We start from the raw sequence: 52,085 nt of genomic DNA, 5'->3' as shown, positions 1-52,085 counted from the left end.
CATGATCAATCGACGGACATTCTCACTGGGCCTCGGTGCAGGTTTCCTGAGCGCCTGCGCGGGCGGGTCCGCGCCAACCGGAACAACCGCGTCGCGAATGCGGGCAGTGCCCAATGCCGGCTGGGATTCCTGGGTTGCAAGTTTCAAGGCGCGCGCGGCGGGGCAGGGTATTTCGCAAGCGACGATCGACCGGGCGTTTCAGGGGGCCGGTTACCTGCCAGATGTGATCGAACGCGACCGCAACCAGGTCGAGTTCAAGCGCTCGCTCGAAGACTATCTGGCCATCGCCGCGTCAGACGAGCGGATCAGTACCGGCAAGCAGATGCTGCAACGCCACAACGCGACCCTCACGCAGGTCGAGTCGCGCTATGGCGTGGACAAAGAGGTCGTGGTGGCGGTCTGGGGGCTGGAAAGCCGCTATGGGCAGCGGCGGGGAGATGTGCCCGTGATTTCGGCCCTTTCCACGCTGGCCTATGACGGGCGTCGCGGGGCGTTCTTTGAAAGCCAGCTGATTGCGGCGTTGAAGATCCTTCAGAACGGTGACACCTCCCCGGCGAACATGACCGGCAGCTGGGCCGGTGCCATGGGGCATACGCAATTCATCCCGACCTCGTATCTGGCCTACGCCGTGGATTTCACCGGAGACGGCCGACGCGACATCTGGTCCGACGATCCGACGGACTCGCTGGCTTCGACGGCTGCCTACCTGTCGCGGGCGGGTTGGGTGCGGGGCCAGCCTTGGGGGGGTGAGGTCGGATCTGCGGCGGCAAATTCGGGCACACCGGTTGCAATCCTGCAGCCGCAGAAACCCGGGCCGCGCATAGCGGTGTTCCGCAATTTCCAGGTGATCAAACGCTACAACAACTCGGACAGCTACGCGATCGGGGTCGGGCACCTGTCGGATCGGATCGCCGGTGGCGCACCCTTTCTGGCGTCTTTCGGGCCCGACGAAACCGGCCTGACGCTGGAAGATCGCAAAGAGTTGCAGCGTCGTCTGACTGCTGCCGGGTATGACACGCAAGGCGCTGATGGGGTGATTGGCAAGAATACCACCGCGGCCATAACCGCGTATCAGCAAGCCAAGGGCATGCCCGTTACGGGCGTGCCCTCGGTCAGTTTGTTGCGCTCATTGGGGGGCTGACGGATCAGGCCGCCAGTCCCTTGGACCCCAGGTCCAGGAATTTCTGACGCCGGTCCTTGATCAGCGCGGCGGCATCCTTGCCGTTCAGATCCTTCAGCATCTTGGCGATCGCCCTGCCCACGGATTCGATCGTGGCCGGGCGGTCGCGATGCGCGCCACCTTTGGGTTCGGGGATGATCAGGTCGCAGACGCCCAACTTTTGAAGGTCCTGCGCGGTCAGGCGCAGCGCCTCGGCGGCCTCGCGCATTTTTTCGGCATCTTTCCACAGGATCGACGCGCAGCCCTCGGGCGAAATCACCGAATAGATCGAGTGCTCCAGCATCGCCACCCGGTTGGCCGTGGCAAAGGCCACCGCGCCGCCCGAGCCGCCTTCGCCGATGATGACAGACACCAGCGGCACACCGATTTTCAGACACATCTCGGTTGAACGGGCGATCGCTTCGGATTGCCCGCGTTCTTCCGCGCCCTTGCCCGGATACGCGCCGGCAGTATCCACCAAGGTGATCACCGGCAGACCAAACCGACCAGCCATTTCCATAAGGCGCACGGCTTTGCGATAGCCTTCGGGGCGGGCCATGCCGAAGTTGCGCTCGATCCGCGATTTGGTGTCCGAGCCTTTTTCATGGCCGATCACCATCACCGGCTGGTCGTTGAACCGTGCCAGGCCGCCGATGACCGCCAGATCGTCGGCAAAATTGCGGTCGCCAGCCAGCGGGGTGAATTCGGTGAACAGGGCCTCGACATAATCCTTGCAGTGCGGACGTTGGGGATGGCGGGCCACCTGGCATTTCCGCCAGGGCGTCAGGTCCTTGTACAACTCGTCCAGCAGCTTGGCCGCCTTGGCGTCCAGCGCGGCGGCTTCGTCCGCTACGTCCATCTCTTCGTTGGCGCGGGCCAGGGCGCGCAGCTCTTCGGCTTTGCCTTCAATCTCGGCCAGCGGTTTTTCGAAATCCAGATACTGGGTCATGACGCCTCTCAACGCGAAAGTTCTCCGCTATATGACCCGAGGTCGCCCCGGATGCAACTCGGCACCGCGTGTCGGGGTGCGTTTCCCCGCGCGCGTCGACATGGTACGCGTGCCTGCGACCTCAGCCTGGCCACAGCACAGGGTACAACGAAATCACCAGAAGAGCCGCCATCGACCAGTTGAACACGGTCAGACGTCGCCGGCTGGTCAGCACGCGTGCCATCTGCTGGCCCAGAACCGTCCAAGTGCTGACAGATGGCAAGTTCACGCAGCCGAATACAAGGGCAACCAGCGCAATGGCTTGCAGGGTCTGGCCCGGGGCATAGGCCGTCGTTGCCGTCAGCGCCATGGCCCAGGCTTTGGGGTTCACCCACTGAAACGCTGCCGCCTGCAGAAACGTCATGGGCCGTCCGACGTGCCCCGGGCCCTTGGCAGGAGCCGCATTGGCAATTCGCCACGCGAGGAATAGCAGATAGGCCACCGACGCGATTTTGAGGATCACGTGGCTGATGGGATAGGCCTCGAACACCTGCACCAATCCTGCGCCGACCAACAAAACCATCAGCATGAAACCCAGGCCGATACCCAGCATATGGGGGACTGTTCGCCGGAACCCGAAATTCGCCCCTGAGGCCATGAGCATCAGATTGTTCGGTCCCGGCGTGATGGACGAGACAAAGGCAAAGGCGACCAGCGCAAGTAGAATGTCGTAAGTCATGGCGCAAAGATCGCTCAGGTTTGGTCAAATGAAATTGCGATTTCGCGCTCGATTACATAAAGCTTGCAACAAATGGCGAATATTGACCTCAAGAATCAGCAAATATTGCAAGAGCTGGCCCGGAATGGCCGGATCAGCAACCTTGAACTGGCGGACCGCGTAGGGCTTTCGCCGTCTGCCTGTCTGCGCCGGGTTCAAGAGCTTGAGCGGTCGGGCATTATCAGCGGGTATCGCGCCGTTTTGAACCCTGCGGCGATGGGCGTCGGTTTTGTCGCCTATATCGGCGTCGGACTGGGTGAGCATACAAAGGCCGCTCAGGAAGGTTTTGAAAAAGCGGTGCAATTGGCGCCCGAAGTGGTCGAATGCCACAACATCACCGGTACGATCGAATACTTGCTGCGGGTGGAATGCGCCGACCTGTCGGCCTACAAGACCTTCCATACCGACGTATTGGGCACGTTGCCCCATGTCACCTCGATCACGTCCTACGTGGTCATGGGATCCCCGAAAGACCTGCGGGCCTGAGCTTGAGCCCACTGCCGCTAGGGCCTTGCAGGCATGTGTATCCCGGAATATCGTCGGCCTGAAAGCGCCAGAAATTCGGCATCAGATCGAACAGTGCGCGATGTCAGGGAGACACGATCATGAGTTTTGTTCGGACAGGCGCATTGGCGGCCGTGGTGGCGATTGTCGCCGGTGCCGCATTTGCCGCGCCTTTGAAATTGCAGCCCGCCAACCCGCAGCCCAATCCCAAGGCGGGGTTGAACGTGAAATATGTGGGGCAGGGTACTCAGAGAAAGATCCGCGATCTGAGCCAGGCCAAAAGCGTATTGTCCAAGGCCAAGCCGGGCAAGCCACTGCGCGGGCTGGACTATGCCGACACCAACAAGGGCGAGCCGGTTTTGACATTCACGGACCCCTACAATGTTGCCGCTGAAATCACCGGGTACATGCGCTTTGATTCTCCGGGCATTTACGAGCTTGAAACCTGGTCCAATGACGGGATCGAGGCCTATGTCGGTGGCCAGCAGATCGGCCGTGTCACCGGGATCCAGGGGTGCGAAGCCAACCAGCGCACCGAGGTCGAGGTTCCAAAGGCGGGCTGGTACCCTCTGAAGATCATCTATTTCCAGAAGCTGGGAACGTCCTGCCTGATGATGAAATCCGGCAAGCAGGGTGAGAAATTTACCTGGACCCCAAACAACGTGTTCGGCCGCTGAGGCCAACCGAAGTCAGGAAAAGGCGCTCGAAACGAGCGCCTTTTTTTGAAGCCCCCATCAGCCGTTTGCGGCGATCAGTTCCGCCTGTGCCACGATCACCTCGGCCTGCTTGATCGAGGCGATGTCGACCAGCCGCCCCTTGTAGACCGTGGCGCCTTCGCCATTGGCCTTGGCTTGCTCCATCGCGGCCAGGATCTCGCGCGCTTCGGCCACCGCCTCGTCCGACGGGGTGAAGACTTGATTGGCCAGCGCGATCTGCTTGGGGTGGATCGCCCATTTGCCGACCATGCCCAGCGTCGCCGAACGGCGCGCTTGCGCGATATAGCCTTCGTCGTCCGAGAAGTCGCCGAACGGACCGTCGACCGGCAGCACCCCATGGGTGCGGCAGGCCGCCACGATGGCCGCCTGCGCCCAGTGCCACGGGTCCGACCAGTATTTCTGTCCTTCGCGCAGCATGTAATAGTTTTCCTGCGTGCCGCCGATTCCCGTGGTCTGCATCCCCATCGAGGCGGCGAAATCGGCCGCGCCCAGGCTCATGGCCTGCAGGCGTGGGGAGGAGGCCGCGATTTCCTCGACATGGGCGATGCCGGCGGCGGATTCGATGATGACTTCAAAGCTGATGGGCTTGGTGCGGCCCTTCGCGCGTTCGATCGCAGTGACCAAGGCGTCAACCGCATAGACATCCTCGGCGCAGCCCACCTTGGGGATCATGATCTGATCCAGCCGGTCGCTGGCCTGTTCCAGCAGGTCAACGACATCGCGGTACCAATAGGGCGTATCCAGCCCGTTGATGCGCACCGACATGTACTTGTTTCCCCAGTCCACGGTGTTCAGCGCCTCGATCACATTGGCGCGGGCGGTGTCCTTGTCGGACGGGGCCACCGAATCTTCGAGGTCGAGGTTGATCACGTCCGCGGCCGAGGCGGCCATCTTGGGGAACAGCTTGGTGTTGGAACCGGGGCCGAACAGCTGACAGCGGTTTGGTCGCGCCGGGGCGGCGGGTTGGATACGAAAGCTCATCGGCACCTCGCTGGGTAATGAAATTGCGATTTCAGTTGGCAATTGGGTATTAAATTGCGCGACCCTGCGCAAGCCTGATTGTGCAACTGCGGCAATGCTGTTGCAGAAAGCTGTGCGCAACCCCCGGAACGCGGCGGTCAAAGTTTCATCGTTTTGAAAATTTCGAAGCTTTTTGCGCCGCGCGGGGGAATCTTGCAAAATTCTCCGGTCGAGGTGCGGGAGGTCGGAGGAAAACGAGAAACGCTCGTTGACGGCCTTCAATAGGTTGGGGCGGAAGAAAAGGAGAGCGCGCGATGATCGAGACACCGTATCTGCTGTTTTTGGGCGATGCCCCCGACCAACTGGCCGCCAAGGTCGCGATCGGCATTCGGGATTGGCGCCCGGAAAACGCCGTGGGTCAGCTACGGATGGATGGCTGCAAGGCCGATCTGGGCCTGACCGACATGACCCTGGCCGAAGGCAAGGCCGCCGGCGCCAAGACGCTGGTGATCGGTGTCGCGAACCGCGGTGGCGTCATCAGCCAGGCCTGGAAAGAGGTCCTGATCGCCGCGCTGGAAATGGGCTATGACCTGGCCTCGGGCCTGCACAACCTGCTGCGCGACGAAGGCGATCTGGTGGCCGCGGCCCAGACCCATGGATGCACCCTGCATGACGTTCGCGTGCCCACGGTGGGCTATCCGATCGCCAACGGGCGCAAGCGCAGCGGCAAGCGCTGTCTTGCGGTGGGCACCGATTGTTCGGCGGGCAAGATGTACACGGCCATGTCGATGGATGCCGAGATGCGCAAGCGCGGCATGAAATCGACCTTCCGCGCCACCGGCCAGACCGGCATTCTGATCACCGGGCAGGGCGTTCCGCTGGACGCCGTGGTGGCCGATTTCATGGCCGGTTCCGTCGAGTACCTGACGCCCGAGAACGATCCCGATCACTGGGATCACATCGAGGGGCAGGGGTCGCTGTTCCATGTCTCGTATTCCGGCGTGACCATGGCTTTGATCCATGGCGGTCAGCCGGATGCTCTGGTTCTGTGCCACGAGCCGACCCGCACCCATATGCGCGGTCTGCCGGAATACTCTTTGCCGACGCTGGAACAGCTGCGCGACACGGCCCTGCCTTTGGCGCGCGTGGCGAACCCCGCCTGTCAGGTCGCGGGTGTGTCGATCAACACGCAGCACCTGAGCGAGGAGGACGCGAAAGCCTACATCGCCAAGGTCGAGGCCGAGATGGGCCTGCCGACCACGGATCCGTACCGGTTCGGCGCGGGCAAGCTGGTGGACGCGCTGGCCGCGATGTGATCCAACCGGGGCGCCGATGGCGGGGATACCTGCCTCCGGCGCTGGAAACTGCAAAAACAAAGGAGGGCGCGCGTGCAGATCGACGTCTCTCGTGATGTGTTCCGGCTGGCGCAGGTGTTCACCATCTCGCGCGGGTCGCGGACCGAGGCCAAAGTACTGACGGTGCGCCTGACGGATGGGACGCATCAGGGTTGGGGTGAATGTGTGCCCTATGCCCGGTATGACGAAACGCTGGAGTCGGTCGAGGCCGAGATCCGCGGTTTGCCAGAGGCCTTCACGCGCCAGTCGCTGATGGACCTGCTGCCCGCCGGTGCCGCGCGCAATGCGGTCGATTGCGCCCTGTGGGACCTTGAGGCGAAGCGCGCGGGCAAGCGCGCTTGGGAACTGGCCGGCCTGCCCGCGCCCAAACCCGAGATCACTGCCTATACCCTGTCGCTGGACACGCCCGACGCCATGCGGGCGCAGGCGGCGAAGAACGCGCATCGTCCGCTGTTGAAGATCAAGCTGGGCACGCCCGACGACATGCCGCGGCTCGAGGCCGTGCGAGCCGGGGCACGGGATGCAAAGATCATCGTGGATGCCAACGAGGGCTGGTCGGCCGAGGTCTATGCCGATCTGGCGCCGCATCTGGTGCGTTTGGGCGTCGCGTTGGTCGAACAGCCGCTGCCCGCCGGCGATGACGAGGCGCTGATCGGACTCGATCGCCCGGTGCCGGTCTGCGCCGACGAGAGCTGCCACGATCGCGCCAGCCTGCCCGGTCTGAAGGGCAAATATGACGTGATCAACATCAAGCTGGACAAGACCGGCGGTCTGACCGAGGCGCTGGAACTGCGCCGCGCAGCGCAGGCCGAGGGCTATGGCATCATGGTAGGCTGCATGGTCGGCAGCTCTTTGGCGATGGCACCTGCGACACTGGTGGCGCAGGGTGCGCTGGTGACGGACCTTGACGGCCCGCTTCTGTTGGCCGAAGACCGCGACACCCCGCTGGTTTTCGACGAGGCCGGAGTACACCCGCCGCAGGCGGCGCTCTGGGGGTGACGCGCTGAGGCGAGGAATGGGCGCAGACCAAGGACGAGAAGGATATGACATGACCCGCACCGTTTACGTGAACGGCGAATACCTGCCCGAGACCGAAGCCAAGGTCTCGATCTTCGACCGAGGCTTTCTGATGGCGGATGCCGTCTATGAGGTGACCAGCGTGCTGGACGGCAAGCTGATCGACTTCGAGGGTCACGCGGTGCGCCTGAAGCGGTCTCTGGACGAATTACAGATGGCCGAACCCTGCACCAAGGACGAGCTGCTCGAAATCCACCGCAAGCTGGTCGAGCTGAACGGTATCAACGAGGGGCTGGTCTATCTGCAGGTCACCCGCGGCAGCGATGGCGACCGCGATTTTGTCTTCCCTTCGGCAGACACCAAGCCGACGCTGGTGCTGTTCACCCAGAACAAGCCCGGGCTGGCTGACAACCCGGCGGCGAAGAAAGGGGCCAAGATCATCTCGATCGAGGATATCCGCTGGGGCCGGCGCGACATCAAGACGGTGCAACTGCTGTACCCCTCCATGGGCAAGATGATGGCCAAGGCCGCAGGGTGCGATGATGCCTGGATGATCGAAGACGGGTATGTGACCGAAGGCACCAGCAACAACGCCTATATCGTCAAGAACGGCAAGATCGTTACCCGCCCGCTGTCGAACGACATCCTGCACGGGATTACCCGCAAGGCGGTACTGCGCATGGCGGCCGAGGCGCAGATGGAAGTCGAGGAGCGCCTGTTCACCATCGACGAAGCAAAAGAAGCCGACGAGGCCTTTACCACCTCGGCCAGCGCGTTCGTAATGCCTGTGGTCGAGATCGACGGCGTGGTGCTGGGCAACGGCACGCCGGGCCCGATCGCCACGCGGCTGCGCGAGATCTATCTGGACGAAAGCCTGAAGGCAGCGATCTGAATGCAAAGGCCCGCCGATCTGGCGGGCCTTTTCGTTAAGGCGTCAGTCTGTTTTGCCCACGTTCTCTTCGAACGCGACCTTGAAGGCGGCCTGTTTCTCGGGGCTGGCCTCGGTCTGGTATTTGGATTTCCACTCATCCATGGTCATGTCATAGAAAATCTCGCGGGCTTCGTCCTTGCCCATTTCGATGCCTTTTTCATTGGCGGCCTCCTGATACCACCGCGCCAGGCAGTTTCGGCAGAACCCGGCCAGGTTCATCATGTCGATGTTCTGAACGTCGGTGCGGTCCTGCATCAGGTGTTTCTGCAGACGGCGGAAAGCGGCGGCCTGAAGTTCGATCTCGGTCTGGCGGTCCATGGGCGGGCTCCGGTTTGAAGGGATTTGGTCCAGACCTAGCAAGCGCGGGGCCATTGCACAACGCGCGCCGGTTCAGACCAGCTTGAGGGCAATCCAGGGCATGAGGCAGAAGATCAGGGTCAGGATCTTGTAGTTCGCCAGATACTTGAAATAGGCCTTTCTGACCTCGGCCTTTTCCATCTGGAACATGCGGCCGTGAATGGCGGCGATGCGGTCCTGCAGGGCCACCACCATCAGAGTCGACAGCAGCAGGACCGCAAAGTTCAGAACGGTCATCCAGCCAAAAAAGGCTGTCAGGGTTTCAGGTGTCATGACGGCCTCCTTTCACCCCGGAAAATGGGGGCTGCCCGTGGGCCGCGCAAGGGCGCGGGCGTCGTTTGGTCGCGGATTTTTCCAGCGTTACAGCCCGCTTGCGGCCAGCGCATCGTTCAGGATTGGGGCCAGCCGCTCGGCCCAGGCGCGCTGCCCGGCATGATCGGCGATCAGGTCGTTGCGAAGCTCGATCAGCGCGTTGGGGCGACCAAAGGCGGTGGCGTGCCGGTCGATCGCATCCCCCGGCAACACGCCGGTGTAGGGTTCGTTGACGCCGACGCACAGATCCTCCTCGGCCCGCAGCCGGTTGATCAGCGGGGCCGAGAACCGTTCGTCCGCGGTGTGCAGGATGCCCACATGCCAGGGGCGCGGCGGGCGGCCCCGCAACTGGCGCGTGAAGGAATGCATCGACACAATCACGGCGTGGGGCAGGGCGGCCATCTTGGCCAGCGCCTCGTGATAGGGGCGATAGCACAGGTTCAGGCGCCGTTCGCGCTCGGCGGCGTCGGCATGACGGTTGGCCGGGATGATCGACCCGTCGTACAGTTTCATCAACAGGGTCGGGTCGTCCTCGCCCCGGTTCGGGTCGATCACCAGCCGCGAGAAATTGGCCGCGATCACCGGCGCGTTCAGGATCTCGCCCAGATGTTTCGACACCTCGTAGGCGCCCACGTCATAGGCGATGTGGCGCTCCATGTCCTCACGAGGGAGGCCCAGGTCGCCGCCGTTGATCTGCGGCGGTACGGTGTTGGTGGCGTGGTCGCACGTGATCAGCCAGCGGGACGGGCGATCCGCCCCGTGCACATAAAACGGAGTGTATGTCATGAGCCTGTCATCTAGTTTGCCGCAGGTGTAGGACAGTTGCCTCGGAAAGGGAATTGCGCAATAAGCAAACCGACCATTGTTTGCGGTAACATTCGACCATCAAGGAGAGCAAGATCGATGCGACGCCTGAGAAATGTGAAAATCGTGGCGACGCTGGGCCCGGCGTCCAACGACTATGATATGATCCGTGCTCTGCACGAGGCCGGCGCCGATGTTTTCCGCCTGAACATGAGCCATGGCAGCCACGACGAAATCCGTGAACGCCACCGGATCATTCGTCAGATCGAAAAGGATCTCGACAGTCCGATCGCCATTCTGGCTGACCTTCAAGGCCCGAAACTGCGGGTCGGTGTGTTTGCGAATGATGCAGAAGAGTTGGTCGAAGGTGCCGCGTTCCGTCTGGATCTGGACGAAACTCCGGGCGATGTCAGCCGGGTCTGCCTGCCGCATCCCGAGATTTTTCAGGCGTTGGAAGCGGGGGCGCATCTGCTGGTCAACGACGGCAAGATCCGGCTTGTGGTTGAGAAATGCGGCCCCGATTTCGCGGATTGCAAAGTTGAAATCGGCGGGACCATCTCGAACCGCAAGGGTGTGAACGTGCCCGACGTAGTACTGCCGCTGGCGGCCCTGTCGGAGAAGGACCGGGACGATCTGGAGTTCGTTTGCCAGCTGGGTGTCGACTGGCTTGCGCTAAGCTTCGTGCAGCGGGCCAAGGACGTGTACGAAGCGCGCGCCCTGGCCGACGGCCGCGCCGCCATCCTGTCCAAGATCGAAAAACCCGCCGCGGTCGAGGCGTTCGACGAAATTCTCGACGCATCGGACGGCATCATGGTCGCCCGTGGCGATCTGGGGGTCGAACTGCCGGTATCGGCCGTGCCTCCGATTCAAAAGCGACTGGTCCGCAAGTGCCGCGCCGCCGCCAAGCCGGTGATCGTTGCCACCCAGATGCTGGAAAGCATGATCGAAAGCCCGATTCCCACCCGCGCCGAAGTGTCGGACGTCGCCACCGCCATCTATGAGGGAACCGACGCCATCATGCTGAGCGCCGAGTCGGCCGCGGGCTCGTATCCGATCGAGGCCGTTCAGACCATGAACAAGGTCGCGATCGAGGTCGAAGCCGACCCAACATACAAACAGATCATCGACGCCTCGCGCCAGACCAAGGGAACGACCGTTGCCGACGGCATCGTGGCCGCGGCCCGTGAAATTGCCGAAAAGACCGACATCAAGGCGATCTGCTGCTTTACCCAAAGCGGTACCACCGCACTGCTCACCGCCCGCGAGCGTCCCGGTGTCCCGATCATCGCCATGACGTCGCTGCGGGGCACCGCGCGGCGTCTGTGCCTCAGCTGGGGCTGTCACTGCGTGATGACGCCCGAGCTCGAGCGGTTCAAAAGCGCCGTGGTCAATGCGGCGCGCGCGGCGCGTGCCAGCGGATTTGCCGGCGCCTCGGATCAGATCGTGGTGACCGCCGGTGTTCCGTTCAACGTGCCAGGCTCGACAAACATCCTGCGCGTCGCCCCCTGCGACGAGCGTCTGATCTACTCGACGGATCCCGAATAGGATCAGCCACCCGGTCCGCCGGGTCTTGCTTTGGCGCCGACAGGTTCTTTTACGGTTTCCATCACCGTGAAAGAGCTTGTCTGGTGTATCCCCGGAAGCTTGTTGATCTTGTCGCCCAAAACCGTTCGGAAATGCGCGATGTCGCGTGTCCGCACGGTCAGCATGTAGTCGAATGATCCGGCGACCATCAGGCAGGTTTCGATTTCAGGTACCCGTCGCACGGCCTCGTTGAAACGATCCAGCGAGTGTTCGGCTGTGGCCGTCAGCGAAACCTGCACCACCGTCAAGTGCCCCAGTCCCAGCCTCTCCTTGTCGATCACCGCGCTGTAGCCGGTGATGTACCCGCTCTTTTCCAGCCGTTTCACCCGCTCGGAACACGGCGTGTTGGTCAGGTTTACTCGGGCCGCCAGTTCGACTATTGGCAGGCGTCCATTGGCCTCGAGCTCGGCCAATATCCGTTGATCGATCTTATCCAAATCCCTGTCCATCAGGCAATTTCCCTGCGTTTTTGAGGTCTGGCGGCATATTTTCCTGAAAATAGACCGAAAAAATCTCCTTTTCCTAGTGATTTTTCCTGATACTTGACCGAAGGGCAGTCTTGTAAAACGAGTTCCAGGTTCCGGCTGCCCTGCCGGGGGCACGGGCCCCGGCCAAATCAACAAAAACGGAGGAACGAGATGACAACGAAAATTGTCATAGGACTGGACGGGACAGAGACCGGGGATCGCGCGGTCGGCTTTGCCAAGGATCTGGCAAGTCGGATTGGATCGTGTGAACTGCTGGTTGCCTATGTCATCGAATGGTCGCCCTATACTTTCCAAACTCCCGAGGAAAACGCCTTGCGGCACAAGCGGCGCGAGGAGGAGATCGCGCTTGCCACCAGCCGCGTGGTGGAACCCGCCGTCGAGGCCCTGAAGGCCGCAGGCTTCAGCGCCCGCGGTATTGTCCGCCATGGCGACGTGGCCGAGACGCTGAACGCGATCACGGTCGAAAACGGCGGCACTCAGATCATCGTCGGCCGCGCCTCGGCGGATGGGTTCAAGAAACGGCTGTTTGGAAGCTCGACTCAGAACTTGGTCATGCATGCCGACGTGCCTGTCACGGTCGTGAACTGAGCGGAGGGATTAGGATGAATATGCTTCAAAAACTGGGCCTTGGTGCGACCATGGCTCTGATGTCTGGCCCCGCTTTCGCGCAAGAGGCGCCCGGTCTGGACGAGAAGATCAATCAGGCTTTCGCGGATTTTACCGGCCCCTTCGTTAGCTTTATCTTCGCGCCGTTTCCGGGCACTGGATTCCCATGGATCGTGGGGTGGCTGGTCGTCGCGGCCACAGTGTTTTCGCTCTATTTTGCCTTTGTGCAATTCCGATTCTTCGGACACTCGATCAGCTTGGTTAAAGGCGATTACTCCGACCCCAATGACGCGGGTGAGGTCAGCCATTTTCAGGCCCTTGCCACCGCTTTGTCGGGGACCGTTGGTCTTGGGAACATCGCCGGTGTGGCGGTTGCCATCGGGATCGGTGGACCGGGTGCCACGTTCTGGATGATCGTCGCCGGCCTGCTGGGCATGGCGTCGAAATTCACCGAATGTACTTTGGGTGTGAAATACCGAAATGAATATGAAGACGGCACCGTTTCGGGTGGCCCGATGTATTACATGTCAAAGGGCTTTGCGGAACTGGGCCTGCCGGGCGGTAAAATCCTGGCCGTGCTGTTCTCGATCTTCTGTATCCTTGGCGCATTGGGCGGGGGCAACATGTTCCAGGCCAATCAGGCGCACCAGCAGATTGCTGGGATTGTCGGAGACTATCCAGGCTGGATCACAGGTTTGGTCTTTGCGGGCATCGTCTTTGCGGTGATCGTGGGTGGCCTGAAATCCATCGCGCGTGTGACCGAGAAAGTCGTGCCGTTCATGGGTGTCATGTACGTGCTGGCGGCGCTGGTTATCATCCTGATGCATGCAGACCAGATCGGGTGGGCCTTTGGTCAGATCTTCGCAGGTGCTTTCACCGGTCTCGGCGTTGCTGGCGGTATGGTCGGTGCGCTGATCCAGGGCTTCCGTCGTGCGGCGTTCTCGAACGAAGCAGGCGTGGGTTCCGCGGCGATTGCGCACTCAGCCGTACGGACCAAAGAACCGATCACGGAAGGCTTCGTCTCGCTGCTTGAGCCGTTCATCGACACGGTTGTGATCTGTACCATGACTGCGCTGGTGATCATCATCACCCAGCAGCTGATCGTTGATCCGGCAACCGGCAACTACATGCTGAACGAAGCGGGCAATGCGATTGCAACGGTCGACGGCAATACCGGCGTCAGCCTGACCTCGGCGGCCTTCGGCAGCGCGTTCAGCTGGTTCCCGTTCATTCTGGCGATTGCCGTGGTCCTGTTTGCCTTCTCGACCATGATCAGCTGGTCCTACTATGGCCTCAAGGCATGGACCTATCTGTTCGGCGAAGGCCACACCAAAGAGTTGGTCTTCAAGATCATCTTCTGCATCTTCGTTGTCATCGGTGCGGCGGCCAACCTTGGCCCGGTCATCGATTTCTCGGATGCGGCGATCTTTGCGATGGCGGTTGTGAACGTCTTTGCGCTCTACTTCCTGATGAAAGTGGTGCGTCAGGAGCTGGCGTCCTACTCCGAACGTCTGAAGAGCGGCGAAATCCGCAAATTCAGCCACTAAACACTTCACCGGGGCGGCCCTGTGCTGCCCCGGTGCCAAGGCCACTGCGAAAAGCGCAGATTCTGGGCCAAACCCCCTTGCCAGTATGACCGAACTTGCGTAAACGGCGCATCTGATCGCGTGACCGGCCGATGTGGCATGCCGAGTCGCGTTTCGGACCGAACCCTGAAAGGAGACGGAAATGCCAAAGATGAAGACAAAATCGAGCGCCAAGAAGCGCTTCAAGGTGACCGCGACCGGTAAGGTCATGTCGGCTCAGGCCGGCAAGCGGCACGGCATGATCAAGCGGACCAAAAAGTTCATCCGCGACGCCCGTGGCACCACCACCCTGTCCGCCCCCGACGCCAAGATCGTCAAGGGCTACATGCCCTACGACCGCTAAGAGGAGATACCGATATGTCCCGCGTTAAAGGTGGAACCGTAACTCACGCCCGTCACAAGAAGGTCATCAAGGCCGCCAAAGGTTACTATGGCCGCCGCAAGAACACCTTCAAGGTTGCCCGTCAGGCCGTCGACAAGGCGAACCAGTACGCAACCCGCGACCGCAAGAACCGCAAGCGCAACTTCCGCGCCCTGTGGATCCAGCGCATCAACGCCGCTGTTCGTTCGCATGACGAAGCTCTGACCTATTCCCGCTTCATCAACGGCCTGAACCTGGCCGGTATCGAAGTGGACCGCAAAGTCCTGGCCGACCTGGCCGTGCACGAACCGGAAGCGTTCGGCGCGATCGTCGCCAAGGCACAGGCCGCTCTGGCTGCCTGATCCTCTTTCGAGAGACAGTGAAAGAAAGGCCGTCCCGTTCGGGGCGGCTTTTGTGTTACGAAAGGCGCGTTCCCAACAGTTCTTTGGCCTTATTGGCAATAGCCTGTGCGAATCCGCTTTCAACTTCAGGGGCCAGCCTTAGATGGATATCAGTCCCTCCTGCGCAAAACGATGGTTTTGACAGCCCGGGACGTTCCTTCAGACCAGTTGTCTCACGTAAGTCGACGTATGGGAAGTTTCTTGCCTGAGCTGCGTCGCTCAGAGCCGTGGTGAGCTGAGTGTTGAGCTGACGGTGAACGTCGGTTGTGATCTTACGCAGACGCAGGGCCCGCACCACCTGCCGTTGCATAAGGCCGAGTTCCTGATGAAGGTTTCTGGCGACCATTCGGTGCAAGGCTGCCGTTTCGTGCAGTGTCGAAGTGTTCAGTCCTTTTATTAAAAACGGCCGACCATCCGCGACATCTTTGCAGGCGTCAAGATAGGAACCCAATTTAGCAATCCGCGTCTCAAGAGCGCTTTCCAAATTAATAGAATCGCGCAGGGCAACGAAGTAACAGCTTAGTTCAGCGTCAACTTGCCCGAACCCAAAAACCAAAAAATCAGGGTTCAGGCGCTTTATTGCTTTGGTTGCTTTCGCAAAAGGCGAGTTTTGATGATCCTTTTGTCGAAATCCAGCAGCGGTAGCGCCTTTTAGGCTCAATAGGTAGGTCGCCCTGAAACCGGGTACTTCGGCGGGACAAAGGCGGCCATACTTAAAACGGGAGTTTTCAGGCTTTGAGCCGATGAGACGAGTGTGTGAATCCCCGATGCACAATAGGGCAGACATGGCAGGCCTTGGGACAAATTACATGTTTGTTGCAGTTTCATCCGGCGATGTAGTTAAGTTGCTTAGTACCCAATAGCAGAAAAGATCGACGACGAAACCTACTGGTCAATCCGTTGATTGCTGGGGGTGCTATTTGGGGCCCTTCTTCATCAATTGCGCTGCAAACGCCACGCCATTTCCGGGTCCGGCATAAGTCACCATGATTACATCATCCAGGAAGACCCCGTTGAATACTCCCGACGACACGGTTTCCCATGAAATCCTCGCTTCGGCCAGAACAAAGCGTGTGGTGTCGTCGCTTGGGTGCATGCCCCTCTGGCCTCCTGATCCCTATTCGCTAAACAGTGAAAGAAAAGCCGCCCCACTAGGTGCGGCTTTTCTTGATGCCTGAGTGCCGCCTTTTTGCGAAGGCAGACAATCAGACCAAAAACCGCTAGGCTTGCGCGTGCCGAATTGACCAACAATGGTTTTGCGAGTCCCATGCTTGAATTTGATGCAGCAACAACGCGTCTACTCGATAGCGTGTATCAAGGTGCCGATGTCACCCGGCGGCGGCGAGGGTCTTTTGACGCGTTGCGACCAGCCCCGGGTGATACCATTGCGGACGTTGGATGCGGCAACGGTCTTTTGACAGCAGAGCTCGCGCGGGCGGTTGGTCCGACCGGGCGTGTTTTGGGGATCGATCCAAGTGAGGCGATGCGGAGTTCCGCCAAAAACCGCTGCCATGAATATGACTGGGTCCAGATCATAGAGGGTGAGGCAGGCCAACTTCCGGTCGAGGGTGCGTCACTCGACAAGGCGGTATCGGTTCAGGTTTACGAGTATTTAGACGACATTGCCGCCGCGGTGGCGGAGGCCCATCGCTGTCTCAGGACGGCTGGTCTGCTTGTCGTGGGCGACATCCATTTCGACAGTCTGGTTTGGTACAGTGATGATCCGGCAAGAATGGATCAGATGATAAAAGCCTGGGACGAGCACTTTGTCGGGAGAGACGTGCCCGCACGACTGCCACCGATATTGAGAGACGCGGGTTTCACTGTGGAAAGCATCACGCCGATCACGATTTGCGATAACGAACTCCGGCCAGACGGGCTGGCCAATATGATGATCACCCTGATGAAAAGGTTCGCGGAGTCCAACAAGCTCGTTCCGGATCAGGAAGCCAAGGAATGGGCGGATGAGCAGAGATCCTTGGCCGAGAGGGGCCGGTTTTTCTTTTCTCTAACCCATTTTGTCATCAGCGGGCGCAAATCCTAGAATTTTGGTCTGGATGCGCTGATTGAATCAAACAAAGGCTATTGCCTGAGCGAATGGAGCTCAAAAAAGAAACCGGCGCGAAGAACGCCGGCTTCACTTGGTCTTTTATCCCGCGCTGGGTTTACCCGAACGCACGCCCCAGTGCGCCATCAACCGCATCGGTGATTTGGTCGATGTCGTCCGCCGTGGCGATCAAAGCCGGAGAGAAGCATAGCGTGTTGTTGCGGCCGGGGACCGAGCGGTTGGTGACACCGATGATTACCCCTTGCGCCATGCAATCGGCCACGACCGCTTGGGCCAGCTTTTCATCCACCGGTTCTTTGGACGCCCGATCCGCGACCAGTTCGGCACCCAGGAACAGGCCCTTGCCGCGCACGTCGCCGATGACCTTGTGCTTGTCCATCAGTGCCTGCAGGTTGCCCATCATGCGATCCCCCATCGCGGCGCAATTGCCCAGCAGGTTCTCGTCTTCGATGATGCGCATGTTCTCGATCGCCGCCGCCGGCCCGGCGGTGCAGCCGCCAAAGGTCGAGATGTCGCGGAAATAGTTCATCGGGTCCGCGGCATCGTCTTTGAACATGTCGAAGACCTCCTCGGTGGTCACCATGCAGGCAATCGCGGCATAGCCCGAGGCCACGCCTTTGGCCATGGTCACGAAATCGGGTTTCACGCCGTATTGCTGGTACCCGAACCAGGTGCCCGTGCGACCCACGCCACAGACGACCTCGTCGATATGCAGCAGGATGTCGTACTTCTTGCAGATCTCCTGCACGCGCTGCCAATAGCCCTCGGGCGCTTCGATCACGCCGCCGCCGGCAGTCACCGGCTCAAGGCACAGCGCGCCCACGGTGTCGGGACCTTCGCGCAGGATCACGGCTTCGATCTGATTGGCGGCCCATTCGCCAAAGTTCTCGTCGGGCGCGCCGTCCAGTTCGTGCTTGCGGTATTCCATGCAGTGCGGCACGCGCACGAAATCCGGCGCAAAGGGGCCGTATTGCGCGTTGCGCTCATCCTGACCGCCCGCCGACATCGCCGCCAGGGTCGAGCCGTGATAATCGCGGTCGCGATACAGGATCTTGGTCTTCTTGCCGCCGTATTTCTTGTGGGCGATCTGGCGGACCATCTTGAACGCCTTCTCGTTCGCCTCGCTCCCCGAGTTGGTGTAGTAGACCCGGCTCATGCCTGGCATCTTCTCGATCAGCTTTTCGGCGAAAAGCGCCCCGGGGATCGAGCCCGCCGAGTTCGCAAAATAGCACAGCTTCATCAGCTGGTCGTAGACGGCCTTGCAGATGGATTCGCGGCCATAGCCCACGTTCACCGTCCATACGCCGCCCGAGACGGCATCCAGGTGTTCCTTGCCCTTTTGATCCCAGACGCGCATGCCCTTGCCTTCGACGATGATGCGCGGATCGTTCGTCTCAAACGGCTTGTGCTGGATCAAGTGGTGCCAGATATGGGCGCGGTCGGCCTCGACCACGCGGGAAAGATCGTTTTCGTTGAACGTGCCGTCCATGACATGTCCTTTCAGTAAGACGCGACGCGCGGGAATCACGATGCCCGGCGGGCGCGGATGAACCAGATACCGCAGATCAGCCCGAAAGCCCGGTACGCAGTAGGGCCAGATTACCCGATCGCGTAGCTCCAGTATATTCGTCTCGGGTATTTTTACGGGTTTGTTTTGCGGCAACCTTTGTGCTCAATACGAAAAATCCGACGAATTGGGGAGGAGAGGCGGATGGCGACCCACAGCATTTATCATCGCGATCTGGACAAAGGCTCGGCCAATTTCACGGCCTTGTCCCCGCTTAGTTATATCGAGCGGACGGCGGCCGTTTACCCTGACTATCCGGCCGTGGTCTATGGCGACCGGCGCCAAAGCTGGGCGCAGACCTATGCGCGCTGTCGCCGGTTGGCCAGCGCGTTGGCTGCGCGTGGGGTGGGAACGGGCGATACGGTGTCGATCATTGCCGCCAACATCCCCGAGATGTACGAGGCGCATTTCGGCATGCCGATGGCAGGCGCGGTGCTGAACACCATCAACACAAGGCTCGATGCCCCGATCATCGCCTTCATCCTGAACCACGCCGAATCCAAGGTGCTGCTGGTCGATCCCGAATTCTCGGGCGTGGTGAAGCTGGCGCTGGAGCAGGTGGATCGCGACATTCTGGTGATCGACATCGAGGATCCCAGTTTCGACGGCGGTGAGAAGCTGGGCGCGCTGACCTATGACGCGCTGCTGGCCGAGGGCGACCCGGAATTCGACTGGTCTCTGCCCGCCGATGAATGGGACGCGATCGCGCTGAACTATACCTCGGGCACCACGGGCAACCCCAAGGGTGTGGTCTATCACCACCGTGGCGCGGCGCTGAACGCCACGTCGAACATCCTGACATGGGGCATGCCGCAGCATTCGGTCTATCTGTGGACGCTGCCGATGTTCCACTGCAACGGCTGGTGTTTTCCGTGGACCATGGCCGCGAACGCGGGCACGTCTGTCTGCCTGCGTGCGGTGCGGGACGAGCCAATCTACAAGGCGTTCCGGGATGAGAAGGTCACCCATTTCTGCGGTGCGCCCATCGTGCTGAACATGCTGGCCAACGCACCCGATCACCTCAAGGATTTCGACCATGAAATCAAGGTGATGACCGCAGGCGCCCCGCCCCCCGCCGCGGTGATCGCGGCGATGGAGGGGATGGGGATCGAGGTCACTCATGTCTATGGCCTGACCGAAACCTACGGTCCGTCGGTTGTGTGCGCGTGGAAGGACGAATGGAACGACAAGCCTACCGACGAGCGCGCGGCGCTCAAGGTGCGGCAGGGGGTGAAATACGTGGCGCTGTCCGGGTTGATGGTGGCCGACCCCGAGACGATGGAGCCGGTCCCGGCCGATGGCGAGACCATGGGCGAGATCTTCATGCAGGGCAATATCGTGATGAAGGGCTATCTCAAGAACCCCGAGGCCACGCAGAAAGCGTTCCGCGGCGGCTGGTTCGCCTCGGGCGATCTGGGGGTGATGCATCCCGACGGCTATATCGCGCTGAAGGACCGGTCAAAGGACATCATCATCTCGGGGGGCGAGAACATCTCGTCGGTCGAGGTCGAGGATATCCTCTACAAGCACCCGGCGGTGATGGAGGCCGCCGTGGTCGCCAAACCGGACGAGAAATGGGGTGAGACGCCTTGCGCCTTTGTCGAGCTGAAGCCAGGCGCCGAGGCGACCGAGGCCGATCTGATCGCGTTCTGCCGCGACCACATGGCCCATTTCAAGGCACCCAAGACGGTGGTGTTCGGGCCGCTGCCCAAGACATCCACGGGCAAGATCCAGAAGTTCAAGCTCAGGGATCAGGCGCGGGCGCTGGGCTAGGCGCCCAGCCGGTCAAAGATCGACAGGTCCAGGTCCAGCATCTCGCCCATCCAGATCGCCCGGTCGCGGTGATCGGGCAGGTGCTGGCCGGTTTCAGGATGCGTGAACACGGTCAGCCCCTGCCGGTTGAGCATCAGCCATGGAATCACCTTGTCGAAGGCATCTGCGGCAAAACTCAACTGGCAGCTCCAGCGCGGATGGGGGCCGACATTGCGGCTGTGCATGTGGCCCATCTGGACGGGGAACAGGCGGGCAGCCACTTCGCAGACACGGCGGGCGGTCTCCTGCGTTTCGGCGTCGAAATAGACATGGGCGTGATAGCTGGTGATCTGTGGCATCGGGGGCCTCGTGCGGTGATTTCCGGCACAAGGCTAGGCCCGATCGGCGCCGGTGCACAGACGCATCGGCACACAGACCCTGTGCGCGGCTCAGCCCGGCGCGTGGGCGTCCGGGTGGGCCGCTGCAAAGGCAGGGAGGTCGGCACAGGCCGCCTCGACCGCCAGAATGCGTGGCATGTCCGACAGATCGACCTGCCAGCGCCGGGCGTTGTACATCTGCGGGATCAGGCAGAGATCGGCCAGCCCGGGCGCCGATCCCGTGCAATAAGGGGCCTGTTCGAACCCTTCCAGCATCGCCTCGAAGGCCAGTAGGCCGGGGCGGATGAAATGGCGCATCCAGTCGCCGGGCATGTCGCCCCGTCCGCCGCTCAACTGCGCGGCGTGGCGGGCGACCTTCAGGTTGCAGACCGGGTGTAGATCCACCGCGATGGCATGGGCCAGCGCTTGCGCCTTGGCTCGCGCAACCGGCTCGTCCGGCAGCAGGTTCAGGCCCCGTGTCCGGTCGAGATAGTCCAGAATGGCCAGCGACTGGGTCAGTTGCACGCCGTCGATCTCGAGCACGGGCACAAAGCCTTGCGGGTTGCGCGCCAGATGCGCGGGCGCGGTCTGCTCGCCCTTGACCAGATCGACGGTTTGCGCCCGATAGTCTATCCCGGCCAGGTTCAGCGCGATGCGCACCCGGTAGCTGGCCGAGGACCGCCAGTAGTCATACAGGACGACGTCGCTCATCGGGCTTTGGCCGCGTCGATCGCCTGTTTCAGGATGGCCCGGTCGCCGATATGGTTGGCCAGCACCAGCACCAGCCGCGCATTCAGCGCATCGCTTTCGGCCTTGTCCAGACCGTCGTGCGCGGCCAGCAGATCAGCATAGAAATCATCCGCGCCGTCGATATTCGGGGTGAGGATCAGTTCATCCATTGTGCCTACTCCTTGCCGATGGCCCGGCGGATCGCATGCCGGAACGCGTTGTCTTCATAGCTGTCGCGCCGTGCCGCCACATGCTGGTCGGGCCGGATCAGATAGACCGCACCTTCCGCGTCGCCCAGATACCGCCGCTTCAGCGCCAGCGTGCGGTCATCCTTGACCGACAGCGCCAGTCGCTCGACCGTCACGCCCTCTTCCTCGATCGTTTCCGGGGCGTCGGCGTCGATGGTCAGCAGGGTGAACTTGCCTGCCAGCTTGGGCAACAGGAATTCATCCCCCAGCGGCGCATCGGGGCAGGGCGAGCCGGGGCGCGTTTCGGCCGGGCCGCCCAGCGCATCCGCCGAATTCAGCGGCGATCCGCCATAGGTGCAGGGCACGCTCAGCCGACCCGAGTTCACCAGCGGGCGGGCGAACTCGTAGTGCTCACTCAGGTCCAGAACTGCGTCACGCAGGATGCGTGACATTTCCGATTTCGGCGTGATGAAATCGGTCGAGCGGGTCGAGTTCAGGATGTTCTCGTCCGCACCATGGATGCGCTCGACGTCATAGCTGTCCAGCAGGCTGTCGGGCGCGGTACCGTCCAGGACCATCTTCAGCTTCCAACACAGGTTGTCGGTGTCCTGCAGGCCCGAATTGGCCCCGCGCGCGCCGAAGGGGCTGACCTGATGGGCGCTGTCGCCGGCAAACAGGACGCGGCCGTGGCGGAACTTCTCCATCCGGCGGCACTGGAAGGTATAGATGCTGACCCATTCCAGCTCGAACTGGACATCCGCGCCCAGCATCGCCTTGAGGCGCGGGATCACGTTTTCGGGGCGCTTTTCACGCTCCTTGTCGATGTCCCAGCCCAGTTGCAGGTCGATGCGCCAGACGTTGTCGGGCTGTTTGTGCAGCAGGGCAGACTGGCCGCGGTTGAAGGGTGGGTCGAACCAGAACCAGCGCTCGGAGGGGAAATCGGCCTCCATGATCACGTCGGCGATCAGGAAGTTGTCCTCGAACACCCGGCCCACGAAATCCAGCCCCAGCATCCGGCGGGTGGGCGAATTGGCCCCGTCGCAGGCGATCAGCCAGTCGGCTTCGACGGTGTACGACCCCTCGGGCGTTTCCACCTCGAGTTTGACGTGGTCGTCATGGGTGCCGATCGCCTCGACCTTGTTGCGGCCACGGATCTCGATCGGCGCGCCCTGGGCCTGCAACGCGCGGACCCGTTCGACCATGAACTGCTCAAAGTAGTATTGCTGCAGGTTGATGAAGGCTGGATGGGCATAGCCCTCATCGGGCTGAAGGTTGAATTCATAGACCTTGCGGTCGTCGAAGAACACCTTGCCGGTGTTCCACAGCACGCCCTTGTCCTCCATCGGCCGGGCACACCCCAGCCGGTCGGCGATTTCCAGCGTGCGCTGGGCGAAACATATGGCGCGGCTGCCGAAACTGACCTTGTCGTTGTCGTCCAGCACCACCACCTCGACGCCCTGCTGGGCCAGGTCGATGGCGGCGGCCAGCCCGACCGGCCCTGCGCCGATCACGATCACCTGATGCCGCACCGGGGCGGGGGCATCCTGATCGGCGCTGCGGGCATAGGCATAGAGCGGCTGTTCAAAAATCTTGTTCATGGGCTCTCTCCCCAAGTTCTGTGCGCCGGGCGCACATTCCCTGCCCACCGGCGCGGGGCGCCGATGGCTCTCCTCCATGGTCGCATCGTTTTCAGGCCGGCAACACGATCTGGATCAAGTCGCCGGGCCATTTCTCAGCCTTGCAGGGCCTCCCACATCTCCAGATCGCGCTGGGCGGTCCAGATGCGCGGGGTGTCGATGCCGCGCGCTTCGTCATAGGCGCGGGCCACGTTAAAGGGCAGACAGTGTTCATAGATGGCGTAGTCCGAGAATTTCGGATCGCACTCCGCACGCACCGCGTCCCAAGCCTCTTTCAGGCTGCCGCCGCGTGCCGCCACCTTGGCCGCCGGGCGATAGGTGCTTTCGACGAAATCGCGGGTGTTCTCGATGGCGGCGTTCACCATTTCCTTGCCGACAAGCGCATCGCCGCGCCCCGGCGCGATGGCGTCCACGTCGAACCACTGGATCTGATCCAGCGTGTCGCCCCAGTCGCTGAAATGCCCGTCACCGCAATAGCAGGCCGAGTGATATTCGACGATGTCGCCGGTGAACATCACGTTCTGGTCGGGCACGTGGATCACGATGTCACCAGCGGTATGGGCCCGGCCCAGATGCATCAGATCGATCCGGCGGTTGCCCAGATAGACCGTCATCGTGTCGTTGAAGGTGGTGGTGGGCCAGGTCAGGCCGGGGATGTTCTCGTGCCCTTCGAACAGGCGCGGAAAGCGCTGGAACTCGCTATCCCAGTCCTCTTTCCCGCGTTCGACGACCATGGCGCGGGCCATGTCCGACATGATGATCTGCTGCGCGCCGAAGGCGCTGGCGCCCAGCACGCGGACCGCGTGGTAATGGGTCAGCGCCACATGGGTGATCGGCTTGTCGGTCACCGAACGGATGCAGTCGATCACCTTCTGTGCCAGGCGCGGCGTGGCCTGGGCCTCGACCACCATCACGCTGTCATCGCCGATGATCACGCCCGAGTTCGGGTCACCTTCGGCGGTGAAGGCATAGAGCCGTTCGCCCACCTCGGTGAACGAGATCTTCTTTTCGGTCATGTCCCCCTGGGACGCGAATGCCTTGGCCATGTGGCGCTCCTTATCGTACGTATGGATCTTCAAGGGCGGGCAGCACTGTGCCGGTGCAGTCGCCGAAACCGATCGTGTAGCCGTCGCCCCGGGCGGCGCCCTGCAGGGTCAGCGTGTCGCCGTCTTCGATGAAGCTGCGGGTTTCGCCGGTGTCCAGCGTGATCGGTTCCTTGCCGCCCCAGCTGAGTTCCAGCAGCGAGCCGCGGCTGGCTTTCGTCGGACCCGAAATCGTGCCCGAACCCAGCAGGTCGCCCACGTTCATCGGGCAGCCCGAGGTGGTGTGATGCGCCAGTTGCTGCGCCGAGGAATAATACATTTCCTTGTAGTTGGTGCGGGCGATGGTGGACACCGGTTTGCCCTCGGGCGCCATCGTCACCTCGAGCTCGATGTCATAGAGCATCGGGCCGCAGTCCTTGAGGTGGTCCAGCAACTCGACCTCACGCGGGGGCGTGTCGCAGCGGAACGGGTCCAGCGCGGCCTTGGTCACGATCCAGGGCGAAATCGAGGTGGCGGTGGCCTTGGCCTGGAACGGGCCCAGCGGCTGATATTCCCAGGCCTGGATGTCGCGCGCCGACCAGTCGTTCAGCAGGACATAGCCAAAGATGTGGTCGTCTGCCTCCTGCACGGTGATCGGGCCGTCGGACGGGGTGCCGACGATGGCCCCCATCTCCAGCTCGATGTCGAAGCGGCGGCTGGGCAGGAAGGCGGGTCGGTCATGGTCGGGCGATTTCAACTGCCCCCACGGGCGGCGGATATCGGTGCCCGAAACCACCACCGACGAGGCCCGTCCGTTGTAGCCGATGGGGATGTGCAGCCAGTTGGGTGGCAGCGCGTTTTCCGGGCCGCGGAACATGGTGCCCACATTGGTGGCGTGGTGCTTGCCCGCGTAGAAATCGGTGTATTCGCTGACGGCGAAGGGCATGTGCAGTTGGGCCTCGGCCTGCGGAACCAGCAGCGGTTCGACCTTGTCCTGTTCTTTTGATCCTTTGGCCAGCAGGGCAGTCAGTCGCTCGCGCAGCGCGGCCCAGACGGCCGGTCCCTGTTCCATCAACGGGTTCCAGAAGGGCAGGTCGAACAGCGGCTCGTCGCCCAGCGTGATCAGCCCTTCGGCCTCGGCGGCGGACACGTCGAGGATCATGTCCCCGATGGCCACGCCGCAGCGCGGTTCGGACCCTGCGGTCGAAAAGACGCCATAGGGCAGGTTGTTCAGCGGAAACGGGTGGTTCGCGTCATTGGCCGAGGCCACCCAGGATTTCATCAAAGGCATTGCGTTTCCTTGTGCGGTGCGGTGGCCGTGGGGCCACCGGTGTCATTTCTTGCCGGGCGTGCCGTCGAATTTCTTTTCCAGATCCGTCCAGCAATCGATGTAGTCATCCTGCAGCGGCGCCTCGTTCGCGGCAAAGGCGGTCAGGTGCTGCGGAAAGCGGGTCTCGAACATGAAGGACATGGTGTTGTCCAGCTTGTCCGGCCCCAGATTGGCGTTGGACGCCTTTTCAAAGGCTTCTTTGTCGGGGCCATGCGGGATCATCATGTTGTGCAGGCTCATGCCGCCCGGCACGAAGCCCTGCGGCTTGGCGTCATACTGGCCGTAGATATTGCCCATCAGCTCGGACATGATGTTCTTGTGGTACCACGGCGGGCGGAACGTGTCCTCCATCACCATCCAGCGTTCGCGGAACAGCACGAAATCGATATTGGCCGTGCCCGGCACGCCCGAAGGCGCGGTCAGCACGGTGAAGATCGACGGATCCGGGTGGTCGAACAGGATCGCCCCGACTGGGCAGTAGGTGCGCAGGTCGTATTTGTAGGGCGCGTAGTTGCCGTGCCAGGCCACCACGTCCAGCGGGCTGTGGCCGATCTTGGTGGTGTGGAACTGGCCGCACCACTTGATCGTCACGGTCGAGGGCACCTCGCGATCTTCGAAGGCCGCCACGGGCGCCTTGAAGTCGCGCGGGTTGGCCATGCAGTTCGCGCCGATCGGGCCGCGGCCCGGCAGCTCGAATTTCTGGCCGTAATTCTCGCAGACGAAACCGCGGCAGGGGCCTTCCAGCACCTCGACGCGGTAGACCAGCCCGCGCGGGATGATGGCGATTTCCTTGGGTTTCAGGTCGATGATGCCCAGCTCGGTCGCAAAGCGCAGGCGGCCTTCCTGTGGCACCACCAGCAGCTCGGAATCGGCCGAGAAGAAATAGTCGTCCACCATCGATTCGGTGACCAGATAGATGTGGCTGGCCATGCCGACCTGGGTGTTCACGTCGCCGGCGGTGGTCATGGTGCGCATGCCGGTCAGCCAGGTCAGCGGCTGGTCGGAATGGGGCACCGCGTCCCAGCGGTACTGGCCCAGGCTGATCACGTCCGGATCGACATTCGGGGCGCTTTTCCAATAGGGCAGGTCGATCTTTTCATAGCGGTGCGAATGCTTGACCGATGGCCGGATGCGATAGCACCAGGTGCGCTCGGGCGGGTTGGCGGTGAAGGCGGTGCCGCTAAGCTGTTCGCCATATAGGCCATAGTTGCATTTCTGCGGGCTGTTCATGCCCTGCGGCAGCGCGCCGGGCAGCGCCTCGGTTTCAAAGTCATTGCCAAACCCGGGCATATAGCCTGCATGGGTGCCAACGGGCGTGCTGGCTTGGGTCAGAGCGTGCGGGTCAGTCGGACGATTCATCGGGGTTCCTCCGTTTGCTGCTTGTCGGATAATAGTTGATTTTGTAACTAACAACCATGACACAGCCAGATTCCGCCGAAAAAGATGACTTCGACCTGCGAAATTTCCTGCCCTTCCTGCTCAACCAGGCGGCCGAGGAAAGCTCGTTGGATTTCCAGAAGGTTTACAAGAACCGCTATGGGATGCTGCGCACCGAATGGCGCGTGTTGTTCCACCTTGGCAATTACGGAGAGATGACCGCCAAGCAGATCGGGGAACGTGCCAAGATGCACAAGACCAAGATCAGCCGCGCGGTGCACAAGCTGGAACAGCGCCGATACCTGCGGCGCACCCGCGACGAAAACGACCGCCGGATGGAGCGGCTGACCCTGACACCCGCCGGTCTGACGGTGTACCGCGAATTGCGCGACATCGCCCGCGACTATGACGCTCGGCTGGCGGGCATGTTCACCACGGGCGAGGCGGCGCTGTTGCGGATGATGCTGCGGCGGCTGGCCGGGATGGACTGACCTCTGGTAATCTGGCCCCGCAGCCCCCAAGTGGGGTGCAGACCAGACGGAGCCCCAAGATGCCATCCACCGACCCCAAAGCCCGCGCCGATGATCTGATTGGATGGTTGCTGGACCGGGGGTTGGAAGGGGCCGAACAGTCGGAAATACTCGAAGGCTATTGCCTGCGGCTTGTAGATGCGGGCGTTCCCCTGATGCGGTTTCACGCCGCCCAGAGCGCCTATCACCCCACTTACGGCGGCACCGGTTTCAACTGGTACCGGGACGAAGGGGGCAGCGTCGAGAATTACGAGCACCGCGAGGAATTGCCTGATCAGTGGGTTTCCAGCCCGCTCTACGAGATGCTGCAGTCCGGCGCGAAGGAGCTGCGTGAAAGGCTGAAAGACCAGAACGAACCCAGCCGATTTCCGTTTTTGAACGAACTGCACCAGAAAGGTGCCACAGACTACTTTGCATCCGGTCTGGTTCTGCAGAAGGTCGAGCCCGAAAACCGGATTGCCCTGGATCAGATGCCCGAGGGGGTCTTGATGTCGTGGACGACGGACCATGCCGAGGGGTTCGACGACATTCACCTGAATCTGATCCGATATGCCCTGCCGCATCTGGGGCTGGCCTTGAAATCGGCCTCGAACCGGAAAATGGCGCAGGATCTGCTGCGCGTCTATCTGGGGCGGGATGCGGGTCGGCGCGTGTTGTCGGGGGAAATCCGGCGCGGATCGTTGCAGCAGATCGACGCCGTGATCTGGAACTTCGACCTCGAGGGCTTTACCGGCCTGGCCGAACGCCTTCCCGGGTCAGACATCATCGCCATGCTGAACGACTATCTGGCCGTGGCGGTCGAGGTCGTTCAGGGTTGTGGCGGCAATATCCTAAAATTCATGGGCGACGGGCTGATGGCCATGTTCGACGTGGGCGAGATCGACGAGGACGCCCGCGCCGCGCTGGCCGCCGTTGGCGTCCTGCAGACGCGTATGGCCGAGCTCAACGCGGAACGGGCCGCCGCCGGCCTGCCGGTCGCCAATTTCACACTTGCCTTGCATTCGGGCGAGATCCTTTATGGCAATATCGGTGCTGAAAGCCGGCTGGATTTCACCGTGATCGGACCGGCGGTGAACCAGGCCGCGCGTATCGCAGGCATGCACCGCTCGCTGGACCGGCGTATCTTGATCTCGGATGACGTGGCCCGTGCCGCTCAGCCCTGCGAACAGGACCTGATCTCGGTCGGGCGCTATATGCTGCGCGGCGTGCCCGAACCCAAAGAGCTGTTCACGATCTACGCGCCGACGGCCTAGAAGTCGATCTCGACCCCAGGCAGGTTCAGTTCACGCATCATGTCGCGCAACTCCTGACGGGCAGCGATGTTCGAAATGTTGAGCTGTTTCACCCCGATATCCTTGAGGTCCAGCAGGGTCAGCCCGCGCGGGAAAAGCTCGCGAAAGATCACACGTTCGGAAAAGCCCGAGGCGACGCGGAAGCCGATACGCTGCGACAGCATCTCAATGGCGCGCTGCATCTTTTCCTTGTTGACCATGCGCTGGGTGCCCACGCGGTTGCGCACCACCACCCAGTCGATCGGTTTCAGCCCGGCCTGCGCCCGCAATTGCCGCGCGTTCCAGACCATCTCGGAATAGACCGAGGGCCCGAGGATCTTTTCGCCCTTCGAGTCGATCCGGGCCAGCAGGTCGAAATCGATGAAACTGTCGTTCAGCGGCGTGATCAGCGTGTCGGCCAGCGAATGAGCCACCTGGCTCAGCCTTGTGTGTGAGCCGGGGCAGTCGATCAGGATGAAATCGCTGTCGCTCTCCAACTCGGCCACGGCGGCCGACAGACGGTGGTCATAGATGTTCTCGCCGGGTTTGAGCTTGCTTGCGTCGATCTCGGGCAGGTCATGGTGACGCGGGCTGGGCAGCTCCAGCTTTTCCGTGGAAAGGAAATTGCGGCGGTTCTCGAAATAGCGGCCCAGGCTGCGCTGCCGCAGGTCCAGATCCAGGGTGCTGACCTTGTTGCCCAAACGCGCAAGCGCGGTTGCAACATGCATGGAAACCGTCGACTTGCCTGCGCCGCCCTTTTCGTTCCCCACAACGATGATATGTGCCATACCTGTATTCCCAAGTCGCGCCGTGTTTGCCTACACGTTGTTTGAACCCACTATATGTTGTGTGATCCGCGAAGAAAAGCGGTCCTGTAGGGTCTGCGGGACAATATCAGTGTCAAAATTGGATTTTTTCGCGATACCCGCAGCTTGACGCTTGGTTGTTGCCAAACGGGGCGTGCGCCGCCACAGTCTGCAAACTGACTTGGACGCAAGGACCCGGCTTGGAGCACGTATTCCTGAACGTATTGAACATCGTTCTGCCGGTGCTGATCTGTGCCGGTGTGGGGTACGGGCTGGCGGTCGCGCGCGCACCGTTCGACAACAAGGTGATCGGCGGGATTGTCTCGAAGGTGGGATATCCGACACTGATCATCTCTCATCTGTCCGCCACCAAGATCCAGATTGCCACGTTTCTGGACATGATGGCGGCTGCTGCCCTCGCCATTGCGGCGTTCGGCGTGCTCGGGTTTCTGGCGTTGCGGCTGTTGCGCTGGCCGGTGCGGGCGTTTCTGACACCGCTGATGCATGGCAATGTGGGCAATATCGGATTGCCGGTCACTTTGCTGGCACTGGGCGATGCGGGCATGGCCTATACGATGGCTTTTGTCGTCGTGGTGTTGGTGAGCATTTTCACGGTAGGCATGTGGATCCCGGCCGGAGAGTTCTCGGCGCGCAAGCTTGCAACATCTCCGATCATCTATGCGGTTGCCATCGCGCTGACGCTGATGGCTACGGGTTCTGCCCTGCCGCAACCGATCGCCAAATCCTTTGACATTCTGGGCGGGCTGTCGATCCCGCTGATGTTGCTGACACTGGGTCACACGCTGGCCACGCTTCGGACGGGCAGCCTTGGCCGGGCAGTCGTTCTGACAGGTCTGCATCTCGTTCTGGCCGTCGGGATCGCCACCACGCTTGTCTGGCTGTTCGGCTTTACCGGGGTCGAACGCGGAGCGTTGATCCTGTGCTGCCTGATGCCGTCCTCGGTTGCGACATACCTGTTCATCGACCAGCATGTTCCGGAATATGGCCCGGAAGTGGCCGGATACATCATGGTCTCAACCTTGACGACGATCCTGGTGCTGCCGCTCGCCTTGGCCTACTGGATCTGACTTTGCCCAACCAGGAACCGACATCATGATATTGCACTGCGTGTTCTTCACTTTCCGATCAGATGCACCGCAGGACGCGCGCCGCGCCGTTCTGACCGGCTTGGCCGAGCTATGCGCTGATCTGGACGGGGCCTTGGCCTTTGAAAGCGGCCCCAATCTCGATTTCGAAGGAAAGTCGCAGGATTATCGCGATGGGTTCGTGATCCGCTTTGCGGATCAACCCGCCGTGAAGGCTTACGCCGAACACCCGACACACCGCCGGTTGGGCGGTCAGCTGTGTGATCTGTGTCAGAATGGTGCCGACGGGATCATCGTCTTTGACCTAGACGTGCCGGACGCGCAATAGAAGCGGCCAACGAAAAAGGCCGCCCCCTCGGGGACGGCCTTGGAATTTCCGCAAAGGCGCTGGTTCAGAAACCCAGGCCTTCGTACTTCTTCTTGAACTTCGAGACGCGACCGCCGGCGTCCATCAGACGCGACGAGCCACCGGTCCACGCGGGGTGCGAGGAGGGGTCGATTTCCAGGGCCAGCTGATCGCCTTCGGCACCCCAGGTCGATTTCATCTGGATCACGGTGCCGTCGGTCAGTTTGACGTCGATCATGTGGTAGTCGGGATGGATGTCTTTTTTCATCTTTCCGCTCCTTACGCCTCGGCGCCAGCCTTGGGCTTGTAGTTGGTGACTTCTGCGATACGGGCGGATTTACCGCGACGGGTACGCAGATAGTAAAGTTTGGCGCGACGGACGCGGCCACGACGGACAACGGTGATGCTGTCGATGTTGGTCGAATACAGCGGGAACACACGCTCCACGCCTTCGCCAAACGAAATCTTGCGAACGGTGAACGATCCGGCGATGCCGTCGCCGTTTTTACGCGCGATGCAGACACCTTCGTAGTTCTGCACACGGGTGCGCGAGCCTTCGGTCACCTTGTAGCCGACACGGATGGTGTCACCGGCTTTGAAGTCGGGGATGTCTTTCCCCAGGGCGGCAATCTGTTCCGCCTCAAGCTGTGCGATCAGGTCCATCGCAGTTACTCCTATCTGCTCGTGGTTGGTCCACGAAGTTGGGCACGATCTGAGAGCTCTTGGTCTTCTCCGGGTCCCGCGATCTGCAGCCCGCCAGAGGTCAGGTCGAATGTTCCTTTTGGTCCGGGTTATTCCACAGCTTCCCTGATCCGAAGAAGGGCAGGTGCGTTCCTGCGATCAACCCAAAACACCGGAGTCGCCCCAAAGGCGGCACCGGATTGCGCCCGTTTAGGGAAGTCGGACGAGCATATCAAGCCCAAATCGCCGGTTTTCAGGCCAAATCGCGGTGGATTTGGTGGGAATCCGCCGTCACACGTACCGCGGCGTTGCCTTGTGCCGGGGATCGGGCATTCTGGGTCATAATTTGAGGGCAGGTTTAGAGGCAGAGCAACACGATGAGCAAAGCGATTTTCTGCGTGGTTCTTACGCTGGCACTGATGTCTTGCGGGCGTCGTGCGCCGGCGCCCCAAATCTTAGACCAACCGGTGGTCGCGGGACTTTCCGGACCTTCGGTTCTGTACCCAGCCTTTGCGGATGCCGACCCGCATGACTGGGAGCGGCGGCGGCCCGAGCACTATCCCGTGCATGGGCTCGACGTCTCGCGCTGGCAGGGACCGATCGACTGGCGTCAGGCCAAGGCCTCGGGGGTCAGTTTCGTGTTCATAAAGGCGACCGAAGGGGGCGACGTGGCCGATCCGATGTTCCAGGATCACAGTCAGGGCGCCCGGGCGGCTGGGGTTCCGTGGGGTGCATATCACTATTACTACTTCTGCCGCCCCGCGGCCGAGCAGGCCCGCTGGTTCATTCGCAACGTTCCCCGAGTGGCCGACCTGCCGCATGTGCTGGACATGGAATGGACCCCCCATTCCAAAACCTGCACCCTGCGCCCCGATGGCAAGACGGTGCGGGCCGAGGCGGAAAGGTTCCTCGACATATTGGAGCGACATTACGGTCGCCGGCCGATCGTCTACACCACCGTCGATTTCTACGAGGACACAGGTATCGGACGGCTGCCAAAGACCGAGTTCTGGCTGCGCTCGGTCGCGGGGCATCCGCGCAATGTCTATCCCAAGGCAGTCTGGCGGTTCTGGCAGTATACGGGCACCGGTTTGGTTCCCGGCGTGCAGGGGCGGGTGGACATCAACGCCTTCAACGGCTCACCTGATATTTGGGCGCGTTGGAAGGCGGGCGCACCCTAGTCTTCGGCTTCCCCGCGCGCCTTCAGGTAGGCATCCCACAGGTCCGGGCGCCGCGCGCGGGTAATCTCTTCCGCCATCTGGTGACGCCATTCGGCGATGCGCCCATGATGTCCAGACATCAGGATCGGGGGGATTTCGCGCCCGTTCCACTCGGCCGGCCGAGTGTATTGCGGGTGTTCCAGCAAGCCGGACGAAAAGCTCTCTTCCTCGGTCGAGGCCTGATTTCCCAGAACCCCGGGCAGCAGTCGCACGGTGGCGTCGATCAGCGCCTGCGCGGCAATCTCGCCTCCGGTCATGACGAAATCGCCCAGCGAGACTTCCTGGATGCCGTAGTGCTCCAAAACCCGTTCATCAACGCCTTCAAAGCGGCCACACAACAGGGTTATGCCATCGCAACGGGCCAAGTTCTGCATCATGCGCTGATCCATCCGGCGCCCGCGCGGGCTGAGGTAGATCAGCGGCCAGTTGCCCTGCACCCCATCCATAGTGTGATCAATGGCGGCCCCCAGTACATCCGGCCGCAACACCATGCCGGCACCGCCGCCTGCGGGCGTGTCGTCGACATTGCGATGCTTGCCGACACCGAACTGCCGCAGATCGACCGTTTCCAGTTGCCACAGACCCTCCTGCAGCGCCTTGCCGGTCAGGCTTTCGCCCAAGACGCCAGGAAAGGCAGATGGGAACAGCGTGATCACCTTGGCCTTCCACACGCCATGCAGGTCCGGCGTGGGCGTCAGCAGCTCACGCGGTTTCAGCGTGGGGCGAATAGCCTTGCGGCCATATGACTTTGCAGGTTTGTCCGTCATGTGTTCGTGGTCAGACTGATTTGAGCGCGTTCGACGATGCGGGCTTTCTGTCGGACCAGCGCCGCCTCGTCCAGCCCCGATCGGTTCAACTCGAGCATTTCGGACAGCGCTTCTTGCGGCAATGCCGGGTTTGACCGAGTGGGCTTGACCAGCAGGGTGGCCTTCTCGGGCGGCAGGTCCAGGAATTCGGCAAAAGGTGTGCCGGGGCCAAAGCTATGCTCACGCAGGTCTTCCAGCCATTCGGTCTGCACTCGAACCGAGGGCAGCCGATCACGAACGGCGTCCGCAGTCTGCTGCAGCGAAGGGAGCTCTTCGAGCCTCTCGCGGAACGTGTCAAAATCCTGCACCAACCGCGTGCGCTGAAGATCATGGGCCCAGAGACTGCGGATCCAACTGCCGCGCTGGCGCAGCGAGAGATAGACGGTGATGTCCAGTTCCGACCCGACCAGCCGGTTGCGGAGCGTATCGACCACGCAGGCGGCCAGATCTGGGGCTTCGGCGTATCCCACAACCAAATTGCGGCTGGGGCGAAGCCCCGAGAAGTTCTCCTCGCTCAGGATCAGGCCGCGCTTTTCCCCGAAATCCAGCGTCGCCAGAAGTTCGCGCCAGCGATTGCCGAATTCGGACAGCGTGCCGAATGTCCCATACAGCGAATGGCGCGTGGCGGCTTCGGATAACCCGGATTTGCGGGTGACATATGGCAGAACCAATGCGTGGCGCGGCCAGATAAGTGCCCGGTTCTCGAACAGAAAGGATTGCGCGGCGGTCGTGCCGGTTTTGTGAAGGCCCAGATGCAGCAGGATGCGCCGCGTCACAGCAGGCCCTCGGGAGGGTCGGCGACGATACGCCCGGCTTCAAGGTCAACCGTGGGTACGGCCGCTTTGGTGAATGGCAGAAATACAGTGGATTTCAACCCGGGCCCGTGCAGTTCGAGCAGGTCGTCGGCGCCGTGGTTCTGCACCGATTTGACCCGCCCCAGCAGGGTTCCCCCGGTGTCATAGACCTCAAGCCCCAAAAGGTCGGCGTGATAGAATTCGTCATCCGGCAGCGATGGCAACTGCTCGCGCCGGGCATAAAGGCGCAGCCCCTTCAGGGCGTCCGCCTGTTCCTTGGTTTCGACCCCGCCCAGACGCGCGGCAAATCCGTTCTTGATCGCGCGTGTGATGATCAGCGGATAGCGCTGGGCACCACTCTCGTCGGTCAGAGGGGAGTAGGTCTCGATATCCTCGGGTACCGCGCAGTAGCTTTTCAGGCGGACCTCGCCGCGTACGCCGAAGGACCCGGCGATGCTGCCGACACAGATCAGATCAGTCATTGGGCATTTCCGTTGTCACGCATATTCCACTTTCCCAGACACCGATTTCGTCACAGGCTTCGCGCTGGTTGCTGCGTTCGAAGAACACGCCCACAATAAAGGCGATCAGCAGCAGGATGGGAAGGCGTATCAATCCAAACATGCCACCCTACCGCGTTTCCACCGGCAGGCTGCCGCGGCGGCATTCCCAGCCCAGGGTTTCCAGTTCGGGCGTGTCCGAACGGTCCTCGGGCCAGCCCACGCAGAAATAGCCGATCAGCCGCCAGCGTTCCGGCACCGACAGGTCGCGGGCCAGCCGGTCGGGATCGAGGATCGAGACCCAGCCCAGCCCCAGCCCATGCGCGCGCAGCGCCAGCCAGAACAAAGTGACGGCCGAGACCACCGAATAGCGGCGCATCTCGGGCATGGTGCCGGCGCCCAGCCCCTGGCCCTTGTCGGTGGCATCATCACAGAACACCGCCAGCTGCACCGGGGCTTCCTGCATGCCCGACAGTTTCAGCTGGCTGTACAACTGCGCTCGGTCACCGGAGTAGCCCGCCAGCGCCGCGTCATTGGCCGCCTTGAAGTTCTCCAGCGCCGCGGTCCGGGCCGCAGGGCTTTCGACGCGGATCACGCGCCACGGTTCGCTCAGCCCCACCGAAGGGGCCAGCTGAAACGCGTCGAGGCAGCGCGTCAGCACTGCCTCGTCCACCGCGTCGGTGCGGAACCGGCGTACATCGCGCCGGAGCCGCATCAACAGATCGAACTGCGTGCGGAAATCTTCGGTGAAAGCCTGATCCTGCACGCGCCCGCCTGTTTACTCTTCTGCAGCAGCAGCTTCTTCTTCGGCCGGAGCGGCAGCAGCCTCTGCGGCTTCAGCAGCCTTGGCGGCTTTCTCTTCGGTGCGCTCCTGGGCTTTCTTGCCCGGGGTGCCCTTCTGAGGGTTGTTGCGCTCGGCTTTCTCTTTGGCGCCGGCGGCTTCCAGCATGCGGGCGATCCGGTCAGTCGGCTGCGCGCCCTGGTCCAGCCAGTACTGGATGCGCTCCATGTTCATCTTCACGCGCTCTTCGCTGTCTTTCGGCAGCAGCGGGTTGTAGGTGCCCAGCTTCTCGATGAAGCGGCCGTCACGCGGCATGCGGCTGTCCGCTGCAACGATGCGGTAGAAGGGGCGCTTTTTCGAGCCGCCACGGGCCAGACGAATTTTCATTGCCATTGTGGTATCTCCTTTGGATGGCGTTGGCCGGATTGCTCCGGCTATTTCTGGTGTTTGTTGAACCTCGGGTTCACTTCTGGTGTTTCTTGTGGTGTCGGATGACTTCCTGAATGATGAAATTCAGGAAAGCCTTGGCAAAATCGGGGTCCAGATCCGCCTCTTTCGCCAGGTCTTCGAGCCGTGCGATCTGCGCGGCCTCGCGCGAGGGATCGGACGGGGGAAGTTCGTGTTCGGCCTTGAGCTTGCCAACGGCCTGCGTGTGCTTGAACCGCTCGGCCAGCGTATAGACCAGGATCGCATCCAGCCGGTCGATACTTTCGCGGTGGTCTTTCAGCAAGGCCGCGGCCCGCGTCACGGGATTGTTCATTGGCCGGTCCTTTCGGTGTTCAGATCGGTCGTTGACGTGTCGAGTTTCGGGTGCCGCCAGATCTGTGCGGACTTGCCCAGCACTTCGCCCTCGCGCTCGTAGGTGGCACCGAGACGCTGGGCCAGAGCGCGCGAGCGGTCATTGGCGTGGGCGATGTAGCTGATGACGCCGTTCAGCCCCTGATGGCGCGCCGCATGGTCGCGAGCGGCCTGCGCGGCCTCGAAGCCCAGACCCTTGCCCTCGGCCTGCTCCATGAGGGTCCAGCCCAGCTCGGGTTCGTCCCAGCCCGGCACATAGATCATGCCGGTCCAGCCCACGAAAGCACCGCTGGCCTTTTCGGTCAGGTGCCACAGGCCATAGCCGCGCAGCGCCCAGTGGCCAAGCCGGTTCGCTAGTCCGTTCCAGCAGCCCGCCGCATCCCTGGGGCCGCCCACCATGTGGCTGCGCTCGGTCGCGTAGAAGGCCGTCATGGCCGGCAGGTCGTCCGGATGCGGTGCCCGAAGGATCAGGCGCTCAGTCTCAAGGGTCGGGATGGTGAAGGTCGTCATGCGTAGGCCTCCATCCCGCCATCGCCGTCGCCGGGCAGATGACGATAGACCAGAACCGACTCGTCGAACCCGGACTCAGCCTGCAGGTCGCGCTGGGCGCCCAGGCGCTCGGCCACGCTGGCCGAGGCTGCGTTGTCGGGGTCCACATAGCTGACCAGTGACGGCAGGGCCTGCGGCCCCAGTGCAAAGTCACGAGCGGCTTCGGCTGCCTCGGTTGCAATGCCACGCCCTTCGGCGGCTTCGGTCAGCAGATAGCCCAGCTCGTGTTCGCGGTCGCCGAATTCCATGCCAATCGACACGAAACCCAGAACCTGACCGCCCGCGCGGTCCTCGATGGCCCACATTCCCGCGCCGCGCAGCAGCCAGCCCGCGACGTATTGCGAGAAATCCAGCCAGGCCGCCTGCCGGTTAAACGGGCCGTCCATGTGTTTGGCACGGTCCGACATCAGGATGTCGGCATAGGTGTCGAAATCCCCGATCCGCGGCGCGCGCAGCACCAGCCGCGCGGTCTCCAGCCGCGGCAAGTCCGCAGCCAGCCGCGCCGACAGCGCGGCGGCGGGGCCGGTGGCCGGAGCCTCCCAGGGATATGCGACGGGCGCGGTCACTTACTTCTTCTTTCCGAATCCGCTCAGGCCGGGGGGCAGGGCCATGCCGCCGCCCATGCCGGTCATGCCGCCGGGCATCTTGCCGCCCATCGCCTTGGCCGCGGCTTCCAGCGCCTTGGGGTCCATGCCCGCGGCCATTTCTTCGGGCGAGGGGCCGCCTTTGCCGAACATGCCTTTCATGGCCTGTTTCAGCATCTTGCCTTTGCCCATCTTGCCCATCTTCTTCATCATGTCCGACATCTGCCGGTGCATCTTGAGCAGCTTGTTGATGTCGCTGACTTCCATGCCCGACCCGGCCGCGATGCGTTTCTTGCGGCTGGCCTGCAGCAACGCGGGGTTGGCGCGTTCTTTCTTGGTCATCGACTGGATCATGGCGATCTGCTGGCGCAGGATCCGGTCGTCCAGCCCGGCCTGATCCATCTGCTTGGCCATCTTGCCCATGCCCGGCATCATGCCCATCATGCCCTGCATGCCGCCCATCTGGATCATCTGTTCCAGCTGCATCTTCAGGTCGTTCATGTTGAACTGACCCTTCATCATGCGCTTCATCATGCGCTCGGTCTGCTCGAGCTCCATGGTCTCCTGGGCTTTTTCGACCAGTGAGACGATGTCGCCCATGCCCAGGATCCGGCCCGCGATGCGGTCGGGCTCGAAGGTTTCCAGCGCATCCATCTTCTCGCCCAGACCGACGAAGCGGATGGGCTTGCCGGTCACTGCGCGCATCGACAGCGCCGCGCCGCCGCGGCCGTCACCGTCCATCCGGGTCAGGACCACGCCCGAGATGCCGACCTTGGCATCGAACTCCTCGGCCACTTCGACGGCGACCTGACCGGTCAGGCCGTCAACCACCAGCAGGGTCTCGCGCGGGTCGACCACGTTGCGGACCTGCTCGACCTCGTCCATCAGGACCTCGTCGATGTGCAGACGGCCCGCTGTGTCGAGCATGTAGACGTCATAGCCGCCCAGCGTGGCCTGCTGTTTGGCGCGCTTGGCGATGTCCACCGGTTTCTGGCCCGGCACGATCGGCAGGGTGTCCACCCCGATCTGGGAGCCCAGCACCGCCAGCTGGTCCATCGCCGCCGGGCGGTAAACGTCCAGCGAGGCCATCAGGACCTTCTTGCCCTCTTTTTCTTTCAGGCGCTTGGCGAGCTTGCCGGTGGTCGTCGTCTTACCCGAGCCCTGCAGGCCGACCATCAGGATCGGCGCGGGCGGGTTGTCGATCTTCAGCTTGCCCGGGTCGTCCTCGCCGCGCAGGGTATCGACCAGCGCGTCGTGCACGATCTTGACGACCTGCTGGCCCGGCGTGATTGACTTGGTCACCGCCTGGCCGGTCGCCTGTTCCTGAACCTTTTTGACGAACGCACGCGCCACTGGCAGCGATACGTCGGCCTCAAGCAGCGCCACGCGAACTTCGCGCAGGGCGGTTTTGACGTCTTCCTCGGACAGGGCGCCCTGTTTGGTCAGCCGGTCAAAGACGCCAGAGAGGCGTTCGGATAGATTTTCAAACATGCCTTCGGCCTCCTTCGCCGGTTGTCGGTTGGCGCCCCATAGATAGGGGCGGACGGGTCAATGCACAAACGCCCCCACGGGCGAAACTCGCTGGTGGGGGGCGATCCCTGAACGACTCAAGGGACCGGAAGAACAGACGCTTCCGGATGTTGCGTTGGCGTTTAGGCCCATTAGCCGCCTGAGTCAACCATCCGCGCTTGCCGGGTTGCATCGTCTGGCCCCGTCGGCCATCACTGGCGCGATATTCGGGAGAAGACCATGGACGCCTCATCCGCCTTTCAGGACTCATTGCCGCTCAGTTCGGACGCCTTGCTGGCGCAGTTGGACGATTGGGGGCTGCCCTATCGTCTGCACAGCCACGTCCCGCTGCGGACGGTCGAAGAGTCGAAGGCGGTCGAAGATCAGTTCATGGTGCCGGGCGAAAACGCGTTGCGGCTCAAGAACCTGTATCTGCGCGACAAGAAAAAGCGGAACTACCTGGTGACGCTGGAACAAAGCCGCGAGATCGACCTCAAGGCGCTGGGCGCCGAACTGGGTGTAGGCAACCTGTCCTTCGGGTCGGCGGATCGGCTGATGCAGAACCTCGGCATCCGTCCCGGCGCGGTCAGCCCGCTGGCCATGATAAACGGCGTTGGCAACGGTGTACGGTTCTTCATGGACCACGCGGCGCAGCGCGCGGACGTGATCTATATGCATCCATTGGTCAACGACCGGACGGTGGCCATGGCGCGCGACGACCTGATGGCCTTCTTCGACCGGATCGGGTGCGAGGTCACCTGGCTGCCGTGATCATTCGCTCAGCGCCTCTTTCAACGCGGCGGCGACATGGGCGGCCGAGGGATTGACGAACAGGTGCCCGTCGGCCTCAAAAACCGGGTCATCAAGATGTTGGGGAAAGGCCAGCGGCAATTCCGTGCAGGCCAGCAGGATCGCGGTTCCGGGGGCGGCGTGCCGATTGCAGAATGCCAGCAGACGGCCGCGGGCATTGGCCGAGGCACCGCCGTAGAACTCGGTGTCGATCATGGCCTGCATTTCCGCGATCTGGTCCTCGGGAAGTCGGTCATTGGCTGTGATGCCTTCAGCCGCCAGCCGTTCCGCATAGTGGCGCGCTTGCATCGTGACCGAGGTTCCCAGCACCAGCGCGCTTTTGGCGCCTGTCGTTTTGGTTGCCACGGCGGTTGCATCAAAGATACTCAGGATCGGGATGGTCACGCCCTGCCGGATCGCATGCAAACGGGCGTGAGGTGTGTTCGAGGCGATGATGCCGAAATCACATCCCGCCTGCTCAAGCGTCAGCAGTGCATCGCGGAAAACGGCATCGAACGCGGCCCAGCTTGCTTCGTCGCCGGCGGTTCCGCGCAGCGCGCGGGTTTTGGCCTGGGTGACGGACTCGATGGTCATCGGAGGAACAGGCAGCGGTGATCCGTGCCCACGGTCTGCAAAATGGCGTCCGGCGCCCTCGGCGATGGCGCGGTAGTAGTCTATTGTCGACGCCCAGCCGACCCCGCCCAAAATTCCGATCTTCTTCATGACAACCGTCCAATCTGCCGATCCCGCTCGGGGACAGATTGGACGGTTTGACCGGGGATGGCCAGTGGCCGGATCAGGCGGCCAGTTCGGCGACGGCTTTCTGGGCGTTGCTCAGAGTTGCTTCCGGGTCCAGCGCCATGCGGTCAGCGGCCACCACATCCACGTCATGGATGCCGATGAAGCCCAGAACATGGCGGGCGTATCCGGTTGCAAAGTCGATCTCGGACCCCACTGCGGTACCGCCCGAAGCGATGGCGAGGATGGCGCGCTTGCCCTCCAGCAGGCCTTTGGGGCCATTCTCGGTATACGAGAACGTCAGGCCTGCACGGGCGACCAGATCGATCCAGGCCTTGAAGGCGGCCGGGACCGAGAAATTGTAGATCGGCAGCCCGATCACCACCGTGTCGGCCTGCTGCAGTTCCTTGACCAACTCGTCCGACAGGGCCAGCAGGTCGCGCTGGGTGGCGTCGCGTTGATCGGCGGGGGTGAAGTTGGCGGTGATCCAGTCCTCGGTCAGCAGTGGCAGGGGGGTGGCCAGGTCGCGGCGGATGATGCGGCTGGCGCCCAGGTGCTGGACGATGCGGGCCGACAGGTCGCGGGTGGCCGAGCCGGTGCGGCGGGCCGAGGCGTCGATATGCAGGATGGTCTTTGTCATGGCGTGGGTCCTTCTCAGGGTTCGGATTTTGCGTCTGAGCCCAATATGAGTATTGCGTGAGCGAACGAAACTGGGATAAATCAACAGGCATTGTTGGAAATTGCACAGAATTGGTTTTGTCATGGACAATTGGGACGAGGTCCGCACCGCCTATCAGGTTGCGCGCATGGGCACGGTCAGCGGCGCTGCCGAGGTTCTGGGGGTGCACCACGCTACGGTGATCCGCCATATCGACGCGATCGAGGCCCGGTTGAAGGTCAAGCTGTTCCAGCGCCACGCGCGCGGCTACACCCCGACCGAGGCGGGCGAGGATCTGCTGCGCGTGGCCCAGGCCACCGAGGATCAGTTTAACCAGTTGGTCGGGCGGCTGAAGGGGCGCGGAGACGATGTCTCGGGCGAGCTGGTGGTGACCTCGCTGGCCTCGCTGGCGCCGCTGGTGGTGCCCACGCTGACCGCGTTCCAGCAGGACCATCCCGACCTGATCGTGCGCTATCTGACCGGCGACCGCCTGTTCCGACTGGAATATGGCGAGGCGCATGTGGCCATCCGCGCCGGTGCGGTCCCCGACCAGCCGGACAATGTGGTGCAGCCCTTCATGACGCAAGAGGTGGGGCTTTATGCCAGTCAGGACTACATCGCGCGGCGCGGCCTGCCTGCGGGCGTCGAGGATTTCCCCAACCACGCCTTCGTCGGGGCGGATGACGAAAACAGCCGCGCGCCTTTTTCGCGCTGGCTGCGCGCCAATGTCCCGGCCGAGGCGATCACCTTCCGCTGCTCCAACAACTTCACCGTGGCCGAGGCGGTTTTGGCCGGGGCGGGGATCGGCTTCATTGCCCGGTGGGAGGCCGCCCGCCATCCGCAGTTGCAGGAAGTGATGGAGCCGCTGCCGGAATGGGCCGGCAACCTGTGGTTGGTGACCCATGTGGACCTGCACCGCACCAACAAGGTGCAGACCTTTCTCAAATTCCTCAAGGAGCAGGCCAAGGACTGGCTGCCATGAGCCCGCAGGCGCGTGGCCATCTGGCCATGCTGGTGTTCTCGGCGCTGGTGGCGGGCAGTTTCTCGCTGGGTTCGATGATCGCCAACGAGATCGCGCCGGCGGCGTTGAACGCCGCGCGGTTCGCGATTGCCGGCGTGGTGATCGGCATCGCGGCGCTGATGACGACCGGCCTGCCGCGCAGCGCGGCGCGTGCGCCGTGGCGCTATCTGGTGCTGGGCGGGCTGTTCTCGGCCTATTTCGTGCTGATGTTCTACGGGCTGAAGACCGCGCCGCCGGTTAGCGCGGCGGCGGTGTTCACCCTGACGCCGATCTTGTCGGCGGCGGCGGGGTGGGTATTGCTGCGCCAGATCACCACCCCGCACATGGCTCTTGCGCTGAGCGTTGGCGCGGTTGGCGCGCTGTGGGTGGTGTTCCGCGCCGATTGGCTGGCCTTTCGCGCCTTCGAGATCGGGCGGGGCGAGATCATCTATTTCTGGGGCTGCGTGGCCCATGCGATCTATACGCCCATGGTGCGCAAGCTGAACCGGGGCGAGCCGCCGGTCGTGTTCACCTTCGGCACTTTGGTGGCCGGGTGCGCGGTGCTGACGGTGTTCGGCTGGTCCGACATCCGCGCGACCGACTGGGTCAACCTGCCGGCGATCGTCTGGATCGGCCTGTTCTATGTCGCCATCTGCGCCAGCGCCGCCACCTTCGTTCTGTTGCAATACGCCACGCTGCTGCTGCCATCGGCCAAGGTCATGGCCTATACCTACCTGACGCCCAGCTGGGTGATCATCTGGCAGATCGCGCTGGGCCAGCCGGCGCCGGGCCTTCTGGTTCTAGTGGGGATCGGGCTGACGATCTTTGCCCTTGTGCTGCTGCTGAAAGGGGATGACCTGGGGATGGCTCGGCAACAAACCGCGCCGGACTGACCTTTGCCAAAGCGCCCGTTCGTGTCAGGGTGAGGCAAACTCCGAAAGGACCGGAACATGCACAGATTGATTGCCTCGGCCACGCTAATGCTGGTTTTTGGGTGTACGCAGGACACCGCCGACAATTCAACCCTTCAAGCCAGCTGCGAGGCGTTGGTTGCTGCTGAGGCAAACCGGAGCCCCGCGGATGTCCAGGCTCTGTCGACAACTGCCGAGCCGGCGGGGACCGTCACACAGGTCATAGTGGCTGGCGCTCAGGCCCCATGGCTGTGCCGCGCCGATCCCAGCGGCGTGGTCACAGGGGTCGAGTACAGCCAGCAAGGCTGATCCTCTTGGATTGAGCCACATCAAGGGCCGGTTATGTCAAAGCCGCTAAGCTGTCGGCGTGAAAGGAGGGACTGATGTTCAAACACATAATGTTTCCCGTCGATCTGCATCTGCCACCCGAAGTGCGCAAAGCGGCTGAAGTCGCGGCACAGGTCGCCCGGTGGCAGGGGGCGCGGATCACCATCGTCAGCGTGACAAGCAACCAGCCCGGGGACCCCACGCAAACGGAAACCGCGATCAAGGACCATCTTTCCGATCTGGCGGACGAGTTGTCCCAAGCTAGCGGAGCGCAAGTTGATTTCCGCAACATTCATTCGGTGGATGTGGCGGTCGAAGTGGATGGTGACCTGGCCCGCACCGCTGAAGAGATCGGTGCCGACCTGATCGTGGTGGGCACCCATGCGCCGCGGATTACCGACTTCATCCTGTCCAGCCATGCCGGATACCTGGCCAAACATGCCAGCATGTCGGTCTTCGTGGTGCGCTAGGCCTCATCACCCGCGGAAAGCTGGTTTTCTAGGAACAGCTCGAACGCATCCAGATTCACGGGTTCGAACTGCCCGAACCCTTGCATCCAGACCGAGGCCGCGCGCAGGGCGTCGGGTTCCAGCTTGCACCATTTCACCCGGCCACGCTTTTCCTGACTGATCAGCCCGGCTCGGGTCAGGATCGTCAGGTGCTTCGAGATCGCCGCCAGCGACATCTCGAACGGCTGGGCCACGTCGGTGACGGCCATGTCATCCTCGAGCAGCATCGCCAGTATCGCGCGCCGCGTGGGGTCGGCCAGGGCCGCAAAGACGGTATCGAGGTCATCGGACATGACCCCGCTGAACCACAGCGGGAAAGTTTGGTCAACCATTTGGTTGAATATGTGGAATCCGATGTTTCCAGCGGCATGGTTTGTTCGCGGCCCGATCGTCAGTCAGAACGTGTCCATAAAATTCATTTGAAAGCATAGACTTAAGCTGCGTCAATTGGAGCCATCAACAGCGTTGACTCTGCGCGCGAGGCCGCTTAGCAACTGCGCCAAGACTGTGCGAGGGAAACGCCCGTGACCGATGACGACCCAAAGCAGCGCCTGACGCAGCTTACGGCCAAGATCGACGCGGCAAAAAAGGCCAAAGCGCCGAAACCTCGTGCGGACGCTGACATATCCGGGGGCGAGCTGGCCTGGCGGATGGTCATCGAGATGGTTTCCGGTCTGGGGATCGGATTTGGCATCGGGTACGGGCTGGACAGCCTGTTCGGGACGATCCCGATCTTCCTGGTGCTGTTCACATTGCTGGGCCTTGTCGCGGGCGTGAAGGTCATGCTCCGCAGCGCGCAAGAAGCTCAAGAGAAACAAGCGGCCTCGACACAGGCCGAGAAGGACGAGAGGGACTGAACGTGGCGACCGAGACCACCGCAGCAGAAGGCAGCAGCCTGGTTTTCCATCCGATGGACCAGTTCATCGTCAAGCCGCTTTTCGGCGGTGAGATGGCTTGGTACACGCCCACCAACGTGACCCTGTGGCTGTTCTTCGCGGTTCTGGCCATCATCGGCCTGCTGGTGCTGAGCACCTCGAAGCGCGCCATCGTTCCGACCCGCATGCAGTCGATCGCCGAGCTGGCCTACGGCTTCATCTACAAGATGCTGGAAGACATCTGTGGCAAGGAAGGCGTCAAATACTTCCCGTATGTCATGACCCTGTTCATGTTCATCGTCACCGCGAACTTCCTGGGCCTGATCCCGACCTCGTTTACCACGACATCGCATTTCGCGGTCACTATTCCGCTGGCGCTGGCCGTGTTCCTGACCGTGACAGTTCTGGGCTTTGTCAAGAACGGCGCCGGGTTCCTCAGCCTGTTCTGGGTGTCCAGCGCGCCGCTGGCGCTGCGCCCGATCCTGGCGATCATCGAGCTGATCTCGTACTTCGTGCGCCCGGTCAGCCACTCCATTCGTCTTGCGGGCAACGTCATGGCGGGCCACGCCGTGATCAAGGTTTTCGCCGGCTTCGCCGCGGTCGCCGTGATCTCGCCCGTGTCCGTTCTGGCGATCACTGCAATGTACGGCCTCGAGGTCCTGGTGGCCTTCATTCAGGCCTACGTATTCACCATTCTGACCTGTGTTTATCTGAAGGACGCTCTGCATCCGCATCACTGATCGGGGCGTGACCCCGGCACAGGAACGATAACCCAAAATCGAAACTTCCAATTCGTAAGGAGATACATCATGGAAGGCGATCTCGCACACATCGGCGCAGGCCTGGCAGCAATCGGTTCCGGCGCGGCCGCAATCGGGGTGGGCAACGTGGCCGGCAACTTCCTGGCCGGCGCTCTGCGCAACCCTTCGGCGGCTGCTTCGCAGACCGCAACCCTGTTCATCGGTATCGCATTCGCAGAAGCCCTGGGGATCTTCGCATTCCTGGTCTCGCTGCTGCTGATGTTCGCCGTATAATCTGCGGAACCTGATCCTTACGCGCAGGTGGGCCCAAGCCATAGCGGCCCACCTGTTGTAAAGACAACGTTCCGACGGAGGACATCATGGCGACAGAACCCATAGCTGCAGAAGCAGTCGGCAAATGCGTCGATTCCCATGGCTCGGCCATCGGAATGCCGCAGCTCTGCTTCGATTGGTTCCCCAACCAGATCTTCTGGCTGGTCATTACGCTGGTCGTCATCTTTCTGGTCCTGTCCCGCGTGGCCCTGCCGCGCATCGCGGCGATCCTGGCCGAGCGTCAGGGGACCATTACAAATGACTTGGCCGCGGCCGAAGACCTGAAGGCCAAAGCGGTCGAGGCCGAAGAAGCCTACAACAAGGCGCTGGCCGATGCCCGTGCCGAGGCTCAGCGGATCGCAGCCGAAGCGCGCGCCGAAATCCAGGCGGACCTGGATGATGCGATTGCCAAGGCAGATGCGGAAATCGCGGCCAAGGCGGCAGAATCGGAGAAGGCAATTGCCGAAATCCGTGCCGGAGCGCTGGAAAGCATTCAACAGGTTGCCAACGATACGGCGGCCGAACTGGTGACTGCGCTGGGCGGCGAGGCGGATGCCAAAGCCATCAGCAGTGCCGTCAGCGCACAGATGAAAGGATAAGTGACATGCGGAATACACTTGCTCTTATCCTGACCGCAGGCTTCGCCAGCCCGGCGCTGGCCGCAAGCGGCCCGTTCTTCTCGCTGGCGAACACCGACTTCGTCGTGACGCTGGGCTTCATCGTGTTCATCGCGGTCCTGTTCTATTTCAAGGTTCCGTCGATGATCGGCGGGGCGCTGGACAACCGCGCCGAAGGCATCAAGGCCGAGCTGGACGAGGCCCGTGCCCTGCATGAAGAAGCGCGCAGCCTGCTGGCCTCATACGAGCGCAAGCAGCGCGAAGTTCAGACTCAGGCCGAAGCCATCGTGGCCGCGGCGAAGGAAGATTCGGTTCTGGCTGCCGAACAGGCAAAGGCGGATCTGGAGAAATCCATCGCGCGTCGTCTGGCTGCCGCACAGGATCAAATCGCATCGGCCGAGGCCTCGGCGGTGAAGGAAGTGCGCGACCAGGCTGTTACTGCGGCCGTTGCGGCGGCCAAGTCCGTGCTGGCCAAGCAGATGACTGCGGCGCAAGCCAACAAGCTGATTGACTCGGCGATCTCCGAGGTCGGTGACAAGCTGCACTGAGCTGTTCGGCGTGACCCAATCTCAATTTCCAAAACCCGAAAGCTGCCTGCTTTCGGGTTTTTTTGCTTGTAGCCCGTGTCATTGTCTGTTGATTCAGGGCAGTCAGCTTGTGGCGTTTCGGTGAGGTACGATGACATCCGGACATACCAAGATTGTTGATCCCGCCCCTGTGTGCGTGTTCGCGTTCAACCGACCCGAACATACGCGGCGGACGTTGGACGCCCTGGCCCAATCGCCCTTGGCCGCGTCGACATCCTTGACCGTATTCATCGACGGCCCCCGCAATGATGCCGAAAAGCCGATTGTTGACGCTGTTGCGCAGGTGGCCGAAACGCAGCGGGGCTTTGCCAGTATCGAGCTGCGCCGACGTGACCGGAATGCAGGGCTGGCCGTATCGATCGAGGAGGGTGTTTCGCAGATGATGGCGGAGCATGGCCGCGCGATCATTCTCGAGGATGATATACTCACGTCGCCAGCCTTTCTTCATTATATGAACCTTGCGCTGGACCGCTACAAGGACGAGCACGCGGTCTGGCATATTGCCGGCTACAATGAGGACGTGCCTGCCTTTCGCCGAGCGCAGGGCGCATATCTTTGGCGTTTCATGAGTTGCTGGGGATGGGCAACCTGGGCGGACCGTTGGGCGCATTTCAGCCGCGGCCCTGACGCGCTGGTGGATGAGTTTTCAGAAGCGGACATCGCCCGCTTCAACCTCGACGGGGCACAGGACTATTGGTCACAGGTTCTGGCGAACCAGACCGGGGAGCTGAACACATGGGCGGTTTTCTGGTACGCGACCATTTTCCGGAATCGCGGATTGTGCCTGTCGCCATATTTTTCCTATGTCGAGAACATTGGTTTTGATGGATCCGGCAGTCACGGCGTGGTGAATAAATCCTACACGCGCGTCCGCCTGAATACAGATGTTGCCCCGAATTTTCCAACGCAGATTTCGGAAAACACCGACGCGGTGGAGCAGGTGAAACTGTATTACCTGACCAAACCCGGCAAACTGGAAAAGCTCAGGCGCAAGCTCAACAGGTTTGTCGGCAGGCTCATGTCCACGAGGGGAAGATGATAAAGCGCGTTAGAAACTGGCTTCGCGAAAAGCGCTACAAGCGGCACAAGCTGCAGTCGGTTCGGGCCAGGCACGGTTTGCGCCGCGTCGCACCCGGCTCTGACTATGGTGGCTGGACTTTCCACGAGGACGAGAGCCTGCAGGGCTGCACGATCGTCAGCGCTGGTCTTGGAGAGGACGCGTCCTTCGACGTCGAGTTCGCGAACCGCTTCAACGCAAGGGTCGTGATCATCGATCCGACGCCTCGGGCCGTGGCCCATTTTGGCGCGATGAAAAAGCGTTTCGGCCAAGGGGGGGAAACGGGCTACGTTCCAGGTGGTTCACAGCCCGTTGAAGCTTACGACCTGAGCACCTGCAGTGAAGACAACCTGATAATGGTCGATCGCGCCCTTTGGTGCCGCAACGAGACACTGCGTTTCTTTCTTCCCGAGAACCCCGAGCATGTGTCGCACTCGATCGTCAATTTCCAGAACGATTATCTTCAGGATACCGATCACCTGATGGTCCAGGCCGGTACATTGCGGGAAATACTGGACGATCACGCAATTCCGGTTGAGGAAGTTCAGCTGTTGAAGCTCGACATAGAAGGAGCGGAAGTCGAGGTTCTTAAGCAGATTCTGGCGGACGGGCTGCGGCCTCGGCAGATCTGCGTCGAATACGACGAACTCAACCGGCCCGGAAAGAAAGCCTTTCAGCGCGTTGATGCCGCAGACAAGGCACTCAGGGCGGCAGGGTATGTCTGCGTCTATGGAAATGGCACTACCGACTATTTGTACCTGCACGAGAAACAGGGCTGACGTGCCTCTTTCGCGTGCGTTATGTGCCAGAATACGGGCGGAACAAAGCCTCATGATTCCAGGGCACGCGACGAGATTTCAAGCCGGACATATGGAGTTGCGGTGCTCAAGGTAAACCACATCAGTTTCAGCAGCTCGGAGGGAGGAGCTGCGATTGCGGCCAGAAGACTGCATCTTGCATTGCGGGCCAGTGGTGCGAACTCGGCGATGACCGTTGCGGGCGGGCAGCCCGGTCCGGGCATCCAGATCTTTGAACGCAGGCGGACCCTTCGTCGGATCGTCGAGCGGGAATATGCGAGACACCTCAGGCGCAAGCATGAAGCGCAAGCTGCCGGGTTGCTGTCGCTCGCGATGGTGCAATCCGGGCTAGGACGCCATTTGAACGGCCAATCCAGACAGGTTTTGAACCTGCATTGGGTAAATTCCGACTTCATGTCAATTCCCGAAATCGGCGGCCTTTCCCATCCTGTGGTCTGGACGATGCACGATATGTGGCCCTTCTGTGGTGCGGAGCACTATACTGAAGGACACGGATGGCAGGACGGATATCAAGCTGCCAAGCCCGGTACTATCGAAGCATTGAAGCTCCGCGTCTGGAAGAAAAAACGGAAGTTCTGGAAGCGGCCGTTCCATATTGTTGCCCCCAGCCAGTGGCTTGCGGACTGCGCGCGGGAAAGCGGGCTGATGCGGAATTGGCCCACTGCGGTGATACCGAACGCAATCGATACTGAAACCTGGCGCCCCGCGTCGCGAGCCGAAGCGCGTGCGCGTCTGGGGCTACCCGCGGATGTTGAGGTTGTCGGTTTTGGGGCAATGGGCGGCGGTGACGACCCGCGTAAGGGATTCAGGTACCTTCAGGAAGCATTGTCGATCCTTCGCGAAACACGGCCCGATGTTAGGGCGCTTGTTTTCGGCGCGGACGCGCATGATGCCGATCTGCCGTTTCCGGTTCACATCGCCGGAAAACTCGCAGACCCCGAAGACTTGCGAATGACCTACGCCTGCGCTGACGTGTTCGCGCTGCCGTCCCGTCAGGACAATCTGCCCAATACGGGGGTCGAAGCGCTGTCATGCGGCATACCCATCGCAGGGTTCCAGATCGGCGGATTGCCCGATCTGGTTCCGAATTCCCAATGTGGGCGTCTGGCCAAGCCGTTCAACGCCCAGGAACTGGCCCAGTGTATTGATGCCGTTTTGGAACATCAAGTTGCCCACCGGGATCAAAGAATCACGCCAATGGGCGCGGCAGCCCGCGAACATGCCGTGCGTTCGTATGCGTTCCCTGTAGTCGCACGGCAATATGCTGCGCTCTACGAGAAGATCAGTCAGGCACAGCCATAGCCCGGCTTTGCGCGTTCGTCAGGATACGCCCGTCTCATGTTCCAGGCGCTGCCGCGCGATCAGTTCGTTGCGCCGGGCCTTCTGCTGGTCTTCCATGCAGCGTTCGACAAAGCTCAGATGCTGTTCCACCGCCTGCCGGGCGGCTTCGGGGTCGCGGGCCTGAAGGGCTGCGTTGATTGCCCTGTGCTGGTTCAGGATCGCGTCGCGCGTCGTGCGCTGGTGGAACATGATCTGGCGGTTGTAGAACACGCCCTGCTGCAACAGATCGAACATCGACCGCATCATGTGCAGCATCACCACGTTGTGACTGGCCTCGATGATCGCCATGTGGAACTGCGCGTCCAGATGGGCCTCGTCATCGGCCGCGTTGCGGGCATGGGCGGCCTCCATCTTGTCGAAGATCGCCTGGATCACCTTCAGGTCGCTGTCCGAGCCCAGCCGCGCGGCGCGTTCGGCTGCCAGTCCTTCCATGTCACGGCGGAACGACAGGTAATCGAACACGGCCTCGTCATGGCTGCTAAACAGACGGATCAGCGCCGGCGAAAAGGCCGAGCCCAGAACCTCTGCCACATAGATGCCTGATCCGGCCTTGGCGGTCAGCAGGCCCTGCTCCTGCAGTTGCGAGATCGCCTCGCGCAGCGACGGGCGCGACACGCCCAGCCGATCGGCCAACTCGCGCTCGGACGGCAGGCGTTCGCCGGGGCGCAGGATCCCGCGCAGGATCAGCAACTCGATCTGTTTGACCACGGCCAGGGACAGTTTCTCGGTCTGGACTTTCTGAAAGGGCATCGGATCATCGCTGAAAATTGGTCAAATCATATGACCACACATGCCCGGCCCGCGCAAGAACGGGCCGCGATCACATTGGCTGAAACACTAGGTCAGTATTATTGACTTTAAGCGCAGAGGTCATAGCGTCAGTCCGACCCAGCGGAGGAGGCTCGGCCCATGCACCAGCTATTTGCAACGCGCGCCGCGCGAATGAAGGCATCCGAAATCCGAGAGCTGCTGAAACTGCTGGATCAACCCGGCATCATTTCCTTTGCCGGCGGCATCCCCGACCCGGCGCTTTTTCCGGCCGAGGCGTTTTCTCAGGCATTCCAACAGGCGCTTGGGGCTGGCAGCGGCGCACAGGCGTTGCAGTATTCTGTGTCCGAAGGGTACATGCCGCTGCGGAAATGGATCGCCGGCCACATGCGCCAGATCGGCATCGACTGCGGCCCCGACGACGTTCTGATCACCTCGGGCTCGCAGCAGGCGCTGGACTATCTGGGCAAGCTGTTTCTGTCACCGGGCGACACGGCGTTGGTCGGATGGCCGACCTATCTGGGGGCTTTGGCGGCGTTCAACGCCTATGAGCCACGCTTTGACCGGTTGCGCGCAGGCGGCAACGCGGGCGCGGCGCAATACCGGGGCGCGGCGGGGCCGGGGGCGGTCAAATACGCGTATCTTTCGCCCGACTTTGCCAACCCGACCGGCGAGACCGTCGATCGGCAAGGGCGCGAGGCCCTTCTGGATCTGGCCGAAGAGTTGGACTGCGCCCTGATCGAGGACGGCGCCTATCAGGCCCTGCGCTATGACGGGCAGGCGATACCGCCGATCCTTGCGCTGGAACTGGCGCGGAAGGGCGATCTGCAAGCCTGCCGGAC

Annotated in this window: 66 protein-coding genes (1 of these 66 running past the window's edge); 32 read left to right on the top strand and 34 right to left on the bottom strand. The window is 61.9% G+C overall.

Annotated features, from left to right (window positions below; translation table 11 throughout):
* Position 1 precedes the first annotated feature (1 nt).
* Positions 2 to 1,141, top strand: a complete 1,140-nt coding sequence (locus ACR0MM_RS17060; protein ID WP_480697523.1) for a lytic murein transglycosylase — start codon at positions 2 to 4, stop codon at positions 1,139 to 1,141.
* 4 nt (positions 1,142 to 1,145) lie between these two features.
* Here ACR0MM_RS17060 and ACR0MM_RS17055 read toward each other — a convergent pair whose 3' ends face one another.
* Complete coding sequence (locus ACR0MM_RS17055; RefSeq protein ID WP_093965129.1) at positions 1,146 to 2,108, bottom strand: acetyl-CoA carboxylase carboxyltransferase subunit alpha; 963 nt, start codon at positions 2,106 to 2,108, stop codon at positions 1,146 to 1,148.
* Positions 2,109 to 2,229: 121 nt separating this feature from the next.
* Complete coding sequence (locus ACR0MM_RS17050; protein WP_480697521.1) at positions 2,230 to 2,826, bottom strand: LysE family translocator; 597 nt, start codon at positions 2,824 to 2,826, stop codon at positions 2,230 to 2,232.
* Between the two features lie 72 nt (positions 2,827 to 2,898).
* Here ACR0MM_RS17050 and ACR0MM_RS17045 point away from each other — a divergent pair, with 72 nt between their 5' ends.
* Positions 2,899 to 3,351 (top strand): Lrp/AsnC family transcriptional regulator, encoded by a 453-nt coding sequence (locus ACR0MM_RS17045; protein WP_480697519.1) that lies wholly within the window; start codon positions 2,899 to 2,901, stop codon positions 3,349 to 3,351.
* Positions 3,352 to 3,470: 119 nt separating this feature from the next.
* Positions 3,471 to 4,046, top strand: coding sequence for a PA14 domain-containing protein (locus ACR0MM_RS17040; RefSeq protein WP_170343356.1), 576 nt, complete (start codon positions 3,471 to 3,473; stop codon positions 4,044 to 4,046).
* A gap of 57 nt (positions 4,047 to 4,103) precedes the next feature.
* On the opposite strand, the gene ACR0MM_RS17035 is transcribed toward ACR0MM_RS17040, so the two are convergent.
* A complete protein-coding gene (locus ACR0MM_RS17035; RefSeq protein WP_170453006.1) occupies positions 4,104 to 5,066 on the bottom strand; it encodes an L-malyl-CoA/beta-methylmalyl-CoA lyase in 963 nt (320 codons plus the stop codon).
* Between the two features lie 293 nt (positions 5,067 to 5,359).
* On the opposite strand from ACR0MM_RS17035, the gene dgcN reads away from it, so the two are divergent.
* From dgcN to ACR0MM_RS17020, 3 genes are all read left to right on the top strand, one after another.
* A complete protein-coding gene (dgcN, locus tag ACR0MM_RS17030) occupies positions 5,360 to 6,361 on the top strand; it encodes an N-acetyltransferase DgcN (RefSeq protein ID WP_170593525.1) in 1,002 nt (333 codons plus the stop codon).
* 72 nt (positions 6,362 to 6,433) lie between these two features.
* Complete coding sequence (gene dgcA, locus ACR0MM_RS17025; RefSeq protein WP_170343359.1) at positions 6,434 to 7,399, top strand: N-acetyl-D-Glu racemase DgcA; 966 nt, start codon at positions 6,434 to 6,436, stop codon at positions 7,397 to 7,399.
* Between the two features lie 49 nt (positions 7,400 to 7,448).
* A complete protein-coding gene (locus ACR0MM_RS17020; RefSeq protein WP_170343360.1) occupies positions 7,449 to 8,309 on the top strand; it encodes a D-amino-acid transaminase in 861 nt (286 codons plus the stop codon).
* A gap of 42 nt (positions 8,310 to 8,351) precedes the next feature.
* Here the strand turns inward: ACR0MM_RS17020 and ACR0MM_RS17015 are convergent, their stop codons facing one another.
* The 3 genes from ACR0MM_RS17015 to ACR0MM_RS17005 form a co-directional block, all read right to left on the bottom strand.
* Positions 8,352 to 8,666 (bottom strand): DUF1244 domain-containing protein, encoded by a 315-nt coding sequence (locus tag ACR0MM_RS17015; RefSeq protein WP_170373306.1) that lies wholly within the window; start codon positions 8,664 to 8,666, stop codon positions 8,352 to 8,354.
* A gap of 72 nt (positions 8,667 to 8,738) precedes the next feature.
* Positions 8,739 to 8,978, bottom strand: a complete 240-nt coding sequence (locus tag ACR0MM_RS17010) for a DUF6868 family protein (RefSeq protein ID WP_005981131.1) — start codon at positions 8,976 to 8,978, stop codon at positions 8,739 to 8,741.
* An 87-nt stretch (positions 8,979 to 9,065) separates the two neighbouring features.
* Entirely contained in the window at positions 9,066 to 9,803 is a 738-nt protein-coding gene (locus ACR0MM_RS17005) for an N-formylglutamate amidohydrolase (RefSeq protein WP_480697515.1), read from the bottom strand.
* A 117-nt stretch (positions 9,804 to 9,920) separates the two neighbouring features.
* Between ACR0MM_RS17005 and pyk the strand changes: the two genes are divergently transcribed.
* A complete protein-coding gene (gene pyk / locus ACR0MM_RS17000; RefSeq protein WP_480697513.1) occupies positions 9,921 to 11,366 on the top strand; it encodes a pyruvate kinase in 1,446 nt (481 codons plus the stop codon).
* A 2-nt stretch (positions 11,367 to 11,368) separates the two neighbouring features.
* On the opposite strand, the gene ACR0MM_RS16995 is transcribed toward pyk, so the two are convergent.
* On the bottom strand, positions 11,369 to 11,854 hold the full coding sequence (locus ACR0MM_RS16995; RefSeq protein WP_093965149.1) for an Lrp/AsnC family transcriptional regulator: 486 nt from the start codon (positions 11,852 to 11,854) through the stop codon (positions 11,369 to 11,371).
* A gap of 189 nt (positions 11,855 to 12,043) precedes the next feature.
* On the opposite strand from ACR0MM_RS16995, the gene ACR0MM_RS16990 reads away from it, so the two are divergent.
* From ACR0MM_RS16990 to rplT, 4 genes are all read left to right on the top strand, one after another.
* The gene (locus ACR0MM_RS16990) at positions 12,044 to 12,481 is read left to right on the top strand and encodes a universal stress protein (protein WP_480697511.1); all 438 of its coding nucleotides are present in this window, start codon (positions 12,044 to 12,046) and stop codon (positions 12,479 to 12,481) included.
* A gap of 14 nt (positions 12,482 to 12,495) precedes the next feature.
* Positions 12,496 to 14,046 carry an alanine/glycine:cation symporter family protein gene (locus tag ACR0MM_RS16985; RefSeq protein WP_170380992.1) on the top strand — a complete coding sequence of 517 codons (1,551 nt, stop codon included), beginning with the start codon at positions 12,496 to 12,498 and terminating at the stop codon, positions 14,044 to 14,046.
* 181 nt (positions 14,047 to 14,227) lie between these two features.
* A complete protein-coding gene (gene rpmI / locus ACR0MM_RS16980; RefSeq protein ID WP_039523697.1) occupies positions 14,228 to 14,428 on the top strand; it encodes a 50S ribosomal protein L35 in 201 nt (66 codons plus the stop codon).
* 14 nt (positions 14,429 to 14,442) lie between these two features.
* Positions 14,443 to 14,808, top strand: a complete 366-nt coding sequence (gene rplT, locus ACR0MM_RS16975; RefSeq protein ID WP_093965154.1) for a 50S ribosomal protein L20 — start codon at positions 14,443 to 14,445, stop codon at positions 14,806 to 14,808.
* 55 nt (positions 14,809 to 14,863) lie between these two features.
* Here rplT and ACR0MM_RS16970 read toward each other — a convergent pair whose 3' ends face one another.
* Positions 14,864 to 15,634, bottom strand: coding sequence for an SGNH/GDSL hydrolase family protein (locus tag ACR0MM_RS16970; RefSeq protein ID WP_480697509.1), 771 nt, complete (start codon positions 15,632 to 15,634; stop codon positions 14,864 to 14,866).
* A gap of 129 nt (positions 15,635 to 15,763) precedes the next feature.
* Positions 15,764 to 15,943, bottom strand: coding sequence for a hypothetical protein (locus ACR0MM_RS16965; protein ID WP_170448817.1), 180 nt, complete (start codon positions 15,941 to 15,943; stop codon positions 15,764 to 15,766).
* A gap of 171 nt (positions 15,944 to 16,114) precedes the next feature.
* Between ACR0MM_RS16965 and ACR0MM_RS16960 the strand changes: the two genes are divergently transcribed.
* Positions 16,115 to 16,891, top strand: coding sequence for a methyltransferase domain-containing protein (locus ACR0MM_RS16960; protein ID WP_480697507.1), 777 nt, complete (start codon positions 16,115 to 16,117; stop codon positions 16,889 to 16,891).
* Between the two features lie 121 nt (positions 16,892 to 17,012).
* Here the strand turns inward: ACR0MM_RS16960 and ACR0MM_RS16955 are convergent, their stop codons facing one another.
* A complete protein-coding gene (locus tag ACR0MM_RS16955; RefSeq protein ID WP_480697505.1) occupies positions 17,013 to 18,404 on the bottom strand; it encodes an aminotransferase family protein in 1,392 nt (463 codons plus the stop codon).
* Between the two features lie 222 nt (positions 18,405 to 18,626).
* On the opposite strand from ACR0MM_RS16955, the gene ACR0MM_RS16950 reads away from it, so the two are divergent.
* Entirely contained in the window at positions 18,627 to 20,255 is a 1,629-nt protein-coding gene (locus tag ACR0MM_RS16950) for an acyl-CoA synthetase (protein ID WP_480697503.1), read from the top strand.
* Here ACR0MM_RS16950 and ACR0MM_RS16945 read toward each other — a convergent pair.
* The 7 genes from ACR0MM_RS16945 to hmgA form a co-directional block, all read right to left on the bottom strand.
* The gene (locus ACR0MM_RS16945; RefSeq protein WP_480697501.1) at positions 20,252 to 20,593 is read right to left on the bottom strand and encodes a DOPA 4,5-dioxygenase family protein; all 342 of its coding nucleotides are present in this window, start codon (positions 20,591 to 20,593) and stop codon (positions 20,252 to 20,254) included. The genes ACR0MM_RS16950 and ACR0MM_RS16945 overlap by 4 nt on opposite strands.
* A gap of 90 nt (positions 20,594 to 20,683) precedes the next feature.
* The gene (maiA, locus tag ACR0MM_RS16940; protein WP_480697499.1) at positions 20,684 to 21,322 is read right to left on the bottom strand and encodes a maleylacetoacetate isomerase; all 639 of its coding nucleotides are present in this window, start codon (positions 21,320 to 21,322) and stop codon (positions 20,684 to 20,686) included.
* Positions 21,319 to 21,510 carry a DUF2783 domain-containing protein gene (locus tag ACR0MM_RS16935; protein WP_005981201.1) on the bottom strand — a complete coding sequence of 64 codons (192 nt, stop codon included), beginning with the start codon at positions 21,508 to 21,510 and terminating at the stop codon, positions 21,319 to 21,321. Before ACR0MM_RS16935 ends, maiA begins: the two co-directional genes overlap by 4 nt.
* Positions 21,511 to 21,515: 5 nt before the next feature.
* On the bottom strand, positions 21,516 to 23,126 hold the full coding sequence (locus ACR0MM_RS16930; RefSeq protein WP_480697497.1) for an FAD-dependent oxidoreductase: 1,611 nt from the start codon (positions 23,124 to 23,126) through the stop codon (positions 21,516 to 21,518).
* A gap of 134 nt (positions 23,127 to 23,260) precedes the next feature.
* On the bottom strand, positions 23,261 to 24,211 hold the full coding sequence (locus tag ACR0MM_RS16925) for an MBL fold metallo-hydrolase (protein ID WP_480697495.1): 951 nt from the start codon (positions 24,209 to 24,211) through the stop codon (positions 23,261 to 23,263).
* Positions 24,212 to 24,221: 10 nt separating this feature from the next.
* Positions 24,222 to 25,478 (bottom strand): fumarylacetoacetase, encoded by a 1,257-nt coding sequence (gene fahA / locus ACR0MM_RS16920; RefSeq protein WP_480697493.1) that lies wholly within the window; start codon positions 25,476 to 25,478, stop codon positions 24,222 to 24,224.
* A gap of 42 nt (positions 25,479 to 25,520) precedes the next feature.
* The gene (gene hmgA, locus ACR0MM_RS16915; protein ID WP_480697491.1) at positions 25,521 to 26,876 is read right to left on the bottom strand and encodes a homogentisate 1,2-dioxygenase; all 1,356 of its coding nucleotides are present in this window, start codon (positions 26,874 to 26,876) and stop codon (positions 25,521 to 25,523) included.
* A gap of 56 nt (positions 26,877 to 26,932) precedes the next feature.
* Between hmgA and ACR0MM_RS16910 the strand changes: the two genes are divergently transcribed.
* Both ACR0MM_RS16910 and ACR0MM_RS16905 read left to right on the top strand, forming a co-directional pair.
* Positions 26,933 to 27,385, top strand: coding sequence for a MarR family winged helix-turn-helix transcriptional regulator (locus tag ACR0MM_RS16910; RefSeq protein WP_093965172.1), 453 nt, complete (start codon positions 26,933 to 26,935; stop codon positions 27,383 to 27,385).
* A gap of 59 nt (positions 27,386 to 27,444) precedes the next feature.
* Positions 27,445 to 28,677 carry an adenylate/guanylate cyclase domain-containing protein gene (locus tag ACR0MM_RS16905; RefSeq protein ID WP_480697489.1) on the top strand — a complete coding sequence of 411 codons (1,233 nt, stop codon included), beginning with the start codon at positions 27,445 to 27,447 and terminating at the stop codon, positions 28,675 to 28,677.
* Here ACR0MM_RS16905 and ACR0MM_RS16900 read toward each other — a convergent pair.
* The gene (locus tag ACR0MM_RS16900) at positions 28,674 to 29,483 is read right to left on the bottom strand and encodes a division plane positioning ATPase MipZ (protein WP_093965175.1); all 810 of its coding nucleotides are present in this window, start codon (positions 29,481 to 29,483) and stop codon (positions 28,674 to 28,676) included. The genes ACR0MM_RS16905 and ACR0MM_RS16900 overlap by 4 nt on opposite strands.
* Before the next feature lie 218 nt (positions 29,484 to 29,701).
* Between ACR0MM_RS16900 and ACR0MM_RS16895 the strand changes: the two genes are divergently transcribed.
* Positions 29,702 to 30,589, top strand: a complete 888-nt coding sequence (locus ACR0MM_RS16895; RefSeq protein ID WP_170439823.1) for an AEC family transporter — start codon at positions 29,702 to 29,704, stop codon at positions 30,587 to 30,589.
* A 25-nt stretch (positions 30,590 to 30,614) separates the two neighbouring features.
* On the top strand, positions 30,615 to 30,935 hold the full coding sequence (locus ACR0MM_RS16890; protein ID WP_480697487.1) for a Dabb family protein: 321 nt from the start codon (positions 30,615 to 30,617) through the stop codon (positions 30,933 to 30,935).
* Positions 30,936 to 30,999: 64 nt separating this feature from the next.
* Here the strand turns inward: ACR0MM_RS16890 and rpmE are convergent, their stop codons facing one another.
* Together rpmE and rplS are read right to left on the bottom strand one after the other, a co-directional pair.
* Entirely contained in the window at positions 31,000 to 31,221 is a 222-nt protein-coding gene (gene rpmE, locus ACR0MM_RS16885) for a 50S ribosomal protein L31 (protein WP_093965180.1), read from the bottom strand.
* 11 nt (positions 31,222 to 31,232) lie between these two features.
* Positions 31,233 to 31,616, bottom strand: coding sequence for a 50S ribosomal protein L19 (rplS, locus tag ACR0MM_RS16880; protein WP_093965183.1), 384 nt, complete (start codon positions 31,614 to 31,616; stop codon positions 31,233 to 31,235).
* A 395-nt stretch (positions 31,617 to 32,011) separates the two neighbouring features.
* Between rplS and ACR0MM_RS16875 the strand changes: the two genes are divergently transcribed.
* Positions 32,012 to 32,815, top strand: coding sequence for a glycoside hydrolase family 25 protein (locus tag ACR0MM_RS16875; RefSeq protein ID WP_480697485.1), 804 nt, complete (start codon positions 32,012 to 32,014; stop codon positions 32,813 to 32,815).
* On the opposite strand, the gene trmD is transcribed toward ACR0MM_RS16875, so the two are convergent.
* The 10 genes from trmD to ffh all read right to left on the bottom strand — a co-directional run bounded on the left by trmD (position 32,812) and on the right by ffh (position 39,157).
* Positions 32,812 to 33,621, bottom strand: coding sequence for a tRNA (guanosine(37)-N1)-methyltransferase TrmD (gene trmD, locus ACR0MM_RS16870; RefSeq protein WP_170542080.1), 810 nt, complete (start codon positions 33,619 to 33,621; stop codon positions 32,812 to 32,814). The two genes, ACR0MM_RS16875 and trmD, sit on opposite strands and share 4 nt — an antisense overlap.
* Entirely contained in the window at positions 33,618 to 34,436 is an 819-nt protein-coding gene (locus ACR0MM_RS16865) for a hypothetical protein (RefSeq protein WP_480697484.1), read from the bottom strand. The genes trmD and ACR0MM_RS16865 overlap by 4 nt, the downstream gene beginning before the upstream one ends.
* Positions 34,433 to 34,936: a ribosome maturation factor RimM gene (rimM, locus tag ACR0MM_RS16860; RefSeq protein ID WP_093965189.1), complete on the bottom strand. Its 504-nt coding sequence runs from the start codon at positions 34,934 to 34,936 to the stop codon at positions 34,433 to 34,435. The genes ACR0MM_RS16865 and rimM overlap by 4 nt, the downstream gene beginning before the upstream one ends.
* A complete protein-coding gene (locus tag ACR0MM_RS16855; protein WP_170366219.1) occupies positions 34,929 to 35,078 on the bottom strand; it encodes a hypothetical protein in 150 nt (49 codons plus the stop codon). The genes rimM and ACR0MM_RS16855 overlap by 8 nt, the downstream gene beginning before the upstream one ends.
* A 6-nt stretch (positions 35,079 to 35,084) precedes the next feature.
* Positions 35,085 to 35,720: a 5,6-dimethylbenzimidazole synthase gene (bluB, locus tag ACR0MM_RS16850; RefSeq protein WP_480697482.1), complete on the bottom strand. Its 636-nt coding sequence runs from the start codon at positions 35,718 to 35,720 to the stop codon at positions 35,085 to 35,087.
* Between the two features lie 12 nt (positions 35,721 to 35,732).
* Positions 35,733 to 36,128 (bottom strand): 30S ribosomal protein S16, encoded by a 396-nt coding sequence (gene rpsP / locus ACR0MM_RS16845; protein ID WP_170361464.1) that lies wholly within the window; start codon positions 36,126 to 36,128, stop codon positions 35,733 to 35,735.
* A gap of 70 nt (positions 36,129 to 36,198) precedes the next feature.
* Entirely contained in the window at positions 36,199 to 36,495 is a 297-nt protein-coding gene (locus ACR0MM_RS16840; protein ID WP_170342735.1) for a chorismate mutase, read from the bottom strand.
* A complete protein-coding gene (locus tag ACR0MM_RS16835) occupies positions 36,492 to 37,043 on the bottom strand; it encodes a GNAT family N-acetyltransferase (RefSeq protein WP_480697479.1) in 552 nt (183 codons plus the stop codon). The genes ACR0MM_RS16840 and ACR0MM_RS16835 overlap by 4 nt, the downstream gene beginning before the upstream one ends.
* The gene (locus ACR0MM_RS16830) at positions 37,040 to 37,648 is read right to left on the bottom strand and encodes a GNAT family N-acetyltransferase (protein ID WP_480697477.1); all 609 of its coding nucleotides are present in this window, start codon (positions 37,646 to 37,648) and stop codon (positions 37,040 to 37,042) included. The genes ACR0MM_RS16835 and ACR0MM_RS16830 overlap by 4 nt, the downstream gene beginning before the upstream one ends.
* A complete protein-coding gene (gene ffh / locus ACR0MM_RS16825) occupies positions 37,649 to 39,157 on the bottom strand; it encodes a signal recognition particle protein (RefSeq protein ID WP_170462060.1) in 1,509 nt (502 codons plus the stop codon).
* Between the two features lie 258 nt (positions 39,158 to 39,415).
* Between ffh and ACR0MM_RS16820 the strand changes: the two genes are divergently transcribed.
* Complete coding sequence (locus tag ACR0MM_RS16820) at positions 39,416 to 39,946, top strand: prolyl-tRNA synthetase associated domain-containing protein (RefSeq protein ID WP_170392258.1); 531 nt, start codon at positions 39,416 to 39,418, stop codon at positions 39,944 to 39,946.
* On the opposite strand, the gene ACR0MM_RS16815 is transcribed toward ACR0MM_RS16820, so the two are convergent.
* Both ACR0MM_RS16815 and ACR0MM_RS16810 read right to left on the bottom strand, forming a co-directional pair.
* Positions 39,947 to 40,687 carry an aspartate/glutamate racemase family protein gene (locus ACR0MM_RS16815; RefSeq protein ID WP_170442024.1) on the bottom strand — a complete coding sequence of 247 codons (741 nt, stop codon included), beginning with the start codon at positions 40,685 to 40,687 and terminating at the stop codon, positions 39,947 to 39,949. It abuts the gene before it with no gap.
* Between the two features lie 73 nt (positions 40,688 to 40,760).
* The gene (locus ACR0MM_RS16810; protein ID WP_170366227.1) at positions 40,761 to 41,342 is read right to left on the bottom strand and encodes an FMN-dependent NADH-azoreductase; all 582 of its coding nucleotides are present in this window, start codon (positions 41,340 to 41,342) and stop codon (positions 40,761 to 40,763) included.
* 121 nt (positions 41,343 to 41,463) lie between these two features.
* On the opposite strand from ACR0MM_RS16810, the gene ACR0MM_RS16805 reads away from it, so the two are divergent.
* The 4 genes from ACR0MM_RS16805 (at position 41,464) to ACR0MM_RS16790 (ending at position 44,068) form a co-directional block, all read left to right on the top strand.
* Positions 41,464 to 42,342, top strand: a complete 879-nt coding sequence (locus ACR0MM_RS16805; RefSeq protein ID WP_480697474.1) for a LysR family transcriptional regulator — start codon at positions 41,464 to 41,466, stop codon at positions 42,340 to 42,342.
* The gene (locus ACR0MM_RS16800; protein WP_480697472.1) at positions 42,339 to 43,253 is read left to right on the top strand and encodes a DMT family transporter; all 915 of its coding nucleotides are present in this window, start codon (positions 42,339 to 42,341) and stop codon (positions 43,251 to 43,253) included. Before ACR0MM_RS16805 ends, ACR0MM_RS16800 begins: the two co-directional genes overlap by 4 nt.
* A 57-nt stretch (positions 43,254 to 43,310) precedes the next feature.
* On the top strand, positions 43,311 to 43,580 hold the full coding sequence (locus ACR0MM_RS16795; protein ID WP_170407922.1) for a hypothetical protein: 270 nt from the start codon (positions 43,311 to 43,313) through the stop codon (positions 43,578 to 43,580).
* Positions 43,581 to 43,654: 74 nt separating this feature from the next.
* The gene (locus ACR0MM_RS16790; RefSeq protein ID WP_170407924.1) at positions 43,655 to 44,068 is read left to right on the top strand and encodes a universal stress protein; all 414 of its coding nucleotides are present in this window, start codon (positions 43,655 to 43,657) and stop codon (positions 44,066 to 44,068) included.
* On the opposite strand, the gene ACR0MM_RS16785 is transcribed toward ACR0MM_RS16790, so the two are convergent.
* On the bottom strand, positions 44,065 to 44,400 hold the full coding sequence (locus tag ACR0MM_RS16785) for an ArsR/SmtB family transcription factor (RefSeq protein WP_480697469.1): 336 nt from the start codon (positions 44,398 to 44,400) through the stop codon (positions 44,065 to 44,067). The two genes, ACR0MM_RS16790 and ACR0MM_RS16785, sit on opposite strands and share 4 nt — an antisense overlap.
* A gap of 231 nt (positions 44,401 to 44,631) precedes the next feature.
* Between ACR0MM_RS16785 and ACR0MM_RS16780 the strand changes: the two genes are divergently transcribed.
* From ACR0MM_RS16780 to ACR0MM_RS16745, 8 genes are all read left to right on the top strand, one after another.
* A complete protein-coding gene (locus tag ACR0MM_RS16780; protein WP_480697467.1) occupies positions 44,632 to 44,964 on the top strand; it encodes an AtpZ/AtpI family protein in 333 nt (110 codons plus the stop codon).
* A 2-nt stretch (positions 44,965 to 44,966) separates the two neighbouring features.
* Positions 44,967 to 45,722, top strand: a complete 756-nt coding sequence (locus ACR0MM_RS16775; RefSeq protein WP_093965215.1) for a F0F1 ATP synthase subunit A — start codon at positions 44,967 to 44,969, stop codon at positions 45,720 to 45,722.
* Between the two features lie 69 nt (positions 45,723 to 45,791).
* On the top strand, positions 45,792 to 46,016 hold the full coding sequence (locus ACR0MM_RS16770; protein ID WP_005981269.1) for a F0F1 ATP synthase subunit C: 225 nt from the start codon (positions 45,792 to 45,794) through the stop codon (positions 46,014 to 46,016).
* 86 nt (positions 46,017 to 46,102) lie between these two features.
* Positions 46,103 to 46,654 carry a F0F1 ATP synthase subunit B' gene (locus tag ACR0MM_RS16765; RefSeq protein WP_170343394.1) on the top strand — a complete coding sequence of 184 codons (552 nt, stop codon included), beginning with the start codon at positions 46,103 to 46,105 and terminating at the stop codon, positions 46,652 to 46,654.
* A gap of 5 nt (positions 46,655 to 46,659) precedes the next feature.
* Positions 46,660 to 47,220 carry a F0F1 ATP synthase subunit B gene (locus tag ACR0MM_RS16760; RefSeq protein ID WP_093965218.1) on the top strand — a complete coding sequence of 187 codons (561 nt, stop codon included), beginning with the start codon at positions 46,660 to 46,662 and terminating at the stop codon, positions 47,218 to 47,220.
* Between the two features lie 130 nt (positions 47,221 to 47,350).
* A complete protein-coding gene (locus tag ACR0MM_RS16755; protein ID WP_480697465.1) occupies positions 47,351 to 48,298 on the top strand; it encodes a glycosyltransferase family protein in 948 nt (315 codons plus the stop codon).
* On the top strand, positions 48,295 to 49,095 hold the full coding sequence (locus ACR0MM_RS16750) for an FkbM family methyltransferase (protein WP_480697463.1): 801 nt from the start codon (positions 48,295 to 48,297) through the stop codon (positions 49,093 to 49,095). Before ACR0MM_RS16755 ends, ACR0MM_RS16750 begins: the two co-directional genes overlap by 4 nt.
* A 102-nt stretch (positions 49,096 to 49,197) precedes the next feature.
* Positions 49,198 to 50,436, top strand: coding sequence for a glycosyltransferase (locus ACR0MM_RS16745; protein WP_480697461.1), 1,239 nt, complete (start codon positions 49,198 to 49,200; stop codon positions 50,434 to 50,436).
* Between the two features lie 18 nt (positions 50,437 to 50,454).
* Here ACR0MM_RS16745 and ACR0MM_RS16740 read toward each other — a convergent pair whose 3' ends face one another.
* Positions 50,455 to 51,225, bottom strand: a complete 771-nt coding sequence (locus ACR0MM_RS16740; RefSeq protein WP_480697459.1) for an FCD domain-containing protein — start codon at positions 51,223 to 51,225, stop codon at positions 50,455 to 50,457.
* Between the two features lie 159 nt (positions 51,226 to 51,384).
* On the opposite strand from ACR0MM_RS16740, the gene ACR0MM_RS16735 reads away from it, so the two are divergent.
* Positions 51,385 to 52,085 carry the 5' portion of an aminotransferase-like domain-containing protein gene (locus tag ACR0MM_RS16735; RefSeq protein WP_480697457.1) on the top strand. The gene runs 493 nt beyond the window's last position, so only the first 701 of its 1,194 coding nucleotides appear in the window; the start codon lies at positions 51,385 to 51,387; the stop codon falls past the right edge of the window.

It is taken from the genome of Ruegeria sp. BC6, assembly GCF_056539185.1.
Note: the sequence above shows the minus strand (reverse complement) of the source record. Positions and strands in the feature narration are given on the sequence as shown.

What these genes read in the sequence shown, in the direction of transcription:
- ACR0MM_RS17060 (WP_480697523.1), top strand. Translation starts at nt 2, where the DNA reads ATGATCAATCGACGGACATTCTCACTGGGCCTCGGTGCAGGTTTCCTG.
- ACR0MM_RS17055 (WP_093965129.1), bottom strand. Translation starts at nt 2,108, where the DNA reads ATGACCCAGTATCTGGATTTCGAAAAACCGCTGGCCGAGATTGAAGGC.
- ACR0MM_RS17050 (WP_480697521.1), bottom strand. Translation starts at nt 2,826, where the DNA reads ATGACTTACGACATTCTACTTGCGCTGGTCGCCTTTGCCTTTGTCTCG.
- ACR0MM_RS17045 (WP_480697519.1), top strand. Translation starts at nt 2,899, where the DNA reads ATGGCGAATATTGACCTCAAGAATCAGCAAATATTGCAAGAGCTGGCC.
- ACR0MM_RS17040 (WP_170343356.1), top strand. Translation starts at nt 3,471, where the DNA reads ATGAGTTTTGTTCGGACAGGCGCATTGGCGGCCGTGGTGGCGATTGTC.
- ACR0MM_RS17035 (WP_170453006.1), bottom strand. Translation starts at nt 5,066, where the DNA reads ATGAGCTTTCGTATCCAACCCGCCGCCCCGGCGCGACCAAACCGCTGT.
- dgcN (WP_170593525.1), top strand. Translation starts at nt 5,360, where the DNA reads ATGATCGAGACACCGTATCTGCTGTTTTTGGGCGATGCCCCCGACCAA.
- ACR0MM_RS17020 (WP_170343360.1), top strand. Translation starts at nt 7,449, where the DNA reads ATGACCCGCACCGTTTACGTGAACGGCGAATACCTGCCCGAGACCGAA.
- ACR0MM_RS17015 (WP_170373306.1), bottom strand. Translation starts at nt 8,666, where the DNA reads ATGGACCGCCAGACCGAGATCGAACTTCAGGCCGCCGCTTTCCGCCGT.
- ACR0MM_RS17010 (WP_005981131.1), bottom strand. Translation starts at nt 8,978, where the DNA reads ATGACACCTGAAACCCTGACAGCCTTTTTTGGCTGGATGACCGTTCTG.
- ACR0MM_RS17005 (WP_480697515.1), bottom strand. Translation starts at nt 9,803, where the DNA reads ATGACATACACTCCGTTTTATGTGCACGGGGCGGATCGCCCGTCCCGC.
- pyk (WP_480697513.1), top strand. Translation starts at nt 9,921, where the DNA reads ATGCGACGCCTGAGAAATGTGAAAATCGTGGCGACGCTGGGCCCGGCG.
- ACR0MM_RS16995 (WP_093965149.1), bottom strand. Translation starts at nt 11,854, where the DNA reads ATGGACAGGGATTTGGATAAGATCGATCAACGGATATTGGCCGAGCTC.
- ACR0MM_RS16990 (WP_480697511.1), top strand. Translation starts at nt 12,044, where the DNA reads ATGACAACGAAAATTGTCATAGGACTGGACGGGACAGAGACCGGGGAT.
- ACR0MM_RS16985 (WP_170380992.1), top strand. Translation starts at nt 12,496, where the DNA reads ATGAATATGCTTCAAAAACTGGGCCTTGGTGCGACCATGGCTCTGATG.
- rpmI (WP_039523697.1), top strand. Translation starts at nt 14,228, where the DNA reads ATGCCAAAGATGAAGACAAAATCGAGCGCCAAGAAGCGCTTCAAGGTG.
- rplT (WP_093965154.1), top strand. Translation starts at nt 14,443, where the DNA reads ATGTCCCGCGTTAAAGGTGGAACCGTAACTCACGCCCGTCACAAGAAG.
- ACR0MM_RS16970 (WP_480697509.1), bottom strand. Translation starts at nt 15,634, where the DNA reads ATGTCTGCCCTATTGTGCATCGGGGATTCACACACTCGTCTCATCGGC.
- ACR0MM_RS16965 (WP_170448817.1), bottom strand. Translation starts at nt 15,943, where the DNA reads ATGCACCCAAGCGACGACACCACACGCTTTGTTCTGGCCGAAGCGAGG.
- ACR0MM_RS16960 (WP_480697507.1), top strand. Translation starts at nt 16,115, where the DNA reads ATGCTTGAATTTGATGCAGCAACAACGCGTCTACTCGATAGCGTGTAT.
- ACR0MM_RS16955 (WP_480697505.1), bottom strand. Translation starts at nt 18,404, where the DNA reads ATGGACGGCACGTTCAACGAAAACGATCTTTCCCGCGTGGTCGAGGCC.
- ACR0MM_RS16950 (WP_480697503.1), top strand. Translation starts at nt 18,627, where the DNA reads ATGGCGACCCACAGCATTTATCATCGCGATCTGGACAAAGGCTCGGCC.
- ACR0MM_RS16945 (WP_480697501.1), bottom strand. Translation starts at nt 20,593, where the DNA reads ATGCCACAGATCACCAGCTATCACGCCCATGTCTATTTCGACGCCGAA.
- maiA (WP_480697499.1), bottom strand. Translation starts at nt 21,322, where the DNA reads ATGAGCGACGTCGTCCTGTATGACTACTGGCGGTCCTCGGCCAGCTAC.
- ACR0MM_RS16935 (WP_005981201.1), bottom strand. Translation starts at nt 21,510, where the DNA reads ATGGATGAACTGATCCTCACCCCGAATATCGACGGCGCGGATGATTTC.
- ACR0MM_RS16930 (WP_480697497.1), bottom strand. Translation starts at nt 23,126, where the DNA reads ATGAACAAGATTTTTGAACAGCCGCTCTATGCCTATGCCCGCAGCGCC.
- ACR0MM_RS16925 (WP_480697495.1), bottom strand. Translation starts at nt 24,211, where the DNA reads ATGGCCAAGGCATTCGCGTCCCAGGGGGACATGACCGAAAAGAAGATC.
- fahA (WP_480697493.1), bottom strand. Translation starts at nt 25,478, where the DNA reads ATGCCTTTGATGAAATCCTGGGTGGCCTCGGCCAATGACGCGAACCAC.
- hmgA (WP_480697491.1), bottom strand. Translation starts at nt 26,876, where the DNA reads ATGAATCGTCCGACTGACCCGCACGCTCTGACCCAAGCCAGCACGCCC.
- ACR0MM_RS16910 (WP_093965172.1), top strand. Translation starts at nt 26,933, where the DNA reads ATGACACAGCCAGATTCCGCCGAAAAAGATGACTTCGACCTGCGAAAT.
- ACR0MM_RS16905 (WP_480697489.1), top strand. Translation starts at nt 27,445, where the DNA reads ATGCCATCCACCGACCCCAAAGCCCGCGCCGATGATCTGATTGGATGG.
- ACR0MM_RS16900 (WP_093965175.1), bottom strand. Translation starts at nt 29,483, where the DNA reads ATGGCACATATCATCGTTGTGGGGAACGAAAAGGGCGGCGCAGGCAAG.
- ACR0MM_RS16890 (WP_480697487.1), top strand. Translation starts at nt 30,615, where the DNA reads ATGATATTGCACTGCGTGTTCTTCACTTTCCGATCAGATGCACCGCAG.
- rpmE (WP_093965180.1), bottom strand. Translation starts at nt 31,221, where the DNA reads ATGAAAAAAGACATCCATCCCGACTACCACATGATCGACGTCAAACTG.
- rplS (WP_093965183.1), bottom strand. Translation starts at nt 31,616, where the DNA reads ATGGACCTGATCGCACAGCTTGAGGCGGAACAGATTGCCGCCCTGGGG.
- ACR0MM_RS16875 (WP_480697485.1), top strand. Translation starts at nt 32,012, where the DNA reads ATGAGCAAAGCGATTTTCTGCGTGGTTCTTACGCTGGCACTGATGTCT.
- trmD (WP_170542080.1), bottom strand. Translation starts at nt 33,621, where the DNA reads ATGACGGACAAACCTGCAAAGTCATATGGCCGCAAGGCTATTCGCCCC.
- rimM (WP_093965189.1), bottom strand. Translation starts at nt 34,936, where the DNA reads ATGACTGATCTGATCTGTGTCGGCAGCATCGCCGGGTCCTTCGGCGTA.
- ACR0MM_RS16855 (WP_170366219.1), bottom strand. Translation starts at nt 35,078, where the DNA reads ATGTTTGGATTGATACGCCTTCCCATCCTGCTGCTGATCGCCTTTATT.
- rpsP (WP_170361464.1), bottom strand. Translation starts at nt 36,128, where the DNA reads ATGGCAATGAAAATTCGTCTGGCCCGTGGCGGCTCGAAAAAGCGCCCC.
- ACR0MM_RS16840 (WP_170342735.1), bottom strand. Translation starts at nt 36,495, where the DNA reads ATGAACAATCCCGTGACGCGGGCCGCGGCCTTGCTGAAAGACCACCGC.
- ACR0MM_RS16835 (WP_480697479.1), bottom strand. Translation starts at nt 37,043, where the DNA reads ATGACGACCTTCACCATCCCGACCCTTGAGACTGAGCGCCTGATCCTT.
- ffh (WP_170462060.1), bottom strand. Translation starts at nt 39,157, where the DNA reads ATGTTTGAAAATCTATCCGAACGCCTCTCTGGCGTCTTTGACCGGCTG.
- ACR0MM_RS16820 (WP_170392258.1), top strand. Translation starts at nt 39,416, where the DNA reads ATGGACGCCTCATCCGCCTTTCAGGACTCATTGCCGCTCAGTTCGGAC.
- ACR0MM_RS16815 (WP_170442024.1), bottom strand. Translation starts at nt 40,687, where the DNA reads ATGAAGAAGATCGGAATTTTGGGCGGGGTCGGCTGGGCGTCGACAATA.
- ACR0MM_RS16810 (WP_170366227.1), bottom strand. Translation starts at nt 41,342, where the DNA reads ATGACAAAGACCATCCTGCATATCGACGCCTCGGCCCGCCGCACCGGC.
- ACR0MM_RS16805 (WP_480697474.1), top strand. Translation starts at nt 41,464, where the DNA reads ATGGACAATTGGGACGAGGTCCGCACCGCCTATCAGGTTGCGCGCATG.
- ACR0MM_RS16800 (WP_480697472.1), top strand. Translation starts at nt 42,339, where the DNA reads ATGAGCCCGCAGGCGCGTGGCCATCTGGCCATGCTGGTGTTCTCGGCG.
- ACR0MM_RS16795 (WP_170407922.1), top strand. Translation starts at nt 43,311, where the DNA reads ATGCACAGATTGATTGCCTCGGCCACGCTAATGCTGGTTTTTGGGTGT.
- ACR0MM_RS16790 (WP_170407924.1), top strand. Translation starts at nt 43,655, where the DNA reads ATGTTCAAACACATAATGTTTCCCGTCGATCTGCATCTGCCACCCGAA.
- ACR0MM_RS16785 (WP_480697469.1), bottom strand. Translation starts at nt 44,400, where the DNA reads ATGTCCGATGACCTCGATACCGTCTTTGCGGCCCTGGCCGACCCCACG.
- ACR0MM_RS16770 (WP_005981269.1), top strand. Translation starts at nt 45,792, where the DNA reads ATGGAAGGCGATCTCGCACACATCGGCGCAGGCCTGGCAGCAATCGGT.
- ACR0MM_RS16765 (WP_170343394.1), top strand. Translation starts at nt 46,103, where the DNA reads ATGGCGACAGAACCCATAGCTGCAGAAGCAGTCGGCAAATGCGTCGAT.
- ACR0MM_RS16760 (WP_093965218.1), top strand. Translation starts at nt 46,660, where the DNA reads ATGCGGAATACACTTGCTCTTATCCTGACCGCAGGCTTCGCCAGCCCG.
- ACR0MM_RS16755 (WP_480697465.1), top strand. Translation starts at nt 47,351, where the DNA reads ATGACATCCGGACATACCAAGATTGTTGATCCCGCCCCTGTGTGCGTG.
- ACR0MM_RS16750 (WP_480697463.1), top strand. Translation starts at nt 48,295, where the DNA reads ATGATAAAGCGCGTTAGAAACTGGCTTCGCGAAAAGCGCTACAAGCGG.
- ACR0MM_RS16740 (WP_480697459.1), bottom strand. Translation starts at nt 51,225, where the DNA reads ATGCCCTTTCAGAAAGTCCAGACCGAGAAACTGTCCCTGGCCGTGGTC.